The 52,736-nt window shown below is 56.9% G+C and carries 60 protein-coding genes (1 of these 60 only partly in view); 38 read left to right on the top strand and 22 right to left on the bottom strand.

Going from position 1 to position 52,736, the window contains the following annotated elements; all coding sequences use genetic code 11:
- Positions 1-47: 47 nt before the first annotated feature.
- From N6P30_RS16265 to N6P30_RS16245, 5 genes are all read left to right on the top strand, one after another.
- Positions 48-803, top strand: a complete 756-nt coding sequence (locus N6P30_RS16265; RefSeq protein ID WP_023292539.1) for a DUF4225 domain-containing protein — start codon at positions 48-50, stop codon at positions 801-803.
- A 2-nt stretch (positions 804-805) separates the two neighbouring features.
- On the top strand, positions 806-1,129 hold the full coding sequence (locus N6P30_RS16260; protein ID WP_008502390.1) for a hypothetical protein: 324 nt from the start codon (positions 806-808) through the stop codon (positions 1,127-1,129).
- 214 nt (positions 1,130-1,343) lie between these two features.
- On the top strand, positions 1,344-3,977 hold the full coding sequence (locus N6P30_RS16255) for a YdbH family protein (RefSeq protein WP_023292538.1): 2,634 nt from the start codon (positions 1,344-1,346) through the stop codon (positions 3,975-3,977).
- Between the two features lie 2 nt (positions 3,978-3,979).
- Positions 3,980-4,171 (top strand): YnbE family lipoprotein, encoded by a 192-nt coding sequence (locus N6P30_RS16250; RefSeq protein ID WP_008502388.1) that lies wholly within the window; start codon positions 3,980-3,982, stop codon positions 4,169-4,171.
- Between the two features lie 7 nt (positions 4,172-4,178).
- On the top strand, positions 4,179-4,496 hold the full coding sequence (locus N6P30_RS16245; protein ID WP_008502387.1) for a YdbL family protein: 318 nt from the start codon (positions 4,179-4,181) through the stop codon (positions 4,494-4,496).
- Here N6P30_RS16245 and feaR read toward each other — a convergent pair whose 3' ends face one another.
- Positions 4,497-5,405 (bottom strand): transcriptional regulator FeaR, encoded by a 909-nt coding sequence (gene feaR, locus N6P30_RS16240; protein WP_021241324.1) that lies wholly within the window; start codon positions 5,403-5,405, stop codon positions 4,497-4,499. It lies immediately after the preceding gene.
- 241 nt (positions 5,406-5,646) lie between these two features.
- Between feaR and N6P30_RS16235 the strand changes: the two genes are divergently transcribed.
- Positions 5,647-7,146, top strand: a complete 1,500-nt coding sequence (locus N6P30_RS16235; protein WP_023292537.1) for an aldehyde dehydrogenase family protein — start codon at positions 5,647-5,649, stop codon at positions 7,144-7,146.
- Between the two features lie 88 nt (positions 7,147-7,234).
- Here the strand turns inward: N6P30_RS16235 and N6P30_RS16230 are convergent, their stop codons facing one another.
- The 3 genes from N6P30_RS16230 to paaZ form a co-directional block, all read right to left on the bottom strand.
- Positions 7,235-8,341 (bottom strand): GGDEF domain-containing protein, encoded by a 1,107-nt coding sequence (locus tag N6P30_RS16230; protein ID WP_023344047.1) that lies wholly within the window; start codon positions 8,339-8,341, stop codon positions 7,235-7,237.
- A 118-nt stretch (positions 8,342-8,459) separates the two neighbouring features.
- The gene (tynA, locus tag N6P30_RS16225) at positions 8,460-10,733 is read right to left on the bottom strand and encodes a primary-amine oxidase (RefSeq protein WP_023327364.1); all 2,274 of its coding nucleotides are present in this window, start codon (positions 10,731-10,733) and stop codon (positions 8,460-8,462) included.
- Positions 10,734-10,938: 205 nt separating this feature from the next.
- Positions 10,939-12,978: a phenylacetic acid degradation bifunctional protein PaaZ gene (paaZ, locus tag N6P30_RS16220; protein WP_023292533.1), complete on the bottom strand. Its 2,040-nt coding sequence runs from the start codon at positions 12,976-12,978 to the stop codon at positions 10,939-10,941.
- Between the two features lie 101 nt (positions 12,979-13,079).
- On the opposite strand from paaZ, the gene N6P30_RS16215 reads away from it, so the two are divergent.
- From N6P30_RS16215 to paaY, 14 genes are all read left to right on the top strand, one after another.
- Positions 13,080-13,253, top strand: a complete 174-nt coding sequence (locus N6P30_RS16215) for a hypothetical protein (RefSeq protein WP_164085557.1) — start codon at positions 13,080-13,082, stop codon at positions 13,251-13,253.
- A 10-nt stretch (positions 13,254-13,263) separates the two neighbouring features.
- The gene (gene paaA / locus N6P30_RS16210) at positions 13,264-14,193 is read left to right on the top strand and encodes a 1,2-phenylacetyl-CoA epoxidase subunit PaaA (RefSeq protein ID WP_008502381.1); all 930 of its coding nucleotides are present in this window, start codon (positions 13,264-13,266) and stop codon (positions 14,191-14,193) included.
- A gap of 12 nt (positions 14,194-14,205) precedes the next feature.
- Positions 14,206-14,493, top strand: a complete 288-nt coding sequence (paaB, locus tag N6P30_RS16205; protein ID WP_008502380.1) for a 1,2-phenylacetyl-CoA epoxidase subunit PaaB — start codon at positions 14,206-14,208, stop codon at positions 14,491-14,493.
- An 8-nt stretch (positions 14,494-14,501) separates the two neighbouring features.
- Complete coding sequence (paaC, locus tag N6P30_RS16200) at positions 14,502-15,248, top strand: 1,2-phenylacetyl-CoA epoxidase subunit PaaC (RefSeq protein ID WP_023292532.1); 747 nt, start codon at positions 14,502-14,504, stop codon at positions 15,246-15,248.
- A gap of 11 nt (positions 15,249-15,259) precedes the next feature.
- Positions 15,260-15,757 (top strand): 1,2-phenylacetyl-CoA epoxidase subunit PaaD, encoded by a 498-nt coding sequence (gene paaD, locus N6P30_RS16195; protein ID WP_023292531.1) that lies wholly within the window; start codon positions 15,260-15,262, stop codon positions 15,755-15,757.
- 7 nt (positions 15,758-15,764) lie between these two features.
- Positions 15,765-16,835, top strand: coding sequence for a 1,2-phenylacetyl-CoA epoxidase subunit PaaE (gene paaE, locus N6P30_RS16190; protein ID WP_023292530.1), 1,071 nt, complete (start codon positions 15,765-15,767; stop codon positions 16,833-16,835).
- Complete coding sequence (paaF, locus tag N6P30_RS16185) at positions 16,832-17,599, top strand: 2,3-dehydroadipyl-CoA hydratase PaaF (protein WP_023292529.1); 768 nt, start codon at positions 16,832-16,834, stop codon at positions 17,597-17,599. The genes paaE and paaF overlap by 4 nt, the downstream gene beginning before the upstream one ends.
- A complete protein-coding gene (gene paaG / locus N6P30_RS16180; RefSeq protein WP_102000705.1) occupies positions 17,599-18,387 on the top strand; it encodes a 2-(1,2-epoxy-1,2-dihydrophenyl)acetyl-CoA isomerase PaaG in 789 nt (262 codons plus the stop codon). Before paaF ends, paaG begins: the two co-directional genes overlap by 1 nt.
- A gap of 1 nt (position 18,388) precedes the next feature.
- Positions 18,389-19,813, top strand: coding sequence for a 3-hydroxyacyl-CoA dehydrogenase PaaH (paaH, locus tag N6P30_RS16175; protein WP_023292527.1), 1,425 nt, complete (start codon positions 18,389-18,391; stop codon positions 19,811-19,813).
- Positions 19,803-20,225, top strand: a complete 423-nt coding sequence (paaI, locus tag N6P30_RS16170; protein WP_008502373.1) for a hydroxyphenylacetyl-CoA thioesterase PaaI — start codon at positions 19,803-19,805, stop codon at positions 20,223-20,225. The genes paaH and paaI overlap by 11 nt, the downstream gene beginning before the upstream one ends.
- Complete coding sequence (pcaF, locus tag N6P30_RS16165; RefSeq protein WP_023292526.1) at positions 20,225-21,430, top strand: 3-oxoadipyl-CoA thiolase; 1,206 nt, start codon at positions 20,225-20,227, stop codon at positions 21,428-21,430. The genes paaI and pcaF overlap by 1 nt, the downstream gene beginning before the upstream one ends.
- A gap of 27 nt (positions 21,431-21,457) precedes the next feature.
- Positions 21,458-22,774: a phenylacetate--CoA ligase PaaK gene (gene paaK, locus N6P30_RS16160; protein ID WP_023292525.1), complete on the top strand. Its 1,317-nt coding sequence runs from the start codon at positions 21,458-21,460 to the stop codon at positions 22,772-22,774.
- A 102-nt stretch (positions 22,775-22,876) separates the two neighbouring features.
- Complete coding sequence (paaX, locus tag N6P30_RS16155) at positions 22,877-23,812, top strand: phenylacetic acid degradation operon negative regulatory protein PaaX (RefSeq protein ID WP_021241337.1); 936 nt, start codon at positions 22,877-22,879, stop codon at positions 23,810-23,812.
- A 9-nt stretch (positions 23,813-23,821) separates the two neighbouring features.
- A complete protein-coding gene (paaY, locus tag N6P30_RS16150) occupies positions 23,822-24,424 on the top strand; it encodes a phenylacetic acid degradation protein PaaY (protein WP_021241338.1) in 603 nt (200 codons plus the stop codon).
- Here paaY and N6P30_RS16145 read toward each other — a convergent pair.
- A complete protein-coding gene (locus N6P30_RS16145; protein ID WP_023292524.1) occupies positions 24,327-25,598 on the bottom strand; it encodes a serine hydrolase domain-containing protein in 1,272 nt (423 codons plus the stop codon). The two genes, paaY and N6P30_RS16145, sit on opposite strands and share 98 nt — an antisense overlap.
- A gap of 171 nt (positions 25,599-25,769) precedes the next feature.
- Here N6P30_RS16145 and N6P30_RS16140 point away from each other — a divergent pair, with 171 nt between their 5' ends.
- On the top strand, positions 25,770-26,258 hold the full coding sequence (locus N6P30_RS16140) for a DinB family protein (protein WP_023292523.1): 489 nt from the start codon (positions 25,770-25,772) through the stop codon (positions 26,256-26,258).
- Position 26,259: 1 nt separating this feature from the next.
- A complete protein-coding gene (locus tag N6P30_RS16135; RefSeq protein ID WP_023292522.1) occupies positions 26,260-26,742 on the top strand; it encodes a glutathione peroxidase in 483 nt (160 codons plus the stop codon).
- Positions 26,743-26,831: 89 nt separating this feature from the next.
- On the opposite strand, the gene N6P30_RS16130 is transcribed toward N6P30_RS16135, so the two are convergent.
- Positions 26,832-27,731 (bottom strand): LysR family transcriptional regulator, encoded by a 900-nt coding sequence (locus tag N6P30_RS16130; RefSeq protein WP_023292521.1) that lies wholly within the window; start codon positions 27,729-27,731, stop codon positions 26,832-26,834.
- Positions 27,732-27,859: 128 nt separating this feature from the next.
- Here N6P30_RS16130 and N6P30_RS16125 point away from each other — a divergent pair, with 128 nt between their 5' ends.
- Positions 27,860-28,432, top strand: coding sequence for a flavin reductase family protein (locus N6P30_RS16125; protein WP_023292520.1), 573 nt, complete (start codon positions 27,860-27,862; stop codon positions 28,430-28,432).
- Between the two features lie 240 nt (positions 28,433-28,672).
- On the opposite strand, the gene N6P30_RS16120 is transcribed toward N6P30_RS16125, so the two are convergent.
- Together N6P30_RS16120 and N6P30_RS16115 are read right to left on the bottom strand one after the other, a co-directional pair.
- On the bottom strand, positions 28,673-29,134 hold the full coding sequence (locus N6P30_RS16120) for a GNAT family N-acetyltransferase (RefSeq protein ID WP_008502363.1): 462 nt from the start codon (positions 29,132-29,134) through the stop codon (positions 28,673-28,675).
- Positions 29,135-29,197: 63 nt separating this feature from the next.
- Entirely contained in the window at positions 29,198-29,800 is a 603-nt protein-coding gene (locus N6P30_RS16115) for a helix-turn-helix domain-containing protein (RefSeq protein WP_023292519.1), read from the bottom strand.
- A 43-nt stretch (positions 29,801-29,843) separates the two neighbouring features.
- Here N6P30_RS16115 and N6P30_RS16110 point away from each other — a divergent pair, with 43 nt between their 5' ends.
- Positions 29,844-30,539: a B3/4 domain-containing protein gene (locus N6P30_RS16110; protein ID WP_023292518.1), complete on the top strand. Its 696-nt coding sequence runs from the start codon at positions 29,844-29,846 to the stop codon at positions 30,537-30,539.
- Positions 30,540-30,560: 21 nt separating this feature from the next.
- Positions 30,561-31,454 (top strand): dihydrodipicolinate synthase family protein, encoded by an 894-nt coding sequence (locus N6P30_RS16105; RefSeq protein ID WP_023292517.1) that lies wholly within the window; start codon positions 30,561-30,563, stop codon positions 31,452-31,454.
- A gap of 45 nt (positions 31,455-31,499) precedes the next feature.
- Here N6P30_RS16105 and N6P30_RS16100 read toward each other — a convergent pair whose 3' ends face one another.
- The 3 genes from N6P30_RS16100 to N6P30_RS16090 form a co-directional block, all read right to left on the bottom strand.
- Positions 31,500-31,937 carry a VOC family protein gene (locus N6P30_RS16100; RefSeq protein WP_023292516.1) on the bottom strand — a complete coding sequence of 146 codons (438 nt, stop codon included), beginning with the start codon at positions 31,935-31,937 and terminating at the stop codon, positions 31,500-31,502.
- A 13-nt stretch (positions 31,938-31,950) separates the two neighbouring features.
- The gene (locus N6P30_RS16095) at positions 31,951-32,388 is read right to left on the bottom strand and encodes a VOC family protein (RefSeq protein WP_023292515.1); all 438 of its coding nucleotides are present in this window, start codon (positions 32,386-32,388) and stop codon (positions 31,951-31,953) included.
- A gap of 79 nt (positions 32,389-32,467) precedes the next feature.
- Positions 32,468-33,628, bottom strand: coding sequence for an MFS transporter (locus tag N6P30_RS16090; protein WP_023292514.1), 1,161 nt, complete (start codon positions 33,626-33,628; stop codon positions 32,468-32,470).
- 130 nt (positions 33,629-33,758) lie between these two features.
- Between N6P30_RS16090 and N6P30_RS16085 the strand changes: the two genes are divergently transcribed.
- Together N6P30_RS16085 and N6P30_RS16080 are read left to right on the top strand one after the other, a co-directional pair.
- Positions 33,759-34,295, top strand: coding sequence for a MarR family winged helix-turn-helix transcriptional regulator (locus N6P30_RS16085; RefSeq protein WP_025911320.1), 537 nt, complete (start codon positions 33,759-33,761; stop codon positions 34,293-34,295).
- A gap of 24 nt (positions 34,296-34,319) precedes the next feature.
- Complete coding sequence (locus N6P30_RS16080; RefSeq protein WP_008502355.1) at positions 34,320-35,243, top strand: LysR substrate-binding domain-containing protein; 924 nt, start codon at positions 34,320-34,322, stop codon at positions 35,241-35,243.
- A gap of 47 nt (positions 35,244-35,290) precedes the next feature.
- Here the strand turns inward: N6P30_RS16080 and N6P30_RS16075 are convergent, their stop codons facing one another.
- On the bottom strand, positions 35,291-35,761 hold the full coding sequence (locus N6P30_RS16075; protein ID WP_023292512.1) for a hypothetical protein: 471 nt from the start codon (positions 35,759-35,761) through the stop codon (positions 35,291-35,293).
- Positions 35,762-36,011: 250 nt separating this feature from the next.
- Here N6P30_RS16075 and N6P30_RS16070 point away from each other — a divergent pair, with 250 nt between their 5' ends.
- Entirely contained in the window at positions 36,012-36,689 is a 678-nt protein-coding gene (locus N6P30_RS16070) for a DUF1963 domain-containing protein (protein WP_023292511.1), read from the top strand.
- A 140-nt stretch (positions 36,690-36,829) separates the two neighbouring features.
- Entirely contained in the window at positions 36,830-37,306 is a 477-nt protein-coding gene (locus N6P30_RS16065) for a WbuC family cupin fold metalloprotein (protein WP_008502351.1), read from the top strand.
- 65 nt (positions 37,307-37,371) lie between these two features.
- Here the strand turns inward: N6P30_RS16065 and N6P30_RS16060 are convergent, their stop codons facing one another.
- Complete coding sequence (locus N6P30_RS16060) at positions 37,372-37,914, bottom strand: cysteine hydrolase family protein (protein WP_023292510.1); 543 nt, start codon at positions 37,912-37,914, stop codon at positions 37,372-37,374.
- 402 nt (positions 37,915-38,316) lie between these two features.
- Between N6P30_RS16060 and N6P30_RS16055 the strand changes: the two genes are divergently transcribed.
- The gene (locus N6P30_RS16055) at positions 38,317-38,619 is read left to right on the top strand and encodes a hypothetical protein (RefSeq protein ID WP_023292509.1); all 303 of its coding nucleotides are present in this window, start codon (positions 38,317-38,319) and stop codon (positions 38,617-38,619) included.
- 114 nt (positions 38,620-38,733) lie between these two features.
- Here the strand turns inward: N6P30_RS16055 and N6P30_RS16050 are convergent, their stop codons facing one another.
- From N6P30_RS16050 to N6P30_RS16025, 6 genes are all read right to left on the bottom strand, one after another.
- Complete coding sequence (locus N6P30_RS16050; RefSeq protein ID WP_023292508.1) at positions 38,734-39,333, bottom strand: NAD(P)H-dependent oxidoreductase; 600 nt, start codon at positions 39,331-39,333, stop codon at positions 38,734-38,736.
- Between the two features lie 74 nt (positions 39,334-39,407).
- Positions 39,408-40,001: a TetR/AcrR family transcriptional regulator gene (locus N6P30_RS16045; protein ID WP_023292507.1), complete on the bottom strand. Its 594-nt coding sequence runs from the start codon at positions 39,999-40,001 to the stop codon at positions 39,408-39,410.
- 34 nt (positions 40,002-40,035) lie between these two features.
- A complete protein-coding gene (locus N6P30_RS16040) occupies positions 40,036-43,125 on the bottom strand; it encodes an efflux RND transporter permease subunit (protein ID WP_023292506.1) in 3,090 nt (1,029 codons plus the stop codon).
- On the bottom strand, positions 43,122-44,231 hold the full coding sequence (locus tag N6P30_RS16035; RefSeq protein WP_023292505.1) for an efflux RND transporter periplasmic adaptor subunit: 1,110 nt from the start codon (positions 44,229-44,231) through the stop codon (positions 43,122-43,124). Before N6P30_RS16035 ends, N6P30_RS16040 begins: the two co-directional genes overlap by 4 nt.
- Positions 44,232-44,305: 74 nt before the next feature.
- Positions 44,306-44,920 (bottom strand): TetR/AcrR family transcriptional regulator, encoded by a 615-nt coding sequence (locus N6P30_RS16030; protein ID WP_032622997.1) that lies wholly within the window; start codon positions 44,918-44,920, stop codon positions 44,306-44,308.
- A gap of 133 nt (positions 44,921-45,053) precedes the next feature.
- Complete coding sequence (locus N6P30_RS16025; RefSeq protein WP_023292503.1) at positions 45,054-45,965, bottom strand: LysR family transcriptional regulator; 912 nt, start codon at positions 45,963-45,965, stop codon at positions 45,054-45,056.
- 99 nt (positions 45,966-46,064) lie between these two features.
- Between N6P30_RS16025 and N6P30_RS16020 the strand changes: the two genes are divergently transcribed.
- The 3 genes from N6P30_RS16020 (at position 46,065) to N6P30_RS16010 (ending at position 48,501) form a co-directional block, all read left to right on the top strand.
- A complete protein-coding gene (locus N6P30_RS16020; protein ID WP_023292502.1) occupies positions 46,065-47,180 on the top strand; it encodes an alkene reductase in 1,116 nt (371 codons plus the stop codon).
- Positions 47,177-47,896: an SDR family oxidoreductase gene (locus N6P30_RS16015; protein WP_023292501.1), complete on the top strand. Its 720-nt coding sequence runs from the start codon at positions 47,177-47,179 to the stop codon at positions 47,894-47,896. The genes N6P30_RS16020 and N6P30_RS16015 overlap by 4 nt, the downstream gene beginning before the upstream one ends.
- 65 nt (positions 47,897-47,961) lie before the next feature.
- Positions 47,962-48,501 (top strand): ester cyclase, encoded by a 540-nt coding sequence (locus tag N6P30_RS16010; RefSeq protein ID WP_023292500.1) that lies wholly within the window; start codon positions 47,962-47,964, stop codon positions 48,499-48,501.
- 39 nt (positions 48,502-48,540) lie between these two features.
- Here the strand turns inward: N6P30_RS16010 and N6P30_RS16005 are convergent, their stop codons facing one another.
- Entirely contained in the window at positions 48,541-49,008 is a 468-nt protein-coding gene (locus tag N6P30_RS16005; RefSeq protein ID WP_021241363.1) for a DUF1348 family protein, read from the bottom strand.
- Between the two features lie 104 nt (positions 49,009-49,112).
- Here N6P30_RS16005 and N6P30_RS16000 point away from each other — a divergent pair, with 104 nt between their 5' ends.
- A complete protein-coding gene (locus N6P30_RS16000) occupies positions 49,113-49,691 on the top strand; it encodes a TetR/AcrR family transcriptional regulator (RefSeq protein ID WP_023292499.1) in 579 nt (192 codons plus the stop codon).
- 113 nt (positions 49,692-49,804) lie between these two features.
- Here N6P30_RS16000 and N6P30_RS15995 read toward each other — a convergent pair whose 3' ends face one another.
- Positions 49,805-50,362, bottom strand: a complete 558-nt coding sequence (locus N6P30_RS15995; RefSeq protein WP_021241365.1) for a histidine phosphatase family protein — start codon at positions 50,360-50,362, stop codon at positions 49,805-49,807.
- A 172-nt stretch (positions 50,363-50,534) separates the two neighbouring features.
- On the opposite strand from N6P30_RS15995, the gene N6P30_RS15990 reads away from it, so the two are divergent.
- From N6P30_RS15990 to N6P30_RS15975, 4 genes are read left to right on the top strand one after another with little or no spacing between them, the layout of a single operon-like run.
- Positions 50,535-50,930, top strand: coding sequence for a DoxX family protein (locus N6P30_RS15990; RefSeq protein ID WP_023292497.1), 396 nt, complete (start codon positions 50,535-50,537; stop codon positions 50,928-50,930).
- Positions 50,927-51,559, top strand: coding sequence for a TetR/AcrR family transcriptional regulator (locus N6P30_RS15985; RefSeq protein ID WP_021241367.1), 633 nt, complete (start codon positions 50,927-50,929; stop codon positions 51,557-51,559). Before N6P30_RS15990 ends, N6P30_RS15985 begins: the two co-directional genes overlap by 4 nt.
- 30 nt (positions 51,560-51,589) lie before the next feature.
- Positions 51,590-51,994 (top strand): VOC family protein, encoded by a 405-nt coding sequence (locus N6P30_RS15980; protein ID WP_008502334.1) that lies wholly within the window; start codon positions 51,590-51,592, stop codon positions 51,992-51,994.
- 18 nt (positions 51,995-52,012) lie between these two features.
- Positions 52,013-52,525 (top strand): GNAT family N-acetyltransferase, encoded by a 513-nt coding sequence (locus N6P30_RS15975; protein WP_023292496.1) that lies wholly within the window; start codon positions 52,013-52,015, stop codon positions 52,523-52,525.
- Here N6P30_RS15975 and N6P30_RS15970 read toward each other — a convergent pair.
- A protein-coding gene (locus tag N6P30_RS15970; RefSeq protein WP_008502332.1) for a hypothetical protein crosses the window boundary here: on the bottom strand, positions 52,506-52,736 show its end. The gene runs 558 nt beyond the window's last position; only the last 231 of its 789 coding nucleotides appear in the window; its start codon lies off the right edge, out of view; its stop codon occupies positions 52,506-52,508. The two genes, N6P30_RS15975 and N6P30_RS15970, sit on opposite strands and share 20 nt — an antisense overlap.

The following is a 52,736-nucleotide window of genomic DNA, read 5'->3' as shown; positions in this document are numbered from 1 at the left end:
TCGAAGGTAGTATTATTACTATCATTTTAAAATGACAGGGAGACCGAATGTACAACCATAATCGGGATAAAAGTCATTTCGAAGAGAAAGTCTTAGAGATTGAAAATCTTGCGCAGCGAATTGCCACAAAGCATTTGCTTTATGATACCGCTGGTATGTTTTTTGAAACTCAACAACTTGTTGCTCACCTGAGAAGGGAGATCGAGTCGCATTGCTTGACCTGGTCAGGCGGGATTCAATTACTTGATGAACAGATACATCATCTTAAGGAACAGGATGATTTACTCACCTTCAATAAAGCTAAGTTATTTATTGTTGTTGAAAAAAACCGAACAACAACGACGACTTTAGCGCTTAAACAGATCGGTTTCGTTGCCGGTGGGGCGCAAGTGTATGGGGGCGCTAGTTTATGCGTCGGTTCGCTGGGTCTGGCCTGTGCTGCGTATGGTGCACCTATGATTACTCATGGGCTAAACAACATGTATGAAAATGGATACTATCTTCTTTATCGTGAAGATCGGTCTGGCACGCTAAGAGATGCTTATCGTTACGTAGCAGCGAAACTCGGCTATGGGAATAATGAAGCTGATATTGTCTATGGAGTAGTTGATATCTCTTTATCAGCCTATGGCGCGGGCAGGAGAGTACTGGCTCCCCGAGAAAAATCCTGGAGTCTGTTTCGCAACATTGAATCTGATTATATCAGAGGATGGCAAGAGGCTTCTAAAACAGCGATGGCTCTGGATTTAACCAGTGGAAGCGTCACAGGTTGGCAGATGTACCAGATAGCTAAAGAGAATTAATTATGTCGGAACAATTCGAGTTGTCATTAACCCCACCGATTCTACCTGCCGTATGCTATTTTATTGTATCTATTGTCGTTTTTTTCTTGTTGTACCTCGGGAAACTCAAGGTCAACAGGCTTCATAAATATCCTCTGTTCATTGCCTATACGCTATTTGTGATAGCCATCGCAGCCATTCAAATTAACGTTTTTGCCAACGGCTATGAGTTTGTTAGCGGTTTTTTACATATTGATTTTGATCCCTGGCGGTACGACTCGGTGTATTGGGGGTCATTGATATTCGCCATGCTTTACCTGCTGGCAATGCCACGGAATAGGTATTAATGTCGCAAATCTGCTCTGCGATTATTCTTGAACTTATGCGTAACCAATTGAACCGAAACTATATTCTTTAGGTTACGCATAGCAAAAAAATTACCGCTTACTATTACAGCATCTATTCTTAACTTGGCGTCAACTTCAACTCAACCGCTAAACATGCGACAATGATCGGCACTGCCGGCTTAATTCTTTCGCTAAATCAGGATATTAACTGCCCATGAAGGGTAAATACAAAGCCGCTCTTGCGCTTTTACTGCTGTTCATATTGTTGCCGCTGACGCTGCTGATGACGCTCGCTCAGTGGGTACCGACGCTCGCCGGGATCTGGCTTCCCGTCGGGACGCGCATCGCGTTCGAAGAGAGTCCGAAACTGACTCGCCGCGCGCTGGTGATCCCCGATCTTCGCTATCTGGTGGAAGACTGCGAAATTGCCCGCATCGATAACGTGACGCTGTCACACCCCAGCCGCTGGAAGCTGGATATCGGCGCGCTGGATCTTAACACCGTCTGCCTGAGCAAAATTCCCCAGTCGGCGCCCTCAACGGTCGCCCCGAAAACGCTGGCACAATGGCAGGCTGTGTTACCCAATACCTGGCTCACGATTCACCGCCTGACGCTGTCGCCCTGGCAGCAGTGGCAGGGCGAGCTGCAGGCGTCGCTAACCCCCTCCAGCCAGGAGATTGCCTATAAAGGCGAGCAGGTCAGCATTAAAGGCACGCTTCGCGGTCAGACGCTCTCGGTCAGCCAGTTCGATGTTCAGCTCCCGGATCAGCCGCAGCCGATTAAGCTGGTGGGCGAGTTTACCCTGCCGCTGGTGCCGGACGGCGTGCCGGTGAAAGGCCACGCGGTGGCGACCTTTAACGTGCCACAGTTAACGTCTCTGGTCGATGCCGATCTCGACTGGGAAGACAATCAGGGACAGCTGGTGGTGATGGCGAGAGACAACCCCGATCCGCTTCTCGACCTGCCGTGGCAGATCACGGCGCAACAGCTCAACATCAGCGACGGGCGCTGGAACTGGGATCTCTCGGGTATGCCACTGAGCGGGCGGGTGTCCCTTCGCGCCGACAACTGGCAGCAGGGGCTGGAGAAAGCCACCCTGACCGGACGACTGAACGTCTTGACGCAAGGCGATGCGGGTAAAGGCAACGCGGTACTGAATATTGGGCCCGGCAGGCTCAGCATGGAAAACAGCGACATGCCCCTGCACCTGAGCGGCGAGGCGAAGCAAAACGATCTCATTCTTTACGCCAAGTTACCGGCAAAACTGACCGGCAGCCTGTATGAACCGCAGCTCGCCTTTGAGCCGGGCGCGCTGCTTCGCTCGCGCGGGCGCATCATTGACTCGCTCGATATCGATGAAATCCGCTGGCCGCTGGCGGGCGTGAAGCTCACCCGGAAGGGGGTGGACGGTCGTTTACAGGCGATTCTGCGCGCCCATGAAAACGAGATGGGCGATTTTGAACTCCACCTGGACGGTCAGGCCAACGACTTTTTACCCGATAACGGCCTGTGGCAGTGGCGCTACTGGGGCAAAGGCGGCTTTACGCCGATGCATGCCCGCTGGGATGTCGCCGGGAAAGGCGAGTGGCGCGACAACCTTATTGAGCTGACGGCACTCTCCACCGGCTTTGACAAGCTTCAGTATGGCACGATGGAGGTCAGCACGCCGCGTCTGGTGCTGGATCGGCCTGTACGCTGGCTGCGCGATGCCGAAAAACCAACCTTCAGTGGGGCGTTGTCGCTCAACGCAGGGCAAACCCGTTTCTCCGGCGGCAGCGTGTTGCCGCCCTCGGTCCTGACCTTCAGCGTCGACGGCACCGACCCGACGATTTTTCAGTTTAAGGGTGACCTCCATGCGGACAACATCGGCCCGGTACAGGTTAACGGACGCTGGGATGGCGTGCGCCTTCGCGGGCAGGCCTGGTGGCCGAAACAGTCCCTCGCCGTATTCCAGCCGCTGATCCCGCCGGACTGGAAAATGACGCTGCGCGACGGGGCGCTTTATGCGCAGGTCGCCTTCTCGGCGGCGGCCGATCAGGGCTTTGAAGCGGGCGGGCACGGAGTGCTGAAATCCGGCAGCGCCTGGATGCCCGATAACCAGATTAACGGCGTCGATTTTGTGCTGCCGTTCCGCTTCAGCGAGGGCACCTGGTCTCTGGGCACGCGCGGTCCGGTCACGTTGCGCATCGGTGAAGTGGTAAACCTGGTGACCGCGCGCAACATTACCGCGGATTTACAGGGCGATTATCCCTGGACGGAGGACAATCCGCTGCTGCTCACCAACGTGAAGGTGGAAACCCTCGGCGGGAAGATCACCATGCAGCAGCTGCGAATGCCGCAGCACGATCCGGCTCTGCTGCGGGTGGACAATATCTCCTCGAGCGAGCTGATTAGCGCCGTCAATCCGAAACAGTTCGCCATGTCGGGGCCGGTCAGCGGGGCGCTGCCGTTCTGGCTGGACAACGAAAAATGGATCATTAAGGATGGCTGGCTGACCAACCCGGGGCCAATGACGCTTCGCATCGACAAAGATACGGCCGACGCCATCGTGAAAGACAATATGGTCGCGGGCGCCGCGATTAACTGGCTCCGCTATATGGAAATTTCGCGTTCGTGGACGAGAATCAATTTAGATAACCTGGGTGAATTAACCATGCAGGCGACCATCAAGGGGACCAGCAGGGTCGATGGCAAAAGCAGCTCCGTCAACCTGAACTATACCCATGACGAGAATGTCTTTACCCTCTGGCGCAGCCTGCGTTTTGGAGACAACCTGCAAACCTGGTTTGAGCAACACGCGGCGATACCCGGTCTCCGCAGTTCGACTGGCAAGGAAAGTGAGGAATAACAATGAAAAAGATGGCTGGTGCGCTCACCGTTGCCGTTGCCGCGCTACTGTCCGGCTGTACGCCGCGCATTGAAGTCGCTGCGCCAAAGGAGCCGATTACCATCAACATGAATGTCAAAATCGAACATGAGATCCACATTAAGGTCGATAAAGACGTTGAAACCCTGCTGAAATCGCGCAGCGATCTGTTCTGAGGATGCCATGAAACGAGTAGCTCTGATTTTGCTGGCGCTGGGGATGAACGTACAGGCGGCTACGCTCACCCTCAACGATGCCCGGGCCCAGGGGCGCGTGGGGGAAACCCTCAGCGGTTATCTGGCCCCGATTCAACAGGATGCCGAAACGCTGGCGCTGGTCAATCGCATCAACGCGGCGCGCACGGAAAGCTACCAGAAGCTGGCTGACAGCAATAATTTGCCGGTCGATGAAGTGGCCAAAATGGCAGGGCAAAAACTGGTTGCTCGCGCCCAGCCGGGCGAGTATGTGAAGGGCATTAACGGAAAATGGCTGAAAAAATAGCTAGCGGTAGCGCTTGCGATATTCACCCGGCGAAACGCCAAAGCGCTGCTTAAACGCCGTTGAAAAATGGCTATGGTCGGTGAACCCCCAGCTGTAGCCAATGCCCGCCAGCTTTTCGTCATCACCGGCTGCGCGCAGCACCTCCGCGCAGCGATCCAGGCGGCGGTTTTTAATGTACTGCGCAACCACAAGCCCCTTCTCGGCAAACATGCGATAGAGGCTGCGCACGGACATTCCGCTCTCGGCGGCAATCCACTCCGGACGCAGCGATTCAGACTGAATATGGTCGTCAATCAGCGCCACCACATGCTGGAACTGGCGCTCCTTACGCGGCTGAATGATTTCGCGCTGCTGGAAAGCGGGGCGCAGCAGGCAAATCATCGCTTCGAGCGCCGCTTCGCTCTCCCGGTCACTCAGGCTGGCATTGCTCATGCTCTCCATCAACAGGCGATGGCTCAGCTGCACCGTGGGCAGCGTGCGGGAAAGGGCGGTGGCGCAGCTTATCTCCTGAAAACGGCACTGCTGCTCAATAATCTGACGGGGAACCAGGAGCGAAATCTGGCGGGATTTTTCCTGCCAGTTGATCGAGCAGGGGCGTGAGGCGTCAATCAGCGTGATATCCCCGGTTCTGAGTACCGCGCGACGGTCATCCTGCTCAATCTCCGCGCTGCCTTCGAGCTGAAACACGGTATAGAACCAGGCATCGTTACTCTGTTTGATCTCCTCACGGGAGCGGAACAGGTTGACACCACCGGCGGTGACGGTGCTGAGCTTCAGGCTGCGCGCATAGCTGGTCTCCAGCTCGCCGTAGAATCTGCCCCCGGTGGGCTGCGCGTTAAAACGCCCGCAAACCTGGTTAATTTGCGCCAGCCACTGCTGATACTGTTCCTGCTCGCTTGCACACGCCATCGTTTCTCTCACTGCACCGTCAACGTTTTCGCATTGTTGCATTTGTGTTGCATTTTGTCAGAGCTATGAGGCTGACTATAGGAAAGAACACTCACCGGTAACAGCGATATAAGCGGCAATTATCGCGATTTGCGGCGCCTGTCACAGGTGGCAAAGCGAATGTCACAGAGACAAAAGCGAGAATGCAAAACCCCTCTTAGACTGGATGAACACCCTGCGAAGAATAACGAAGGAGTATCCTATGTCTGAATCACTGGTGGCTATTCAGCCTGCCGTGCAACAATTTTTAGACCGACAGCATGGCCTGTGGATTGAAGGGCGTCAGGCCGCGTCGGACAGTGAAAAGCGGCTTAATGTCTACAACCCGGCCACGGGCGAGGTGATTGCCTCAACTGCCGACGCCAGCGTCGACGACGTTGATCGTGCCGTCATGTCCGGCTGGCGCGCCTATGTGGCCCGTACCTGGGCCGGAAAACTCCCGGCGGAGCGCGAGCGGATCCTGCTCCATTTCGCCGATCTCGTTGAAAAGCACGGCGAGGAGCTGGCTCAGCTTGAAACGCTGGAGCAGGGCAAGTCCATCAACATCTCCCGTGCCTTTGAAGTCGGCTGCACCCTGAACTGGATGCGCTATACCGCCGGGCTGACCACCAAAATTGCGGGCAAAACCCTCGATCTCTCCATCCCGCTACCGCAGGGGGCACGCTATCAGGCGTGGACGCGGAAAGAGCCGGTTGGCGTGGTGGCCGGGATCGTGCCCTGGAACTTCCCGCTGATGATCGGCATGTGGAAAGTGATGCCAGCGCTGGCCGCGGGCTGCTCTATCGTCATTAAGCCGTCGGAAACCACGCCGCTGACCCTGCTGCGCGTGGCGGAACTCGCCAGTGAAGCGGGCATCCCGGACGGGGTGTTCAACGTGGTGACCGGCAGCGGCGCGGTGTGTGGCGCAGCGCTGACCTCGCACCCGCATATCGCGAAGGTGAGCTTTACCGGCTCAACGGCGACGGGTAAGCAAATTGCCCGCGCGGCGGCGGATACGCTCACCGGCGTGACCCTCGAGCTCGGCGGGAAAAACCCGGCAATTGTGCTCAAGGATGCGGACCCGGCGTGGGTGATCGAAGGCCTGATGACCGGCAGCTTCCTGAACCAGGGGCAGGTGTGCGCGGCCAGCTCGCGTATCTACATAGAGGCGCCGCTGTTTGACACGCTGGTCGGCGGGTTCGAACAGGCGGTGAAATCCCTGAGCGTCGGGCCGGGCATGTCGCCGGAGGCGCTTATCAACCCACTGGTGTCACGTGCGCACTGCGACAAGGTGCAGTCTTTCCTTGATGAGGCGACGTCGCGCAACGCGGAGCTGATCGTCGGTAACCGTGGTCCGGAGGGCAAAGGCTATTACGTGTCGCCGACGCTGGTGGTGAACCCGGATGCCTCGCTGCGGCTCACCCGCGAAGAAGTATTCGGTCCGGTGGTCAACCTGGTACGCGTCGCCGACGGGGAAGAGGCGCTCCAGCTGGCAAACGACACCGAATATGGCCTGACGGCCAGCGTCTGGACGCAGAATATCAGCAAGGCGCTGGAGTACACCGACAGGCTGCAGGCGGGCACCGTGTGGGTGAACAGCCATACGCTGATCGACGCCAACCTGCCGTTCGGCGGGATGAAGCAGTCCGGGACAGGGCGTGACTTCGGTCCGGACTGGCTGGACGGCTGGTGTGAAACCAAGTCGGTGTGCGTGCGGTATTAAAAAGCAAGCCGGGTGGCGGCTACGCCTTACCCGGCCTACAACGACTCGAACCGTAGGCTGGGTAAGCGCAGCGCCACCCGGCTTTTATCTACAGCGACCACCGATCCCGCCCGGCCTCTTTCGCCCGATACAGCGCCGCATCGGCGCGGGCGATAATCTCGGTGCCCGCGAGTCCCCCCGCCATCCCCGCAATCCCCATGCTCACGGTGACATGGTCGCTGACCGTCGAGGCGCCGTGCGGTATGGCCTCTGCGCGAAGGCCGTCCTGGATACGCAGGGCGACCTTTTCAGCGATGTTCTCCGGGCAATTAAACAGAATCACCAGAAACTCTTCGCCGCCGTAGCGTGACACCACATCCTCAGGTGTGCGCACCGACTGCTTAAGCACGCGCGCCACGCGCGTCAGACAGTCGTCACCCGCCTGGTGCCCGTAGGTGTCGTTGTAGCGCTTGAAGTAGTCGATATCCAGCATAATCAGCGAGAAGGGCTTCTTCTGCTCAACCGCGTTCTCCAGCACCACCTCCATTTTCCGTCGATTGGCGGTTTTGGTTAACGGGTCCTGATGCGCCAGCGCATCCAGCCGCGAAATCAGCAGCTGATTCTGCTGGTTACGTCGCCAGGCTTCGTCAAACCAGCTCAGCAGAATAAAACGCCCGCAGATCAGGATCAGCGTAAAGACGCTCCAGATGACAACGAAGTGAAGGTTGAGACCATCGTTTCGTATCCAGCTTGCTATCGGCAGGGTGATCCAGAGCGGGAGCACAAAGGCGAGCAGCCCTTCAGGGTAGAAATAGAGCGCCGTCAAACCGGCGAGTAACAGAATAACGCACAGCGGCCAGACGTGCGGCAGCAGCAGTTGGGTGATAAACCAGAAGCAGGAGACCGACCAGATGGCGCTGCAGATAAACAACACCACGCTGATGCCGGCGATGCGCCGCCAGGCCATAAGGATCAGCGCAGCCGAGAGGATGATAATACCGAGCATGGAGGCATCGACGATTCTCGTCAGCTGCGGCGAGTGGGGATAAAGGGGATCGCTGGCCTTAAGCAGAACGTGTCGCAGCAGAATCATCACCGCGAAGCTGATATTGACGAAGGCCAGCCACGGCAGGTTCATCGCCAGTCCATGCATGACCATGGCCTGGCGCGTTGGCCAGGTTGCCCGTTCCAGCGTCGGTTTTTTTCTTTTTTCCATAAAGCCCTTTCCCGTCCGGGGGATAAATCATGCAGGTGAGATATCAGTAACTATAAGCAAGCCAGGACGATCCTCAAACGCCAGGGCAAAAAAAACCGGGCAATTGCCCGGCGGATGGTTATTTTTCGTCTTTTTTCTTCCCGAGCGTTGGCGTCTCGTCGAAGAAATTCCACGGTTTAAGCAGGGTATGCACCCATTCCGTCGGCATGATCGGCCACTCCTCCGCGCGCGCCACGTGGGTGGTGCCGGTGGTCATCCAGACCACGTCATCCTGATCGTTCAGCGACTCGTTATCCTTGCTGTACTGCCCAAGGCCCGTGTCGTGGATGGAGCGGTTCGGGAATTTCCCTTCCGGGTAGAGCTCATCCGGATGATAACGGGTCACCCACAGCTGTTTGTCCATAAAGCTCAGGCGATGGTAGATCCACTCGTCCGGGGCAAATTTCGCGCCGGTCGCCACCGGGTGCGTGCCCCCCGCGTAAGGGATAATCTGGTATGAGACCGGGTTGCCCATGCGGTTCTCTTTACTTGTGTTGCTCAGCAGTCGAATGGTGCCCGGGTCGAACTTCTGTGCCGCCTGCTGCTCGGTATCAATATCGTACTGATTAATCTGCATTGTGCTGGTGCGCGGGCCCCCGGCGGTATTCGGCTTCACTTCCGGATCCATGGCCACCAGCTTGTTGTTGATGCCGTCCACGTCCATATCAAGACGGAAGTTGTAGATGTGCTGGTGCGTGGTGCCCACGATGTTGTGGTCGATCAGCGTACCGTATTTAGTGTCATCTTTAGCGGTGGCGTCGTGCATGGTTTTCGCCTGCACGCCTTTCACCGCCTCGATACCCGTCGCCCCGGCGTCAATGCCGATGGTGCCATTTTCATGGAACACCCAGTCGAAGATGTAATCGTAGTTGCCCACGGTACTCACCCAGCGCACCACCAGTTCGCGGCGCTCGGTGCTGACGTTAGGCTGGCCCATCTCCTGATGCTTATATTCCGGCCCCGCGTAGCGTTCGAAAATCGCTATCGCGCGCGGGATCTCCATCGGCGCGCCGGTGTAATCCGGGATAGTTTCGTTGAGCATCACCGCGTTGGACGGCACGTCTTTCCCGCGCACCAGCGGCGAGGTCAGGGTGCCCATGCCGTAGTCGCCGGAATCAAGATAGGCCTTGAAGTACCAGCCCACGTCCGGATCGCCGTAAGGGACGATCATGCCGCCGAGCGACCCCTGATACATAATCTGGCGTTTTTTGCCGTTGTCGTTATACGTGACGGTTGAAATCATCGGGCCGACGCGGGAGTCCAGGCTCAGGTGGAAATCCCAGTTCTGCCAGTGCACCATATCGCCGGTAATAGTGTAGTTCTTGCCTTCCGGCTCAATGATGTCGAGCGGTTTTTTCGGCGTCTCTATACGGTCGCGGCCATCGTAGGGGCGCGGCGTCATCGGGACCGGAACAACGGCGCCTTCTTCAATCTTCTGGATTTTTTTCTGCTCAAGATCGACCACGGCCACCAGGTTCTCAATCGGGTGCGCCCAGTAGTTGCCGTCGCCGACGTCGAGATAGCTCACCACCTTCAGCAGGCGATCTTCCTGCTTCAGGCCGTCTTTACCGTCGAAATAGCCGACGGTCAGCGGCGTGGTAATCACTTTTTTCGGGTCGGTGATGCCGTGTTTTTTAAGCACCTCGGCAAACTCCGTGCTCTCGTTAACGATCTGCTGCACCGCAGTGAAATCATCCAGCAGCACCATGCCGTGCGCGTCTTTCACCGGCTCCCAGCGCAGGATTTTTTTATCCTTCAGATCCACCACGCTTTCGATAACGTGCTTGCCATCGAGCATCACAATCTTTGCCTGACGCGGGGCATCCACAGCCGTACCGTTAAGCACAAAGTCCCACACTTTGGCTTTCTCTGGCTCAGCAAGGGCAATCTGGGTAAAGCGGGTATTCGGTTTAAAATCCGCCGAGGCTTTGACAATCTCAACGGCTTGCTTAATTTCGTCCGCCGTCAGCGCGTTCAGCGGGTGAGGGCGTTTTTCAACCTGGAAAGTCTGGTCAAGACCGGACTGGAAAACATCATTGATGAAGCTGTCAGAGATAAAGGCTTTCTTGCCTTTCATCACCACCGGCACCTCGAGCTTGAGGGTTTTCCCGTTGACGATAGCGGTTTTAGCGCCCGGTTTGACCTTCACAAAGGCGCCGTCTTTCGCAATGGTAAACATCTGTGCGTAATCATCCCACTGAACGTCGGCGCCAAAGTCCTGCAGCGTTTTGTCCATCGGGACCATATGCGCCTCGCTGCCGTGGGCGAAAACAGGGGATTGCCAGGCGCAACACAGCGCAACGGCCATAGCCAGCGCTGTTCTACGGGCAGAAAAAGAAGAATTGCTTCCCATCGTAGACCTCATCTTGTTGTGTTTATAGTGTTGTGACAGCCCTATCCTGACAGGCGCCTGAGAAAAGCGTTTGCCTGCATCTGCCAGATTATTTGCCAGTCTTGCCAGGTTAAAAAAAGAGCGGGGCGATGTCACACCCCGGCTGGTCGTCGTAGGCCGGGTAAGCATCGCGCCACCCGGCAGGTAAGGCGGTGAAGGGAAGGTGTCAGAAATCCCCCTGCTGGCGCGCCACCAGCGTCAGGATGGAGTAGAGCGCCACGGCCTGCTGGTGCTGGTTGAAGATCTCAACCGCCCATTCCACCACGCCGGTTGGTTTTTCCTCGGCACTGCGTTGTTTCTTCAGCGTTTTACGCTTGCAGGTCAGACGCACCTGAATGGTATCGCCCGGTTTAACCGGCTCGATAAAGCGCAGGTTTTCCATGCCGTAGTTGGCAATGACAGGCCCAACGCCCGCATCAACGAACAGCCCTGCCGCGGCGGAAATCAGGAAGTAGCCGTGCACCACGCGCTCGCCAAAGATCGACTCTGCCGCGCCGATCTTGTCCATATGGGCGTAAAAGTGGTCGCCGCTCAGGCAGGCAAAATTCACGATGTCCGCTTCCGTCAGGGTGCGGCGCGGCGTCAGCAGGCTGTCGCCCGGCTGCAGCTCCTCAAAGTATTTGCGGAACGGATGCACGCGATCTTCCTGCACCGCTGCGCCACGCACCCACTGCTTGCCGATGGCGGCCAGCATGGTCGGACTGCCCTGAATGGCGGTGCGCTGCATATAGTGTTTGACCGCGCGCAGGCCACCCAGCTCCTCGCCGCCACCCGCACGTCCGGGACCGCCGTGCACTAGCTGTGGCAGCGGGGAACCGTGGCCGGTGGATTCTTTCGAGGCTTCCTCGTTGAGGATCTGAATACGCCCGTGGGCGCGCGCCGCGCCGAGAATAAACTGGCGGGCAATGTCCAGGTCTGCGGTGACCAGCGTGCCCGCCAGGCTGCCGCCGCCCGCGCGGGCAAGCTGCATTGCGTGCTGTGCGTTGCGATACGGCATCAGGGTCGCGACCGGCCCGAAAGCCTCCGTTGCGTGGACGGCAGGGGTTTCATCCGGCTGCGGGCAGAACAGCAGGGTCGGCGGGAAGAACGCGCCCGCGGCCTGCAAATCCGCTTTGCCTCCCAGGCGGACCTGGCAGCCTGCGGCGATCAGGTGATCCACTTTCTCCTGCACGTCCGCGCGCTGTTCGGCGTTGACCAGCGCGCCCATCTTTACCCCTTCCTGCGCCGGGTCGCCCACCGCCACCTTTTCCAGGCGGGCAACCAGCGCCTGGCTCACGGCGTCAATCTGGCTCTGCGGGACGATAATGCGGCGGATGGCCGTACATTTCTGCCCGGCTTTGGCGGTCATCTCGCGGACCACTTCCCGAATGAACAGGGCGAACTCCGGCTGCTCCGGCGTGACGTCTTCCCCCAGCACGCAGCAGTTCAGGGAGTCGGCTTCCATCGTGAACGGAATGGCATTCGCCACAATATTCGGGTGCACGCGCAGGCTTTGCCCGGTGCTGGCGGAGCCCGTAAAGGTGACCACGTCCTGGCTGTCGAGCTGGTCGAGCAGATCCCCCGCACCGCCGCAGATCAGGCTGATAGCGCCGTCCGGCACCAGCCCGCTGTCGACGATGGATTTCACCATCGCCTGCGTCACCTGCGCGGTAGCGGTGGCAGGTTTGATGATGGCGGGCATGCCCGCAAGCCAGGTCGGGGCCAGTTTTTCCAGCATTCCCCAGCTGGGGAAGTTAAAGGCGTTGATGTGCACCGCCACGCCGGACTTCGAGGTCAGGACGTGACGCGCGGCAAAGCCGCCTTCTTTTGACAGCGGGATCGGCTCGTCTTCCGGCCACACGGTGTCATCCGGCAGCTCGCGGCTGCCCAGGCTGGCGTAAGTGAAGAGGGTGCCGATCCCGCCTTCGATATCGACCCAGCTGTCTGCTTTCGTCGCCCCGGTCTGGGCGGACAGAGCATAAAACGTCTCTTTCTCGTTAAGCAGATGCTTTGCCACCGCCTTCAGCATGGCCGCGCGTTCGATAAAGGTCATCGCGTGAAGCGCTTCGCCGCCGCGCTCAATCGCATAGCGACGGGCGGCCGCCATGTCCAGCCCTTCGCTGGTCACGCTCCACAGCGCTTCGCCACTGATGGCGTGATGAATAGTGCGTTCGCGGCCCCGGCCAGACTGCCAGGTGCCGGACAAGAAGCTGGCTAACTGCTGCATCGCTTATCTCCAAATGTTACGTTGTTTACCCATTAATAGTTTGATCGTGAATCATAAAAATCAAGTTGAGTTTTTAATGAATTGTTAACGATGTGATCTTGATGGATGAATCACAGAATACCAAGGCCCGCTTATCAAGGCTTTCAGCAAAAGCCTTGCGAGCAGCATCACAAAACAAGGAAACAATTCTTGGGGTTATATTTAACCTTTGTGTAACTTTTAAAAAACAAAGTGATTCAACATTACGCTTTAGTTTGCAAACTAACGAATCATAAAGGTGATGACGTGACGCAAGAACAACGGTTTGAGCAGCGCATAGCGCAGGAGACGGCGATTGAGCCTCAGGACTGGATGCCTGACGCCTACCGTAAGACGTTGATCCGCCAGATTGGCCAGCATGCGCACTCCGAAATTGTCGGCATGCTGCCGGAAGGGAACTGGATCGCCCGGGCCCCGACGCTGCGCCGCAAGGCGATCCTGCTGGCGAAGGTGCAGGACGAAGCCGGACACGGGCTTTACCTCTACAGCGCGGCGGAAACGCTGGGCTGCGCGCGGGAAGACATCTACCAGAAGATGCTCGACGGCAAGATGAAATACTCCTCCATCTTCAACTATCCGACCCTGAGCTGGGCCGATATCGGCGTGATCGGCTGGCTGGTGGACGGCGCCGCCATCGTCAACCAGGTGGCGCTGTGCCGCACCTCTTACGGTCCGTATGCCCGCGCGATGGTGAAAATCTGTAAAGAAGAGAGCTTCCACCAGCGCCAGGGCTTTGAAGCCTGCATGGCGCTGGCGCAGGGCAGCGAGGCTCAGCGCCAGATGCTGCAGGACGCCATCAACCGCTTCTGGTGGCCCGCGCTGATGATGTTCGGGCCGAACGACGACAATTCGCCGAACAGCGCCCGCAGCCTGGCCTGGAAAATCAAACGCTTTGGCAACGACGAGCTGCGCCAGCGCTTTGTCGACAACACGGTGCCGCAGGTGGAGATGCTGGGCATGACGGTGCCCGATCCCGACCTGCATTTTGATGAAGAGCGCGGTCATTATCGCTTCGGCGAGATCGACTGGCAGGAGTTTGACGAGGTCATTAACGGGCGCGGCATCTGCAACCACGAACGCCTGGCCGCGAAACGTAAAGCCTGGGAAGAGGGCGCGTGGGTGCGTGAAGCCGCGCTGGCGCACGCCGAAAAACAGCGCGCCCGTCAGGCCGCTTAAGAGGAAATAACCATGAGCAATGTCTACTGGCCGCTGTACGAAGTGTTCGTACGCAGCAAACAGGGGTTGTCCCACCGTCACGTGGGCAGTCTGCATGCCGCCGACGATCGCATGGCGCTGGAAAATGCGCGTGATGCCTATACCCGCCGCAGCGAAGGCTGCTCTATCTGGGTGGTGAAGGCGAGCGAGATTGTCGCCTCCCAGCCGGAAGAGCGCGGCGAGTTCTTCGACCCGGCGGAAAGCAAGGTTTACCGCCACCCGACGTTCTACACCATCCCTGACGGCATCGAGCATATGTGAGGCAAAGAATGAACTCAGTGACTGCCTATGCCCTGCGTCTGGGCGACAACGGTCTGGTGCTCTCCCAGCGTCTCGGTGCCTGGTGCGGCCACGCGCCGGAGCTGGAAATCGACCTCGCGCTCGCCAATATCGGCCTCGACCTGCTGGGCCAGGCGCGCAATTTCCTGACCTATGCCGCGGAGCGGGAAGGCCAGGGCGATGAAGACACGCTGGCGTTTGGCCGCGACGAGCGCCAGTTCCGCAATGTGCTGCTGGTGGAGCAGCCGAACGGCAGCTTCGCCGACACCCTTGCCCGCCAGTACCTGATGGATGCCTGGAACGTGGCGCTGTATGAACGCCTGACCCAAAGCCGCGACGGCCAGCTTGCCGCCATTGCCGCCAAGGCGATTAAAGAGGCGCGCTACCACCTGCGCTTCAGCCGCGGCTGGCTGGTGCGTCTGGGCGACGGGACAGAAACGTCTGCGCAAAAAATGCAGCAGGCCATCGACAGCCTGTGGCGTTTTACGGCGGAGCTGTTTGACGCCGATGAGGTCGAGCTTGAGCTGATTGAGTCCGGCGTGGCGGTTGACCCGCGCCTCCTGCGTCAGCCGTGGGAAAGCGAAGTGTATGCCGGTCTGAATGAAGCCTGCCTGCAGGTGCCCGCCGAGGTGGCGTACCGCACCGGGGGCAAGCAGGGGCTGCATACCGAACATCTGGGCCCGATGCTGGCGGAAATGCAGTATCTCCAGCGCGCGTATCCCGGTCAGCAGTGGTAAAGGAGAACGCTATGCAACGCCTCGTCGACATCTCGCCTGCGCAAATCCCGCAGATCTGGGCGCTGTTAAGCCAGATCCCCGATCCGGAAGTGCCGGTGTTAACCATCACCGATTTAGGCATGGTGCGCAGCGTGAAGGCGCAGGGTGAAGGCTGGGTTATCGGCTTCACGCCGACCTACTCGGGCTGCCCGGCGACGGAACACCTGCTGGGGGCGATCCGCGAGGCGATGACCGCGCACGGCTTTACCCCGGTGCACATTGTGCTCCAGCTTGAACCCGCATGGACCACCGACTGGATGACCCCCGACGCGCGCGAGCGCCTGCGGGCGTACGGCATCAGTCCGCCCGTGGGGCATAGCTGTCACGCGCACGCGCCGGTGGAGGTGAGCTGTCCGCGCTGCGCCAGCACCGACACCGCGCTTATCAGTGAATTTGGCTCGACGGCCTGCAAAGCGCTCTACCGCTGCAATTCCTGCCGTGAGCCCTTCGACTATTTCAAATGTATTTGAGGCTGCCATGACAACGTTTCATTCATTAACAGTGGCAAAAGTGGAACCCGAAACCCGCGACGCGGTGACCATCACCTTTGCGGTGCCGAAGGCCCTGCAGGAGGCCTACCGCTTCCGTCCCGGTCAGCACCTGACGTTAAAAACGACGCTTGGCGGGGACGAGCTGCGCCGCTGCTACTCCATCTGCCGGAGTACCGCCCCGGGCGAAATCAGCGTGGCGGTCAAAGCGATTGAGGGCGGGCGCTTCTCCCGCTATGCCCGGGATGAGATCAAAGCGGGCATGGCGCTGGAGGTGATGGTTCCTCAGGGTCAGTTTGGCTACCAGCCCCGGGCCGAACACGAAGGCCACTACCTGGCGATTGCGGCAGGCTCCGGGATCACCCCGATGCTGGCGATTATCTCCGCGACGCTTGCGACCGAACCGAACAGCCATTTCACCCTGATCTACGGCAACCGCAGCAGCCAGAGCATGATGTTCCGCCAGGCGCTGGCGGACCTGAAGGACAAATACCCGCAGCGGCTGCAGCTGCTCTCTATCTTCAGCCAGGAGCGGCTGGACAGCGACCTGCTCTATGGCCGCATCGACGGGGAAAAGCTGCAGGCGCTGGCGAAAATCCTGATCAACTTCCGCCAGTATGACGAGGCGTTTATCTGCGGCCCGTCTGCCATGATGGACGACGCGGAAGCCACGCTGAAGGCGCTGGGGATGCCGGACAAATTCATTCACCTTGAGCGCTTTAACACCTCCGGAATCACCGTTAAGCGCGCGGCGCACGTGCAGGCAGAAGGACAGAAAGTGACCGTTCGCCAGGACGGGCGCGACCGTGAAATCACCCTGGCGGCGGACGACGAAAGCATTCTGGATGCCGCCCTGCGTCAGGGGGCGGATCTGCCGTATGCCTGCAAGGGCGGCGTGTGCGCCACCTGTAAATGCAAAGTGCTGCGCGGGAAGGTGGACATGGCGACCAACTACAGCCTGGAGCCGGACGAGCTGGCCGCCGGGTATGTGCTGAGCTGCCAGTCGCTGCCGTTAACCGCCGACGTGATCGTCGACTTTGACGCGAAGGGGATGGCATGAGCGAACTGATTATTACCCGTCATGGCCGCGTGCTGCAGCTGACGCTGAACCGTCCGGCGGCGCGCAACGCCCTCAACAACGCGCTGTTGACCCAGCTTACGGAACAGCTTGAGGCCGCCGCTGTGGATGCCGACATCGCCGTCTGCGTGATTTACGGCAGCGAGCGCTGCTTTGCCGCCGGGGCCGATCTCAACGAAATGGCGGAGAAAGACCTGCCTGCCACTCTGAACGATATTCGCCCGCAGCTGTGGGCGCGGATCAACGCGTTTCCTAAACCGCTGATCGCCGCCGTAAATGGCTTCGCGCTGGGGGCGGGCTGCGAGCTGGCGCTGCTGTGCGACGTGGTGATTGCCGGTGACAACGCCCGTTTCGGCCTGCCGGAAATCACGCTCGGCATCATGCCCGGCGCGGGCGGCACTCAGCGTCTTATCCGCAGCGTCGGTAAATCCCTGGCCAGCAAAATGGTGCTGACCGGCGAGAGCATTACCGCAGAGCAGGCGCTGAACGCCGGGCTGGTGAGTGACGTTTTCCCGGCGGCGCTGACGCTGGAGTATGCCCTGAAGCAGGCGGCACGAATGGCGCGCCACTCGCCGCTGGCGCTGCAGGCGGCGAAGCAGGCGCTGCGCCAGTCCCAGGAGGTGCCGCTCCAGGCCGGTCTGGCCCAGGAGCGCCAGCTGTTTACGCTGCTTTCTGCCACCGAAGACCGCCGGGAAGGCATCGACGCCTTCTTACAAAAACGCACCCCCGACTTTAAAGGACGCTAATTGTGGAATTTATTCTCAGTCATGTAGAACAGGGCGTGATGACCATTACGCTGAACCGTCCGGAGCGTCTGAACAGCTTTAACGACGTCATGCACCGGCAGCTGGCCGAGTGCCTGAAACAGGCCGAGCGCGATGACACTATCCGCTGCCTGCTGATCACCGGGGCAGGACGCGGCTTTTGCGCCGGTCAGGACCTCAACGACCGCAACGTCGACCCTAACGGCCCGGCGCCGGATCTGGGCATGTCCGTTGAAACCTTCTACAACCCGCTCGTGCGCCGCCTGGCAAAGCTGCCGAAGCCGGTCATCTGTGCCGTTAACGGCGTGGCGGCGGGCGCTGGCGCCACGCTGGCGCTCGGGTGCGACATGGTGATTGCGGCGCGCTCCGCCAGCTTCGTGATGGCCTTCAGCAAGCTCGGCCTGGTGCCGGACTGCGGCGGCACCTGGCTGCTGCCGCGCGTGGCCGGACGCGCCCGCGCCATGGGGCTGGCGCTGCTCGGCGACAAGCTCAGCGCCGAACAGGCGCAAGCGTGGGGCATGATCTGGCAGGTGGTCGATGACGAAGAGCTCTCCACTACGGCGCAGCAGATGGCCCTGCATTTTGCGTCGCAGCCGACCTTCGGCCTGGGGCTGATCAAGCAGGCGATCAATGCTGCGGAAACCAATACCCTGGACGCCCAGCTCGATCTGGAGCGTGACTATCAGCGCCTGGCCGGGCGCAGCGACGACTACCGCGAGGGCGTCAGCGCCTTCCTGGCAAAGCGCGCGCCGAACTTTACGGGGAAATAAGATGCTGAACATACGGACTGTCGCCGTGATCGGCAGCGGCACGATGGGCGCCGGCATTGCCGAAGTGGCGGCCAGCCACGGTCATCCGGTGCTGATCTACGACATCTCCAGCGATGCGATATCGCGCGCCATCGACGGGATCCGCCAGCGTCTGGCCTCCCGGGTAACGCGGGGAAAACTCTCTGCCGATGCCGGGAGCCAGATCCTTGCCCGGCTGCTTCCCGTCACGGATATCACCGCGCTCTCCACAGCCGAACTGGTGATTGAAGCGGCATCCGAGCGGCTGGAGGTGAAAAAGGCGCTGTTTGCGCAGCTGGCTGAGATCTGCCCGCCGCAGACGGTGCTGACCAGCAATACCTCGTCCATCTCCGTCACGGCGATTGCGGCGGACGTCCACCACCCGGAGCGGGTCGCAGGGCTGCACTTCTTTAACCCGGCGCCGGTGATGAAGCTGGTGGAGGTGGTCAGCGGGCTGGCGACCTCCCCGGAAGTGGCCGACGCGCTGTGCGAGCTGGCGCTGAACTGGGGCAAACAGCCCGTTCGCTGCCAGTCCACGCCGGGGTTCATCGTCAACCGCGTTGCGCGTCCGTTCTATTCCGAGGCCTGGCGCGCGCTGGAAGAACAGGTTGCCCCGCCGGAGGTGATTGACGCCGCCCTGCGCGAAGGCGGCGGCTTCCCGATGGGGCCGCTGGAGCTGACCGACATGATTGGTCAGGACGTGAACTTTGCGGTGACCTGCTCGGTCTTTAACGCCTTCTGGCAGGAGCGTCGTTTTCTGCCTTCGCTGGTTCAGCAGGAGCTGGTGCTGGCAGGCAGGCTGGGCAAAAAGAGCGGGAAGGGCGTTTACGACTGGCAGGGTGCCAAACCCGACGTGCAGTGGGTCAAGGCGGTGATCGACAGCTATAGCCCGATGCGCGTGGAAAAAATACGTGACAGTGTCACAGAAATTGATGATGTGTACCTGATTGAAACGCAGGGGGAGACCGCGCAGGCGCTGGCGCTGCGGCTCAACGGCCCGGTGGTGGTGGTCGACCGCATTGAGCGCGACGTGGCGGTCATTGCCGCCGCGGCCAGCAACCCGCATACCGCGACGCAAAAAGCCATTCACTACCTGCAGCAGCAGGGGCTCCGGGTGGTGCAAATCGCCGATTATCCCGGCCTGCTGATCTGGCGAACGCTGGCGATGATTGCCAACGAGGCGCTGGATGCCCTGCAAAAAGGGGTCGCCAGCGAGAAGGACATTGATACCGCCATGCGCCTGGGCGTGAACTACCCGAGCGGGCCGATCGCCTGGGGCGAGCGCCTGGGCTGGCAGCGCCTGCTGACGCTGCTGGAGAACCTGCAGCGTCATTACGGCGAAGAGCGCTATCGCCCCTGTTCACTGCTGCGCCAGCGCGCGCTTCTGGAGAGTAGCTATGAGTCATAACGCCTGGCATAACGCCCGCACCATGTACGAACGGGACGCCTGCGCGCAGGCGATGGGGATGGACATTGTCGAGATGGACGAGGGCTACGCGGTGGTAACCATGACCATCACCCCGCAGATGCTGAATGGCCATAAAACCTGCCACGGCGGACAGCTGTTTTCGCTGGCAGACACCGCTTTTGCCTACGCCTGCAACAGCCAGGGGCTGGCGGCGGTAGCCTCCGGCTGCTCGATTGACTTTCTGCGTCCGGGCTTCGCAGGGGACACGCTCACCGCCACCGCGCGGGTGAAGCATCAGGGCAAACTGACCGGCGTGTATGACATTGAAATTCAGAACCAACAACAGAAAACCGTCGCCCTTTTTCGCGGAAAATCTCACCGCATCGGCGGCAGCGTGACAGGAGAGGCCTGATGCGTGACGCATTTATTTGTGATGGCGTTCGAACCCCGGTGGGCCGCTACGGTGGCGCGCTTTCCGCCGTTCGAACTGACGATCTCGGCGCCGTGCCGCTGCGCGCGCTGCTGGCCCGCTACCCGCAGCTCGATCCGGAGCGGATTGACGACGTGATATTCGGCTGCGCCAACCAGGCGGGGGAAGATAACCGCAACGTGGCGCGCATGTCGTCGCTGCTGGCCGGTCTGCCGCAGACGGTCTCCGGCACGACGATCAACCGCCTGTGCGGGTCCGGGCTGGACGCGATTGGTTTTGCCGCGCGCGCCATTAAGGCGGGCGACGGCGACCTGCTGATTGCGGGCGGCGTGGAGTCGATGTCCCGCGCGCCGTTTGTGATGGGCAAAGCCACCGCGGCGTTTCAGCGACAGGCGGAGATCTTCGATACCACCATCGGCTGGCGATTTGTGAATCCGCTCATGCATCAGCAATTCGGAACTGACAGTATGCCGGAAACGGCAGAGAATGTAGCTGAATTGTTAAATATCAGCCGTGCCGATCAGGACGCGTTTGCCCTGCGCAGCCAGCAGCGTACCGCGCAGGCGCAGCAGAACGGCATTCTGGCGCAGGAGATTGTCCCGGTGCCGGTGCCGGGCAAAAAAGGGACGGTCAACGAGTTCAGCGTGGATGAACATCCGCGCGCCGACACCACGCTCGAACAGCTTGCCGGTCTGAAAACGCCGTTCCGTAAGAACGGGGTGGTCACGGCGGGCAATGCCTCCGGCGTCAACGACGGCGCGGCGGCGCTTATCGTCGCCAGCGAGAAGATGGCGCTGGCGCAGGGGGTAGTCCCGCGCACGCGGATCGTGGCGATGGCGACGGCAGGCGTGGAGCCCCGTCTGATGGGGCTCGGCCCGGTACCCGCTACCCGTAAGGTGCTGGAGCGCGCCGGACTCAGTATTCACGATATGGACGTCATCGAGCTTAACGAAGCTTTTGCCGCGCAGGCGCTGGGCGTGCTGCGTCAGCTGGGCCTGCCGGATGATGCCGCGCACGTCAACCCGAACGGTGGCGCGATTGCGCTGGGCCACCCGCTGGGCATGAGCGGCGCCAGGCTGGCGCTGGCCGCGAGTAACGAACTGCACCGACGCGGCGGGCGCTACGCGCTGTGTACGATGTGCATCGGTGTGGGTCAGGGCATTGCCATGATCCTTGAGCGTGTTTGAGCATAAAAACAATGTGAGTACCCTGCGATGATAAATACAACAAAGCTTGACCCGATCGAAACCGCGTCCCTTGACGAATTACAGGCGCTGCAGACCGCGCGTCTGAAATGGACGCTGCATCACGCCTATAACAACGTGCCGATGTACAAACGCAAGTTTGATGCCGCGGGCGTTCACCCTGACGATTTCAACGAGCTGGCGGATATCCGTAAGTTCCCGTGCACCACCAAGCAGGACCTGCGGGATAACTACCCGTTCGATACCTTCGCCGTGCCGATGGAGCAGGTGGTGCGCATTCACGCGTCATCCGGCACCACCGGCAAGCCGACCGTTGTCGGCTACACGCAAGGCGACATTGACAACTGGGCCAATCTGGTGGCGCGCTCCCTGCGCGCCGCGGGCGGCAGCGCGAAGGACAAAATTCACGTGGCCTATGGCTACGGCCTGTTTACCGGCGGGCTGGGGGCGCACTACGGGGCCGAGCGTTTAGGCGCGACGGTGATCCCGATGTCCGGCGGCCAGACGGAGAAACAGGCGCAGCTGATCCGCGATTTCCAGCCGGACATGATCATGGTGACGCCATCCTACTGCCTCAACCTGATTGAAGAGCTTGAGCGCCAGATGGGCGGCGATGCCAGCGGCTGTTCCCTGCGCGTGGGCGTCTTCGGCGCCGAGCCGTGGACGCAGGCCATGCGCCGTGAAATTGAAAAACGCTTAGGCATTACGGCGCTGGACATCTATGGCCTCTCCGAAGTGATGGGGCCGGGCGTGGCGATGGAGTGTATCGAAACCGTCGACGGCCCGACCATCTGGGAAGATCATTTCTACCCGGAGATCGTTAACCCGAACGACGGCACGCCGCTGGATGACGGCCAGCAGGGTGAACTGCTGTTCACCACGCTGACCAAAGAGGCGCTGCCGGTGATCCGCTACCGCACCCGCGACCTGACGCGCCTGCTCCCGGCCACCTCGCGCAGCATGCGCCGTATGGACCGCATCAGCGGCCGCAGCGACGATATGCTGATTATTCGTGGCGTCAACGTCTTCCCGTCGCAGCTGGAAGAGGAGATTGTGAAGTTCGAGCACCTTTCTCCGCACTACCAGCTGGAGGTGAACCGTCGCGGGCATCTTGATTCACTTTCCGTGAAGGTGGAGCTGAAAGAGAGCAGCCTGACGCTGACGCACGAGCAGCGTTGCCAGGTGTGCCACCAGCTGCGCCACCGCATTAAATCGATGGTGGGGATTTCCACCGACGTGACGATCGTGAACTGCGGCAGCATCCCGCGCTCGGAGGGCAAAGCCTGCCGGGTGTTTGACCTGCGTAAAGTTGCGGCCAACGGCTAAGTTTCCTCTCACCCCGGCCCTCTTCCAAAGGGAGAGGGTTAGGGTGAGGGGCTATCCCAGAATCCTATGCTATGATTCATCCAGGACAAAAATAACAACAGAATGAATCACATGAATAAACTCGACGCCTTTATCCAGCACGCGGTCAGCTCCGTTCCCGTCAGCGGGACCTCGCTTATCTCCTCGCTATACGGTGACGCGCTTTCCCATCGCGGCGGTGAGATTTGGCTCGGCAGCCTGGCTGCCTTACTGGAAGGCATGGGGTTTGGCGAACGGTTCGTGCGTACCGCGCTGTTTCGCCTCAACAAAGAGGGCTGGCTGGACGTCTCGCGCATCGGGCGACGCAGCTTTTACCGCCTGAGCGATAAGGGGCTGCGCCTGACGCGTCGCGCGGAGAATAAGATTTATCGCGCAGAGCTGCCCGCCTGGGACGGCAAATGGTTATTGCTGCTCTCCGAGGGGCTGGATAAAACCACCCTGGCCGACGTCAAAAAGCAGCTGATCTGGCAGGGGTTTGGCACGCTGGCGCCGAGCCTGATGGCCTCGCCGTCGCAGCATCTGGCGGACGTGCAGTCCCTGCTTCACGATGCCGGCGTGGCGGAAAACGTGATTTTCTTTGAAGCCCACTCGCCGCTGGCGCTCTCACGCGCCGCGCTGCGTTCACGCGTAGAAGAGTGCTGGCAGTTAACCGAGCAAAACGCGATGTATGAGTCGTTTATCAACTCGTTCCGGCCGCTGCTGCCGCTGCTGAAAGAGGCCGCGCCGGAGGAGCTGACGCCGGAACGCTGCTTCCAGATCCAGCTGCTGCTGATTCACTTCTATCGTCGCGTGGTGCTGAAGGACCCGCTGCTGCCGGAAGAGTTACTGCCTGCGCACTGGGCGGGGCAAAGCGCCCGACAGCTCTGCATAAATATCTATCAGCGTGTCGCGCCGGGAGCGCTGGCGTTTGTCAGCGAGAAGGGCGAAACCTCCGTCGGTGAACTGCCCGTGCCCGGCACGCTCTACTATCAACGCTTTGGTGGTCTTACAAGCGCATAAGGAGGGAAGATGCCTGTTTATCAAATTGACGGCCTGACGCCGGTCGTGCCTGACGAGAGCTACGTTCACCCAACGGCGGTGCTCATTGGCGACGTGATTCTGGGCAAAGGCGTGTATGTCGGTCCCAATGCCAGCCTGCGCGGTGATTTTGGCCGTATCGTGGTGAAAGACGGGGCGAACATTCAGGATAACTGCGTGATGCACGGCTTCCCGGAGCAGGACACCGTGGTGGAAGAGGACGGGCACATCGGCCACAGCGCCATTCTTCACGGCTGCGTGATCCGCCGCAATGCGCTGGTGGGCATGAACGCGGTGGTGATGGACGGGGCGGTCATTGGTGAAAACAGCATCGTCGGCGCGGCGGCGTTCGTGAAGGCCAAAGCGGAGATGCCTGCCAACCATTTGATCATCGGCAGCCCGGCCAGGGCGATCCGTGAGCTGAGCGAGCAGGAGCTGGCATGGAAGCAGCAGGGCACGCGGGAGTATCAGGTGCTGGTGGAGCGCTGCAAGCTGACTATGCACCAGGTCGAGCCGCTGCGTGAGGTTGAGCCTGAACGGAAACGGCTGACGTTTGACGAGAATTTGAGGCCGAAGTCGGCGAACCAGGGGTAAGGCCGTCTTTTTTCGCCATATCCATCAATAGCGCAATGCCGATGTAATTACTCCAGTTAAAGGTATTTTGCAGCACTACCACCGCATTGCCTCTTTCTTTGTCATAACCGATAAAGCTGGAGTAGCCGCCGATATAGCCGACCTGATAGGTGATTTTCTCCAGACCGATAAAGTCGGTGGTCCAGGCAATACCCTGTACCCCGTCGGGACGTTGAATATCGGTATTTCTCACTTCGGCAAAGACGCTGTCCAGCAGGGGATTGTGGGTCGTTGAGACGTGATAGCGGGCGTAGGTCGCCAGATCTTCGGCGTTACTGTATAGGCTCGCTGCCGCCACCATATTGTTGGAAAAATGCCAGTCCGGGGTGATTTGCCCGCGCGGGATAAATTTCGGCTGATCGCCCGCGTGGCCAAGCGCACGCTGGGGGTACCCTTTTAGCTGCCGGGGCGTAAAGCTGCTGTTAGCCATTTGCAGCGGATGGAAAATATAGCGCGAGGCTAAACTCTGGATATCTTCGCCGGTTTTGTGCTTCAGGATATAGCCGATCAGGGCGTAGCCGGTATTGGAGTATTGCGGCACTTTATTCTTTGGCGCTCGCCAGTCGGCGAGGTAGAGCAGCACGTTATCGCTATCCAGCTCACCGTAGAAATTATCGCCGGTGCTTAAGTAGCTGATGAATTTTCCAAGCATCGGAACATCCATATTCTGACGCGGCAGGCCGGAGGTGTGGGTTACCAGTTCAAGCAGGGTGATTTTTTGTGCATCCGCGCTAAGCGGCGTACCCGGCGGTAGCAATGTCGCCAGGCTATCGCTCCAGTTCAGTTGCCCTTCATTCACCAGACAAGCCACTACTTCTGCCGTGATCCCTTTGCTGATCGAGCCGAGCGCAAACAGGGTGTCGGGCCTGACCGGATAGCGATTGACCGCATCGGTTACGCCCCAGGTGTAAAACTGCGGTGAGCCGTGATTATGGATCACCGCGACCGTCATCCCGGGAACGGATTTTTGCGCCATGTAGTGACGCACCACGCTGTCAACGTCGCCATCCAGCGAATCATGAGTGAGAAGTTCCTGAGTACCTTCCGGGGAGGACATTTGCGAGAGCGTGCCACAACCGCTGAGGAGTGGCAGAGTAAGCAGAAGCCAGTGAATTTTTTTTGTTATGTTCTGCATACCTGATAGCGAGTGTGGTGGTCATTAACGCGCCAGGAATGTATCACAAATAGCCTGCCGTGAGGGAATTTTTCGGGTAGCAGAATCACCTCTGTGTGTTGCCGGAAGTGGAAGTGATACCGGCCAGACAAAGTTGTTGATACGATAATTTTTTGTTAATCCGGAGGGGCGATGGACACAGGCACGATTGTCACATTATTCAAATTCAAACGCTGGGCAGATACGGAAACCTTACAAGCAATACAGAGGGTCGATACTTCCGCAAATGCTGAAAAGCACCATCTGATGCTCAGACTTATGAACCATGTTTATGTCGTGGATATGATTTTCAGGGCAAATATTACTGGTCAAACGCATCAATACACCGCGTTGAATACGCCGGAAACGCCGTCTGCAGACGAGCTTCTGAAAAAGATGACTGAATGCACTGACTGGTATATTACGCACGCAGGCTCAATGGACGTGCCCGGACTTTCTGAAATCATCAAATTCCGTTTTGTCGATGGCGGATATGGCGAAATGAAAGCGGCGGATATGCTCAACCATGTACTGTTTCACGGTACCTATCATCGCGGCGCTGTGGGATGGATGCTTTCAGAAACGGGTGTAACCCCTCCAAAGGATGTGCTAACCGTTTTTCTAAGAGATCATAATCACTAATATGACCCATTTTCATGAACTTAGCGCCACCCGTCTGGATGGGCAGCTTATCTCTATGGCCGACTATGCGGGTAAGGTGATTCTGGTTGTTAATACGGCCAGCCGGTGCGGCTTTACGCCCCAGTATGCGGGTCTTGAAGCACTGTACAAAAAATACGCCGATCAAGGGCTGGTGGTGCTTGGCTTCCCCTGCAACCAGTTCGGTAAGCAGGAACCCGGCGGTGCCGACGACATCTCAAAGACCTGTTACATTAACTACGGCGTCAGCTTTCCCATGTTCGCGAAAGTCGAGGTCAACGGTGCCGCAGCACATGCGATTTTTCGTTATCTGAAAGACGAATTGCCCGGCGTGCTGGGTGGGCGGATCAAGTGGAACTTTACCAAGTTCCTTGTCGGGCGTGACGGTAAACCCCTCAAGCGCTTTGCACCGATGACTACGCCCGAGAAAATGGAGGGGACAATTGTTGCGGCACTGGGAAGGTGAGTGTTTTTGTCGCCAGAGCCATCCGTTTGTCGGGAATAGCCGATATTCTGATGTCCGCTCTGTGCCAGATGCGGACGTCGAGGAGAATGTTATTTTGATGCGAAATATTTGCGTAATATTTTTTCTAATAGCGAGAAAACGACCGTCACCCTTTTGGGAGTAATCAGCTGGTAAGGCCGATATAAATAAAATTGCCATTTCTCCTGTCGCAGTTCTGGCAATGGGGGAACAAGTTGGCCGCTTGCTAAGTACTCCCTACAGATAAAGTCGCTGGACTGTACAACCGTTCTCCCGGCCAATGCAGCCTGAATTTCGGCATATGGATCTGTAGTATAAAACTCAATATGACGAGGGACAAAAGTATTTACTGCGTCACTCATAAACTCAAATGATTTTCCCGTCTCAGGATTAATTAAACCACTAAATGGATAACGCTGTCGAAGATCTTCTAAATCAGTAGGTGCTCCCAGTCGCTCAATAAGTTCAGGGGATGCAACCAAAATATGTTCAACTTGTGCGATATTTTTAATGATAAAGTTTGGATTAGGTTCTCGTCCTACGCGTATACCTATATCAATACGATGCTCAATAGTATCAAGTTTCATCATATCTAAACGCCAGTCGATAAATAACTCAGGATAGGGACGTAGTGCAGTCAATAGTTCATACAAGATTTGTTCATGATTTGGAAATCGAAGTAATGTGATACGAACAATACCCTTCATTTCATTATCATCTTTCCCTGTCTGAAAAAGTTTTTCAGAATCTTCAAGCAGTCGCTTCGCTTGGGGTAAAAATAGTTCGCCGAAACTGGTGAGAAAGATCGAACGCGTATTGCGTTTGAATAAAGGTTCACCAAGTTGTTTCTCCAGCTCAGCGACTGTTCGGGTTACTACTGATGGTGAAACCGACAGCTTGATGGCTGCTTCGCGGAAGTTCAAGGTCTCAGAGGCGATGATAAAAAATTTTAGAGCGTCAAGTTTGTCCATGATTATTGTGAAATCTGCAATAATGTATTTTGATAATAGCAATTAATTTGCAACTATTCCAGCCATATAATCGAACAATCAAATAAGTAACCTGCCTTACTTTTTATCAGAACCCAAAAGAGTAAATTATGTCAATTCAACCAGTAGAGTTAAACAAAGCCTATCGTTTATTACAGGTCGGGCCAACGACGATGATATCGGCTAAAAATGATGGCATTGAAAATGTCATGGCAGCGGCCTGGGTTGGATTAGTAGGCAATAACAAAGTGATGGCTTTTATAGGTCCACAGGCATTTACTCGCGGGCTTGTAGAAAAAAGCGGATATTACGTTGTACAGATCCCAGTAGTGAATCAGATGGAAATGGTTTTATATGCTGGAGGTCACAGTTATTCCGACACACCCGATAAAAATAGTAAAATCCCACTATTTTATCAGAAAGAGTTTGATCTGCCTTTAGTGGAAGGTTGCGCTGGCTGGTTAGTATGTAAGGTCATACCCAATGAAGAAAATGAAAAGCAGCACAACTTGTTCATGGGGGAAATTGTCGGAGCATGGAGTGATGACCGCGTTTTCAGAAATGGGCACTGGATTTTTGATGATGCACCAGATGAATTACGTACTGTCCATTACGTTGCTGGCGGACAGTTTTACGCCATTGGCAAAGGGACAAAATTTAATTATGGTCCGGGAAAAGACTAATCCTAACTTCTGTATAAATGTAGCCATATAACATGGCTACATAGAGGTAGTAGCATAAAAGAACAACCTACTTAAGATGTTTGCTTCTCACTCACAGCGGACCTTTAGCTCAGTTAGCATATCCGCTCAGTGCCAGAAGCGGATGTCGTAAGGTTCGTTCGGCTAAAATGGCAAATTCTTCTGTATCAGAGTGACTGGCCTTGCGGATTCACATTTATCATTACTCTCTGCAAAGTACTTTTATTTTTGCCCGGGGTTACGATAAATATCGGGTCGATTGATTTGCCAGACAAAATCTGGTCGGTTCAATGGGTTATACCCCAGCTTCTGGTATAACCATGGCGCGCTGTCGGTTACCAGCATTATCCGTCGCAGACGTGACAACAATGGATGGGCATGACAGCATTCAATCAGCCAACGGCCAAGACCACTTTTCTGATAATCGTTCAGCACGTAGACGTCGCACAAATAACCAAAAGTGGCATAGTCTGTGACCAGACGGGCGAAGCCGATTTGTCTTGTTCCATCCAGGAGCGCGAAACAAAGGCTGTTCTGGATTGATATCCTGACCGTTTCAGCATCAATACCAGGAGCCCAGGACGATTGCGAGAGGTAATCGTGAATGGCTTCCAGCTGAAAAAAGCTGGGATCGGTTGTGACAATAAATTTGTCTTTGGTAAAACGCAGATGCTGATTATTCACCGAACTCCTCCTTTTGGGCTACTTGTGATGAGGCACAGGGCTGTCCTCTATGCCGGGGAATGCTCAGGATGCTTTTTCATGTACTGTCATGATAAATACCAGCGGGTTCTCCCCCTGGTTTTCATAGAAATGAGGAACGTCCGTTCTGGCGGTTGCCGAACAGCCAGTATTTACCCGATACACGTGTTCCTGTACGCCGAGTGTGAGCGTGCCCGACTGCACATAAAACAGTTCAAGCGTACCTTCCGTGTGGCCGGGGGAGGCAAACTTTTCCCCCGGCTGCATTTCCCACATCCAGAGCTCGGTCATATCAGGGCCACCTGACCCTGCGAGCAATCTTGCTCTCCCGCCTTTTTCACCTTCCCACAATTCTGGGATCTCATCTTCAGCAATGAGATGCACGGTCGGTTTTGAACTGACATCCACAAAATCAGCCACCGAAACCCCCATTGCGGCAGCCAGGCGGCATAACAGGGCAATGCTGGGATTCGCCCGGCATCCCTCTATCTCAACCAGCGCTCCCTTGCTGACGCCTGCCCGACGGGAGAGTTCATCAAGGGATATCTTCTTATGCTTACGATAGAGTTTAATTCGCTGAGATACGGCTTCATTCACAGTATTGACGATAGCGTTCGCATCGGTCATTAAATTGACTTTTTTGGTCATTGGTCATTATCATGGAATAAATTGGTCATTACAGGATTATCACGTGCTAACAGTATCTCCGTCAATTACCCCTGAAATTTATCGTATTGCTCCCGGTTTTCGTGCACTGAGCATTTGCGTAAAAGCTGCGCCAGTGCTTAATCCCGACGCTGGAGAAACGGCGCTGCGTGAAGCCTGTGAAGCCGTTCTGGCCGGTGAACCAGATTGGGCGGACTCTCATCTGGCGGCATGGGCCGACGTTTTTCAAAAGTTTGGTGCTAAACCTAAACGCACCCCTTGCTCAGCAGATGCGTTACGCAAGCGCGTGTTACGTGACGGAACGATGCCAGCGCTCGATCCTATCGTTGATCTTTATAATGCCGTTAGTCTCCGCTATGCCGTTCCGGTTGGTGGAGAGAATCTCTCTGCCTATCAGGGGGCGCCGCGTCTGACTGTGGCAAAAGGAACAGAGCCTTTTGATACCGTCAAAGAGGGAGAGGCCACCGTTGAGTCTCCTTCACAAGGCGAGGTTATTTGGTGTGATGATATCGGCGTGACCTGCCGTCGCTGGAACTGGCGACAGGGGATCAGAACCCGCTTAGGCGTGGAGGCTCAGCAAATGTGGTTCATTCTGGAGAGTCTCCCGCAGATGCCGCTGGATAGACTTCACGAAGCCGGGAAGATGCTGACCGACGGCCTGGAAAAAATGATGCCCGGTCTGTGGTTTGAAGTTGCTCTCATCGAAGAACAACAGCAGTAATACCTTTCAGGAGAAAGAGTTATGTTTACCGGTTTGTCGGCGTTTCCATTAACCCCAGTCACTGCCCGCGGCGTGGATGAAAAGGGTTTTAGCCATATTCTTTCCCGTCTTACAGACGCTCGGGTTGATTCTATGGGCATCCTGGGGTCAACCGGAAGCTACGCCTATCTGACCCGGGAGCAGCGCAAGCGCGTAGCAACGCTGGCTAAACAGCATGCAGGGAACATCCCCGTTATGGTGTGTGTGGGAGCGGTCAGTACCGATGCCATTCTGCATTTGGCAGAGGATGCACAGGCAGCTGGTGCGAATGCGCTGTTACTCCCGGCGGTCAGCTACCAGCCACTCCGTGACGAAGAAGTCTTTTCACTCTTTGAGACCGTTACCCGGCACGCGTCTGTACCGGTGTGTATCTATGATAATCCGGGCACTACGCATTTTACCTTTACGGATGAACTTCACGGTCGTCTATCCTCACTTGAGGGGGTTCGCTCGGTCAAGATCCCTGGCGTCCCGGATAGCCCCGCTGCAGCGATTGAACGGGTGAATGCGTTACGTCAACTTTTGCGCCCTGGCGTAACAATCGGTATTAGTGGCGACGCTTATGCGGGGCTGGGATTAAACGCCGGTTGTGAAGTCTGGTATTCCGTGTGTGGCGGTCTGTTCCCTGAGATGGCGAAACAAATCACCGAAGCTGCGGCGGCAAACGATTATCAACGCGTTACAGCCCTGACAACCCGCCTTGAGCCGTTGTGGTCGCTCTTCCGGAAACATGGCGGAAGTATTCGCGTTATTGCCGCTGCGGCTGGCGTGCTTGGGCTTACCGACATGGATTGCCTGCCTCGCCCTCTGCAACCGTTGTCAGCTGGCGACATCGCGGATATTGCCCATGTAATAAGCACGCTGGAGCTGAAGTGATCTCCGCAGGACTGGGTGTCTACCGGTCCTTACCGCAAAATTTTATTAGTGAAGTGACTCTTCCTCTCCTGAGAGCGTATCTGCATCAGGAGAATAATGCTGGTAAACGCACGCCAGTTTATGCCCGTCAGCATCGCGCAGATAGGCAACATAAAAATCGGGGCCGTAGGCGGTTCGTGTACCGGGCACGCCTTCATCCTTTCCTCCCGCACGGAGGCCCGCTGCATGGAAGCGTCTGACAATTTCCGCGCTATCGGCTCTGAATGCGAACATTGTCCCGTTTCCCGCCGTCGCGGGTTGCTGGTCAAAAGGAGGACAAATGCAGAAGCTAAATTCGTCATCCGGATGATTTTCATTTCCCCACATTGCCCAGCTATCAGTCCAGGCGGGCAGACGTGAATAGCCCAGCACGTTAAAAATAGCGTCATAAAAGTTCACGGCGCGCTGAAAGTCATTTGTCCCTATCGTGATATAAGCCAGCACCTTATAACATCCTCTATCCACGCAGCCACGGCGTAATCGTTAGTCCGGTCAGCAAACCTTCCGGGCTGAGCAGGCGAGTAACGGTTTGTCCCCACGGTTCCGTGCGGTTGGCGACCAACAACCGATAGCCTTTTTCACTCAGAACACGGGTAGCGGAATCGAGATCCTGCACCTCGTATTCAATCCATCCCTGCGGTATCGGATGCTCCACGGGCCACTCCGATTCACCAAAACAGGACGTTGCCGCCTGTGACAGCGGCCAGACGGCAAAATGCTTCACGCCCGGTAAGCGTCCCTCTTCAGTGAGCAGATACTCGGCATTGCCCTCCATCGGCTTCAGCGGCAGACCGAGTGTCTGGATATAAAACGCGGTGCTGGATGCTGTATCCTGTGAAATGGGCCCGAACCCGGCGACGAACATGACATCAATTCTCGGTAACGTCTGCGACATATCCACTCCTTAATAGCCTGAAATGATGGAATTTAGCGTAGAGCCGTCTTAAATACGACTCTCATTTTTGGTACCGCATTCACCGCGCCTGCACGTTCGCGGTGGGTTTGAAAGTGAACGCGATAGCGATCAACAGCACGACTCCCGCACTCATCACCAGCCATGCGCTGGTCAGCGAGACCGAACTGTCGCGAACGATCCCGGCAACTAGCGGCATGAGCGCGGCGATCATATATCCTCCTCCCTGAACTTTTGACAGTAACTTCCCGGCCTGCGCGGGCGTTCGCGCATGATCGAACGTGACGATAAGCGACAGCGGGAAGAGGGCGCCGATACCGATGCCAAGCAGCAAGGTTGATAAGACTGGCGTGGTACCTGGAGAGAAGACCAGACACAGTAATCCCGCCAGCAGCAGTAACAGTACAGTTATCAGCGGAACACGGCGGTCGGGGAATTTACCGATCAGCGCGGAGACGGCAAACCCGGCGGCCACCTCGGTTAAGGTCAGCCAGGCCAGCATATAGCCGCTGCTGCGTGCGGACCATCCTGCCTGAATATAGAGCGGGGGCAGCCAGGCTAAGACCAGCGTGTAGGCGCCCGTCCCCACGCCGAAAAAGAGCAGAAGGAGTCCAGTTCGGGAGGAAGAGAGCGTAACGGATTCATGTGCTGTTTGTTCACCTTGAGGCTGCTTAACCAGGGGTAACCACAGCATCAGCGCCAGCAGCGCAAGCACGCCTGCCATAGCCAGCGCGGGCTTCAGCGTGAGCCATGAAAATAGCGGCTCGGCGCTGGCGGCGGCGACTGCCGCACCGGCCATAATGCCCGTGCTGAATAGCGACATGATCGTGCTGGCCGTTTGCGTATACGCCTTTTTTATCAGGGCGGGCATTAACGCCTGGATAGTGCCGATGCTGGCCCCGCCCAGTAACGCGGTGCCCATCAAACCCGTCAGCGAGGTGCTAAAACCGCGTAATGAACAGGCTACCAGCAGGATGAACAGCCCGAGCATAATTCCCCTGACGGCACCGACCCTGGCTAAAAGCCAGGGGCCACACAGGGCAGCCAGTCCCATCATCGCCACCGGCAGGGTGGTCAGCAGGCTGAATTGCGTCGCGGTCAGCCCCGCTTCGCGCTGCAGCACGGAGAACAGGGGGCCAACCGAGGCCAGAATTGGGCGCAGGTTCAGCCCGACGATAAAAGCGATAACGGCGAAGAGTAACGGTGACGTGCGTTTCAACATGGCATCCTTTTCGGGTGTGAATGGCCCGGGCAAATTGCCGCGAGCATTTATCTTAACGTTAAGATAAAATCTGTTTTAGTGTAAGATGTACCGCACAACTCGATAAATTCCCACGCCATACGGGGTGAAGATGAAAGATCATGTAGACTTCGTTGTCGGCCAGTGGAGCCGCGCCATGCCCGAGCTGGACGCCTCGTCGATGAAAATTTTTGGCCGAATGCTCAGGCTGATGAAGCACCTGGGAAAAGAACGCGCGCTGGCCATGGCGCCGTTTGGCTTTCGCGAGGGCGAGTTTGACGTCCTCGCCACGCTGCGCCGCGCCGGGGAGCCGTACTGCCTTTCGCCCACGCAGCTGTATACATCCCTGTTGATCACCTCAGGGGCGATGACGAACCGGCTCAACCATCTCGAACAGCAAGGCCTTATCAGGCGGATTGCCGATCCCGACGACAAGCGCAGCTCGCTCGTCAGCCTGACGCCGCACGGGCAGGAGCGTATCGAACAGGCGCTGCTCGTGCACACGGAAACGCAAAATGCGCTGCTGAGAAACCTCTCTGAGGCGCAACGCGCGCAGCTTGAGTCCCTGCTCAGGGTGCTGCTGCTGACGTTTCCGGCTGAGGAATGGGATGAAACGTCATCGAGTGCCGATAATACAAAACCTGCATGATTACACCTGACAAAAAGGGAACATATGTCTTTACCGCCACTGTATGCGCTGCGCGCGTTCGAAGTTGCCGCACGGCTGAACTCCTTTAGCAAAGCGGCTGAAGTCCTGAATATCACGCCGGGGGCGGTCAGCAGGCATGTCCGGACGCTTGAAATGTGGTTTGACTGCGAGCTGTTTAAGCGGCAGGGTCCGAGAGTGGAGGTCAGCGATGCCGGGCGCATTCTGGCCGGGCAGCTTAGCGAAAGTTTCTCGAATATTGAGTGGGCCTGTCGCGCATTCAAAAGTGAAAACCACCTTCTGCGCCTCAAAGCCCCCAGCACCCTGACGATGCGATGGCTCCTCAATGTGCTTAAATCCTTTCGCGAGAACCACGCGAAGCCGAAAATCGAAATCGCCAGCGTCTGGATGGACTTCGACACCGTTGACTTCAGCCGCGAGCCCTACGATTGTGCGATCCTCCTCGGGAACGGCTATTTTGGCGAGTCAACGGAGAGCCGGCTGCTGTTCAGCGAATGGCTTATTCCGGTTTGTACGCCGTCTTTGCTGGAGCCTGCCCGGCATCAGCTTCCAGAATGCGATCTTATTCATCCGTCACCGGACAGACGGGACTGGAAGCGCTGGCTGAAAAGGACGGGCTTATTCCCCGGCCTCGACATGGGCGGCGGGATCGTGTTCGACACCCTGGAGCAGGGAAGCCTTGCGGCCATGCACGGACACGGCGTAGCGATGGCGGATCTCCGGCTCACGCTCGACGCGCTGAAAAGCGGCCTTCTCGCGCTGCCCTTCAGGGAGGCGATAGCAACAGGGGACGGTTACTACCTTGTCTGGCCCAAAAATTCGCTCAGAGGACAGAGTATTGAACGGTTGCTGGCCTGGCTTAACCTTAATGCGCCAGTGGTGCCCTCTTTGGATATTGTCTGTCTTGATTTCAATGAAAAGCGGATTTAATAAATAGCGGAATATTAACAGGGAGATATTCCGCACAGTGAACGTATTTATGCGTAGGGAATATTTGCCATCTTTTTATATCTTTCCGGCAGGGCACTGTTCAGGTTGAGTAATTTATCCAGTATATAAAACGCTGGCGTTCCCTTTGCGCGTTCAGCTTCGATCAGCGCAGAACGTAACAGGTTGGTAGCCGATGTCATTTCACGGAAGTACTCCTCAGATTCAGGCGTCTGAACTTCGCCTGAAGCGGCGTAACGCACCCGGGGCCAGTCCGCGAAGTCCAGAACCGGAAGGATCCCGTCGTCTTTGGGTAAATGCGCAGAGAGCAACTCTTCGGCGTTACCCGGATTGCTTTGGGCGAAAGACAGAAGATGCAGTCGATGAATAAAGGGCGAAAGCACCTCACCGCTATCGTTTTCTGACGAAAGTAACGTTATTAACGCATGTATATTTTCACCCGCGATGTTTTTTTCAGGTGAGATCATTTTCATTAGATGAAATAAAACATCGAGTGTCATACGTACTCCATATGCATGCAGGTGTATTTATTATTTGAGTTTCGCTCTCTGTTCCAGGTCAGGAAGAGACCGGGAATGAAGGGATGGTATTTCAATGAGATTACGTTTGAAAAACGAGAAATAGTGGGAATCAATGTGAGTTTTACTCAACATAGGTTTTATTATTCAATGAGATTCTCCAGATGTGATGATTAACTTACAATGAACTGCAGAATATCTGTCCGACAAGCGTCTACAGAGGCGAGCAAACATGAGATTAGAGAGTGCGTCAGTTTTAGAAGAACTCCGGACCAGGCTAAGACCCGCATCGGTCGCGCAGGTCGGTGGGTTCCGGCCGCCTGAAGATCCCATTACGTCATGGTTTCTGAAGGGCGTTTCTCGCGCAGATGAAGGATTACCCACCTGGAAGGGCAAACCCATGTTTCCACTTCTTCAGATCAGGGTCGACGAGCTTCCTGTTATTACTGACCAGTTGAAGGGCATAGCCCTTCTGGTGTTGTTTCACAATGTGGAACAACATCCCTTTGACAAACTGCACGGTGAAGGATGGTTAATTCGCGAGTATGCCAGCCTTGATGGGCTTCAGCCATTGCCTGAATTGGACACGCCGTATCGGCCGTTTCCAGTTCAATGGCTGAGTGTCATTGACGATGCACCTGGATGGGAAGATGCCTGGGATATTATTGATCTCTCATGCGTAAATGATGATGAGCAGGCCAGTGAGAGTTTTTTTGAAGATTTCAATCGCTACAGGGGAACCAAGGTAGGGGGATTTCCGACTGAGATACAACACGGTGTGGGAATCGAAGAGTTTGTTTTTCAGGTTGGGTCAGAAGAAAAAGTAAACTGGATGTGGGCGGATAACGGTATCGGTTACTTTCACCGGTCATCAGAAGGGGAATGGCGGTTTTCATGTCAGTTCTACTGATGAGCTTCCTGTCGGGGGATTGACCACTCGCCCGGCAGTGATTTGTTTCACAAATCCCATCGCGCCTCGACCGTTCAGGATGGTATAACGTCCTGCGGCATCCGGGTTGCCGCAGACAGCCCACATACCTAAAGGTGTATATGAAACAGATTACTTTCAGTGACCTGCAGCAGCAAAGCGAGCAGGCCGCACATTCTCCTCGCTTACGCGCTCATCGTAATTTACACCCTGACCTGAGCGACCCGGTGCAGCGTCTGGCCATTGCAATGGAACCCGGTACCTATGTCCGCCCCCACCGCCATCCGCACACGTTTGAACTGCTGACGGCGCTGAGCGGCCGCTTTCTGGTGCTGAATTTTGACGACAGCGGCAACGTGACCCGGCGCGTGGTGTTAGGCGAAGAGTGTAAAGTCCTGGAGATGGATGCCGGAACCTGGCATGCCGTGCTGTCGCTGGATAAAGGCGGCGTCATTTTTGAGGTTAAACATGGGGGGTATCAGCCCGTGCCCGAGCATGATACCGCCCCATGGTCACCGGCAGAAAACGAGCCCGGCACCGAGAAGCTGATGCAATGGTATGCTCAGGCACAGGTGGGTGACGGTGGTTTTACCCTGTAATTATTCTCTTATGTGCCCGGCGCGCGAAAAGGCGAGCCGGGTAAAGAGATAAGCGCTCACCTGAGTCAACTCACCGTACTAAAAAGCCAGTCACGAGCAGTCGACAGCGTCACAAACGGGCCTGCCAGCGTGCTGTTGTGATGGGCAATAATGTCGCTGGCGGATAAACAGTCATTATCCATTGTGGTATGCGCATCTGAAATTAATACCGTCCTGAAACCCAGCTCCGGTGCGGCCCGGCAGGTCGTATCGACGCAAAACTCTGTTTTCATCCCGGCAATGACCAGCTGTTTGATGCCTCTCTGATTAAGTTCACGCAGCAATACCGTATCCCGAAAACAGCTGGGATAGCGCTTGGTGAAAACAACGTCCTGCTCCTTCACGTCCAGTTCAGGTATCAGCTGTGTTAACGGCCCCTTTTCTGAGAAGGGGGAGTCGTCCGGCCCAATATGGCGGGCAAAAAAGACGGGTACCTGCGCGTCTCGGGCGTTGGCGATTAACAAGCGGATATTGGCCAGAACGGCATCGGCGGAGCGGGGGGAAACCGGGCCCCGAAAGAGGCCCTGCTGCATGTCGATAATCAAGAGAGCATTGTCAGATGAAACCATTTCCTTTCTCCATTCAGAAGGTGGTGAACGGAGAAACATTTCCCCGTCCATGCCGGCGGGGGATTGAGGTTCTGTTTGTCAGTCGTTCACTACAGACACGCTCGCACCGCCGAAGGTTCCGGTGGTGGTGAGGGGGGCTGTTGGCTGAACTGACGTAAACATGTTATGACCTTCGCTGATATATCTTTTAAACCATATCCGGACGAGCCGTTAAACTTTAAAAATTTGCTGCCGATAGTTCTTTTCAATACCATCAATATGCATGTAAAGATGAACAAAATCATATCAGCATATTTGGTAGTTGCGTATTTGTCGGCTCGACTTATTGCACAATCCAACTGTGCGAGAGACTGGATAAAAACCGTTGTGTTTCGATAAAAAAATCACAAAAAGGATGTGCGTATGTTGAAAAGATTAGTCGCGGGACAGATGAGCTTACCGATGACTTTCTGGGGATGGGGAATTTGCGGTAATTTTCTACTGGGTCTCATTGGGCTTGCTGGAGTGCAGACCGGTCACCCGGCCATGGTGCCGCTTTCCTATATACTCAAAGCCATTCTGTTCAGTGCTGTACTTTCCGGCATAACTTTCATTCTGCGTCGAAAAATCACGGTATTGGGTGGGATCGCTTTTTTTATTATCTTGATTCAGGTGGTTATGAGTGTAGTGATGACGATTGGCCTTTCCTCGTTATTTTTTGAATAATCACAAGAAAGAGCGTTCCGGTTTGCCAGCAGGATCCCTGACGGTTAGTAACATCGAGAACTCGTGCCTCCTTATGGCGAAGGAGGCACGCCGTTGCTGGCTGGATAGCCGATATTATTTTAGGTTGCCGATCTCGCTCAGGAATTCGTCAACCTGCTCGGGCGTCGCCGTGTCTGCCTGGTAAAGGATATCGAGCTTAACGTTCTTCAACCCGCAGAAGCCAAATACCCCTTCGATTATCTGTGTCTGAATCGCCGTCGAGTAGCCGTGTTTATCAAATCCGGTGAGATCGCTCCCGCCAGTGGCAATCAGGCGGACGGGAACATCCCGTAAGTTGCCCACAATCCGGCCGTCGTCGGCCACCTTATACGCCCAGTTCAGGGTTAACACGCGATCGAACCAGCCTTTCAACAGCGCGGGAACCGACCACCAGTACACCGGGAAGACGAATACCAGCATATCCGCGCGCTCGACGCGCTGCTGCTCGCGCAGAATATCGTCGGGGAGGGCGCTCGGATCGCCGTGATACAAATCGAGATCGGCGCGGGTCATCGACGGATTAAACCCTTCAGCATGCAGATCGGCGATCTCAACCTGCGTACCTTCCTCGCGTAATTTCCCGGCAATACGAGCTGCCAGCGTATGGGATAACGAATTGTCGATCGGGTGTGCCGTCACGATCAGCGCGTTTTTAATGGCATGTGTTGCAGACATAGCGACCTCCAGATGGGGGAGAAGTGATGCCTATATTACTATTGGTAACTTAGGTGTCAATCCGCCCCCGGCGATCATTTTGTGCTATTCGCGTAGGTATCCAGCACTCCGGTCATGGCGCCGCAGAGCATATCTTCTGCCACATTCCGGGCGAGCACGCCGTTGCCCGCCGCGGTGCTGAGCGCCTCCGCCGCGCCAATGATGGCCGTCAGTACCGCTTCTCCCTGAACGCCTTTTAAGACGATAAAAGGAGAAAGCGCGGTGCGCAGGCAGTCGGCACATTCGGCCACGCACGCTTCCCGAAACGTCTGCAGCGCGCGAGAACCGGACAGCGCCGCGGCGATTGGCCCGGTTTCAGGTCCGGCGGCAATCGCACAGTCGATATAGGCCGCGCTGAAAAAGCGGATCGTCTTCTCCAGCGTTTTGCTGTCCACCGCCAGCGTCTCGCGGAATTTTGCCAGCTGCCGATCGCTATAATCCTGGTACAGCGCCATCAATAGCCCTTCACGATCGCCAAAGTGGTCGTAGGGGATGGGCTTGGTCACGTTAGCCCGTTCTGCCAGATAGCCAAGGGTCAACGCCTCCGTGCCTTGCTGACGTACGATCCCTCGCGCAACCTCCAGCAGCTGCACGCGGCGGTCCTCTTTTCTTAAGCGCTTAACAACCATGCTTGCCTCAGGTCAGTTATCTACTGATGGTAGTTTACACGTTTTCCGTGGCATGCTGCACGCGTTGTTCAACCGGGCGGATCCGGAACCAGATCGCATACATCGCGGGCAGGAAGACGAGCGTAATGATCGTCCCGCCCAGCGTTCCGCCGATCAGCGTCCAGGCCAGCGTGCCCCAGAACACCGAATGCGTCAGGGGAATGAACGCCAGCACGGCCGCCATGGCGGTCAGTAAGACCGGGCGTGCGCGCTGGACCGTCGCCTCGACCACCGCCTGGAACGGATCGAGGCCGTCCTTCTGGTTATGATCGATTTGGCCGATCAGGATCAGCGTATTGCGCATCAGAATGCCGGAGAGGGCGATCAGGCCGACCAGCGCGTTGATGCCAAACGGCTGATTAAATATCAGCAGGGTCGGCACGACGCCAATCAGCCCCAGCGGCGCGGTTAAGAACACCATGACCATCGCGGAGAGTGAGCGCACCTGCAAAATGATGATCAGCAGCGTCAGGGCAATCATGATCGGGAACAGCGGTAACATGGCCTGCGTGGCTTTACCCGACTCCTCAATCGACCCCGCCATGTCAATGCGGTAGCCAGCCGGCAGCGAATCAACGATCGGCTGGAGCTCTTTCATGATGGCGACCGACACGTCCGGCGGCTGAAGATTGTCGGCGATATCGCCCCGTACGGTAATCGTGGGGGTGCGATCGCGGCGGCGCAGGATCGGGTCTTCCATGCCGACCTCTATCTTGCCAATTTGAGACAGCGGCACGCGCTGTCCCGCATTGCCGACCAGGGTAAAGCCTTCGATTTTTGCCGGGTCAAGGCGGATATCACCCGCCGCGCGGGCAACGACGTCTACCGATCGAATATCTTCCCGCACGGAGGTGACAGGCACGCCGGAGAGCAGGAACTGAAGCTGCCCGGCAACGGCGCTGGAGGTCAAGCCGGTTGCCTGCAGGCGGTTCTGATCGAGAGTGAAATGGAGCACCGGAACGCGCGAGCCCCAGTCGGTGTTAACGGTTCGCATCATCGGGCTTGCCTGAAGCACGGCTTTCACCCGTTCGGCGATGTCCTGCACCTGTTTGACGTTCGGCCCCGACACGCGCCAGGCAACCGGGAAAGGCGAGTAGGGGCCAAACACCAGCTGCGACACCCGCACGCGGGCTTCGGGCGCAAGGCCGCTGGCGACGGCCTCCCTGAGCCTGAACTTGAGCGCCTCGCGTGACGTCTCGCTGTCCGTCAGGATCACGATTTTCGCAAAAGAGGGATCGGGCAGCTCGGGGGCCATTGCCAGATAGAAACGGGGCGAGCCCTGACCAATATAGGCCGTGACGATTTTGGCTTCCGGCTGCTTGCCCAGCCACGCTTCTATTTTTGCGGTAGCGGCGCTGGTTTGCGCAACCGAGGTGCCATAGGGCATCTGCACTTCAACCAGCACTTCCGGGCGATCGGAGGTCGGGAAGAACTGTTTTTTTACCAGCCCCATGCCGAGCACGGCCAGAATGAAAATGGCGACCACGGACCCGGCCACGCGCCACTTTCTGGCGATAACGCGGCCAAGCAGCTGGCGAAAGCGGTTATAGCGAGGCGTGTTATAGATGGCGGCATGGCCCCCTTCCACTTTGGGGATCGCCGGCAGGATCTTCACCCCCAGATACGGCGTGAACACCACCGCCACAAACCATGAGGCAATCAGGGCGAGGCCGACAATCCAGAACATATTGCTGGTGTATTCCCCGGCGGTCGACTGGGCAAACCCATTCGGCATAAAGCCAATCGCCGTCACCAGGGTACCGGCCAGCATCGGCGCGGCGGTGTGGCTCCAGGCGTAGGCCGAGGCTTTGATTCTGTCGTAACCTTCCTCCATCTTCACCACCATCATTTCGATGGCGATAATCGCATCGTCAACCAGCAGGCCGAGGGCGAGGATCAGGGAGCCCAGCGTGACGCGGTCAAAGTTTATTCCCGCGGCCTCCATCACCACGAAAACGACCGCCAGCGTCAGCGGCACCGCCGCCGCAACCACCCCCCCCACGCGCCAGCCCATGCTGACAAAACAGACCACCATGACCACAAGCAGGGCGACGAAGAATTTGATCATAAACTCATCGACCGAGGAGCGGATATTCACGGACTGGTCGGTGACTTTGGTCAGGGTCATGCCAAGCGGCAGGCTATCGTTGATTTTCGCCGTCTCCGCATCCAGCGCTTTACCCAGCGCCAGGCCGTTCCAGCCCTCACGCATGACAACGCCCAGCAGCAGGGCGGGTTCATGCTGATTGCGTATCAGCATCGTCGGGGGATCTTCATAGCCTCGTTCAACCGTTGCCACGTCCGACAGCGTGAGCGTTTTGCCCTGAGCGACTAAAGGCGTATCGCGGATTTTCTGCAGTTCATCGAACGCGCCGTCCAGGCGGATAAAAATCTGCGCGCCCCGGGTCTCAATGGCACCCGCCGCGGCCAGGGCATTCTGGCCGTTGAGAGCATTGAAAATATCCTGCGGTGAGAGGCCCATCGTCGCCAGACGGTCATGGGAGAAGGCGATATAAATCCGCTCGGCCTGTTCACCGATGATGTTCACTTTTTTGACCCCTGGAACGTGCAGAAGCTGCTGGCGCAGGCCTTCGGCATCGCGTACCAGCTGCCGCTGCGGTTCGCCTTTTGCTTTCAGAGCAAAGAGGGCAAAGGTGACATCCGAGAATTCGTCATTGATCATCGGGCCGATGACGCCCGCCGGGAGACGCTGGGATTCATCTCCAAGCTTTTTACGCGCCTGATAGAACTCCTCCTGCACTTCGGCTGGCGGGGTCTTGTCCTGCAACGACAGGGTGATATACGCCATGCCGGGACGGGTATAGGTTTCGGTACGGTCATACCATTTGAGTTCCTGCAGGCGCTTTTCCAGCGGCTCCGCGACCTGATCCTGGATCTCCTGCGCGGTCGCACCCGGCCAGACGGCAATCGCCGTCATCTGCTTCACGGTGAAGGGCGGATCTTCCGCGCGTCCCAGTCCAAAAAAGGCGTAAATACCGGCAATCGTCACCAGAACGATCAGAAACAGCGTGACGGAACGCTCGCGGACGGCCAGCGCTGACAGGTTGAAGCGGCTTTGGCTCATGGCGCGTTCTCCGCCGGAGCGGCATGGCGCTGTTCTGCCAGCCTGACAACTTCACCTTCGTGCAGAAGATGGGCGCCTAACGCAACGATCTTCTCCCCGGGCTTCACGCCGCCCGTGACCTGGACCGCATCTTCGCCCACGCTCAGCACCGTAACCGGCGTCCATGTGACCTTTGCCGGCTGGGCGGAAATGCGCCAGACGCCGGGCCCTTTACCCGCATCGTAGAGTGAGGCCAGCGGGACCTGCATGGCCTGACCTTCCGCTTTCGGGTCTTCAAGGCTGAGCGTGACGGTCGCCCCCAGCGGCGCGTTCGCCAGCTGGCCTGCCAGCACGTAGCGTGCTTCATACGTCCGGGTTGTGGCATCCGCGGAGTCAGACAGCAGGCGCAACGTGGCGGTGACCGGGTGTTGTTCACGGCCATAAAGCGTGGCCCGTGCTTCGCTGCCGACGGCAGGGCGCAGCGTCTCCGGAAGCTGCACGAGCGCTTCGCGCTGCCCCGCTCTGGCAAGGCGGATCGCCACCTGTCCGGCGCTGACCACCTGACCGGGTTCGGCAAGCGTCTCCATCACCACGCCGTCTGAATCCGCCAGCAGGACGGCATAGCCCGTGGCGTTTTGCGCCACGTTGGCCTGCGCCCGGGCGGCGCTGAGATCCGCCCTGGCCGTATCGGCCGCCGCTTTAATCTGATCGTACTCCGCGGCGGACACCGCGCCGGACGCCACCAGACCGCGATAACGCGCCTCATCGCTGGTGGCTTTTCTCGCCCGCGCCTGGGCAGCATCCACCGCGCGCTGCTGCGCCTGAGCCTGTAATTTCAGGTCAACCGGATCCAGACGCAGCAAGGGCTGGCCCTGTTTGACGGTCTGCCCGGTATCCACCAGGCGTTCGAGGATTTTACCCTGAACCCTGAAGCCCAGGTCGCTTTGCGTTCTTGCCACCACCACGCCCGTAAAGGTGCGAGCGGCTGGATTCGCCCTCTCGACGGAGGCGGATCTGACAAGCGGAGGCCTGGTGCGCGGATCGTCACTCGCGGAAATATCGCCGCATGCCGCGAGGGCAAACGGCAGAAGACATATGGCAAGGCGGGCAGAAGTGAGCCTGAGCATGGGAAACCCTTTTGAAGTAACAGGACAGTTTCCGCATTCTGTGATTAGTGACCAATAAAGTCAATGGTCACTAATCAGGGGGCCAGGCTTCTTAAAATCAGTGAGGAGAGAAGTACCGCCGCCGTTGGGGCAGTTTCAAGGTTGTACTGCAGCTGAACGGGGTTAATGTAAGGGCACATCACCATGTAAACGGCACAGGTGACCTCGTCCAGCGGCGTCTTCCTTTCGAACTCTCCAGCCTGTCTGCCTTCGATAATGATGGTCTCAATCAGCTTCAGGAGGCTTTCGGTATACCTTTCCGTCGAAGGCCACTTCTCCCGTGACGCGACGGCGGCGATGTCGTAGAGCTTGCGATCGTGGAAAAATAGCTCGCTGCCGGCCTCGGTGAGCGACTTAAAAAGACGGCGGAGTTTTTCGCTGGCTGACGGCGCATCCTCAATGGCGGAAAGCACGGCCGCCATGATCAGCTCCAGGCGGTTAGCGCAGATCACTTCGCCGATAGCCTGCTTGGAATCGAAGAACTTATAAATGTAGGATTTTGAAAAACCGATAGATTTCGCCAGCTCGGCGACGGTGGTTTTTTCATAGCCGTAATGGCCGAAGTGCTCAAAGGCCGCTTCGACGATTTGCTCTCTGACAGAATGGTCAAGTGGACCACGTATTGATGGGGCGTTCATAGTTTTAGTCATTATGTAAGCTTAGCGTGACGAGCCAGGGTTGGCAACGAGTGACCATTTTGTACTTTGGTTACTGTTGTGCTGTTTTACGTCGTGAAGACGGGACAATCGGCCAGGTGGAGTAAGTGTATCACTGTTTTTTACGTTAATGTTTTTTAAGCCAGTCGAGAAAAAACTGGCTGAACGCCGTAACCTGAAGCGGCTGCAGCTTGCGCTGCGGGTAAACAAGCTGCAGCCCGACATCTTTGCGATCGTAGCGGCTAAAGCCGGTGAAGCTGTCGGCAAACAGCACCGTGAGTCTTCCGGCGTCAACGTCGTCTTTGACGTCCCACCACGATTTCCCGGCGATGCCCGCTCCGCCCAGGGCCCACTGACGAAGCAATGCCCCGTCGTCGCACACCATGGCGGGCTCGACGCGAACAACGCTTTCCTCTCCCTCATGTTCAAAGCGCCATTCGTTCATCACCACGCCCTGAGACTCCAGCGCCAGGCACCGGTGCCGGGCTAGATCGGCAAACGTGGCGGGGATACCGTGGTCGTTAAGATACGCCCCGGAGGCAACCAGCACCCGACGGTTCGGGCGGATGTTTCTGACGACAAGGCTGCTGTCCGGCAAATTGCCGAAGCGCACGCTCATATCCAGCCGGTTAGCGACCAGATCCTCAACGTGTTCTTTTAGCGAGATGTAAAATTTGACGGCAGGATGGTGACGCGAAAATTCAATGACGGCGGGGCTGAGATACTGTCTGCCAAAGTCCGAGGGCGCGGAAAGGCGAATATTGCCGCTGAGCACGCCCTCTTTTTGCGTCAGCAGCGACTCGGCGTGGTGCACCTCTTCCAGCACGCGCAGCGCGGCGTGATAAAACTCTTCGCCTGCGCGGGTCAGGGTGAGGGATCGCGTTGAGCGATGAAACAGGCGCGTCTGGTAACGCTCCTCAATTGCCTTCAGCCTGGCGGTCATCGTGGCAGGAGAAAGCGACAGGCGACGTCCGGCGGCGGAAAGACTCCCGGCCTCGGCAACTGCCACCAGTAAGGCCATGTCTTCGAGTTTACCCATTATTCATCTTTTCCGAAAAGTGCATCTATTTTTAGCGTAATTATCAAAATCAGATGCCGACTGTAAAGTGATTTCATCCAAACCATAAGGGATGAAAACATGAAACCTGCTTCACTCTTTGAACGCTACAGGCTGGGGTCGCTGGACCTGAAAAATCGTATCGTCATGGCGCCGATGACCCGCGCGCGCTCCCTTCAGCCGGGCAACATTCCCTCCGCGCTGATGGCGGAGTATTACCGGCAGCGGGCCAGCGCGGGGTTAATCATCACCGAAGCCACGCAGATCTCGCCTCAGGGTCAGGGATACTCCTGGACGCCCGGCATCCATTCGCCGGAGCAGGTTTCAGGATGGCAGCTCACCACAGGCGCCGTGCATCAGGCGGGCGGCGTCATTTTTTCTCAGCTCTGGCACGTTGGGCGAATGTCGCACGCCAGTTTTCACCAGGATGGTCAGCCCGTCGCCCCGTCAGCGCTGGCTCCGGACGCGCAGGTGTGGGTGGTGAATGAGCGTGGGGAAGGCCAGATGGTTGACTGCCCGCAGCCGAGAACGCTCTCACGCAAGGACATTCAGAACATCGTCGCGGACTATCGCCAGGCCGCTTTGAATGCCGTTCAGGCCGGGTTTGATGGCGTGGAGGTCCACGGCGGAAACGGCTATCTGATCGACCAGTTCCTGCGCCAAACCTCCAACAAACGCACGGACGAGTACGGCGGTACGGTGGCTAACCGGATCCGCTTCGCCCAGGACGTGTTAAGCGCGATTGCCGAAGCCATTGGTCACGAACGTACGGGCATCCGTCTTTCGCCGTTTATTACCCAGCGCGGGATGAACGACCCGCAGGTCTCTGAAGCCATACTCGCGCTTGCGGCCTGGTGCGAACAAAAAGGGATTGCGTTCATCCACCTGGCGGAAGCCGACTGGGACGACGCGCCGCAGATACCCGAGCGTTTCCGTCAATCCCTTCGCGAGACCTTCAGCGGAACGCTGATCGTCGCGGGCAACTATGACCTTGCCAAAGCCGAAGAAATTCTGGCGGCGGGCTATGCCGATTTGATTGCCTTCGGACGACCGTTTATTGCCAACCCGGATTTACCTCACCGGCTGGCCCACCGCTTGCCGCTGGCCCAGGTGTGCGACCCCGCCACGCTGTTTGGCGGGACCGCGACGGGATATACCGATTACCCAACGTACACCCTGGAGGAGGAAACGTTATGACCCGTAAAACCTTAATTATCGGCGGCGCTTCCGGCATCGGTTTCGCCGTGGGCACCCTGCTTGCCGGGCGCGGCGAGGAGATTATGCTTGCTGGGCGCGACAGCGCGAAACTGGACGCTGCACGTCAACGACTGAGCGCTCATGCCGCGTCTGTTAGCACTCTCGTGCTCGATATCAGCCGTGAGGCAGAGCTTGTTGCGCTCAGTGAAACGCTGGGCGAGGTCAATAATATTGTCGTCACTGCGGGCTCACAGGCGCCGGGTGGGCTGCTTTCCGGACTGGATCTCCGTGCGGCAAGACATGCCTTTGATACAAAATTCTGGGGAAGCCTCAATGTCGCCCGCTATCTCAGCGGGAACATCGCCCCCCGCGGTACGCTGACCTTCACCAGCGGGTTTGTGGCGCGCCGCACCGTGGCGGGCGCCATCGTAAAAACAACGATGAATGCCGCCATTGAGGCCGCGACAAAGGTACTGGCGAAAGAGCTTTCCCCGCTGCGCGTCAACGTCGTGAGTCCGGGGCTGACCGACACGGAAGCGTATGCGGGGATGGACGCCGCCGCGCGGGAAAAAATGCTCGCAGGCGCGGCGGAAACCCTGCCAGCCAAAGCCTGGGGAAGGGCGCAGGACATCGCACAAGGGTATCTTTTCGCCATGGACAACCCCTTTGTCACCGGGTCGGTCATTGATATTGCGGGCGGGGCGTTAATTAACTGACCCCTCATTAATGTGATCCGCAGGGTATCGTCTGCGGGTAACGTAACATTCTGTAGAGAGACATCATGAAATATACGACGTGCTTTCGTCCCGCTATCGCGGCGCTTATTTTTGCTGGTCTGTCGGGCAATGCTATTTCCGCGCAGGGGGAAAGGGTACAGCCGAAACAGCTGATTGTGGACAAGAGCCTGCCCCTGGTGCAATTAAAGACGAATGAAGCCGTTGCCAGAGAATATGCCACGTTCTGGAACACCGGTAATGAAACTCTGGCGCGTGATGCCCTGGCGGCAAACTTTGTTGATAAAACACCGCCGGAAGGCCGTAAGCAGGGGCCGGAAGGCGCTATTTTAGCCTCGCGGGCGTTTCGCACGGCCGTGCCCGATTTGCGCTGCGACGTTGAGCAGATGATTATTTCAGGCGACCGCGTAGTCTCACATTTACATTTTTACGGCACATTCACCGGGACATTTGGCAGGCTGAAAGGAAAGGGGCAGAAAATAGATTTTATCGCCACGGATATCTATGAAATCCGTGACGGTAAAATTGCAGCGAACTGGCATATTGAGGACAACATGACGCTGATGAAACAGCTGGGCGCACTCTAAACGCATCACTCCGGGGCGCCCCGGAGTGATGTAGAAATCTTATAAGCCCAGATCGCTCAGCGACGGGTGATCGTCCGGGCGTCTGCCCAGCGGCCAGTGGAACAGTCGCTCGGATTCTTTTATCGGCATATCATTTACGCAGGCAAAACGACGCTTCATCAAGCCGTCTGGGTCGAATTCCCAGTTCTCGTTGCCGTACGAACGGAACCAGTTGCCTGAATCATCATGCCATTCATAGGCATAGCGGACCGCGATGCGGTTATCCGTAAAGGCCCACAGCTCTTTAATCAGACGATAATCCAGCTCTTTTTTCCATTTCCTTTCGAGAAACGCCCGGGCCTCTTCACGGTTGGTGGCGAACTCTGCACGGTTGCGCCATTGGGTATCCAGCGTATAGGCCAGCGCGACTTTCGCCGGGTCGCGACTGTTCCAGCCATCTTCTGCCAGCCTGACTTTTTCGATGGCGCTTTCACGGGTGAAGGGCGGTAAAGGAGGACGTGTGTTCATGGCGGTTACCTCAGTGTGATTTTGTGTAGACAGGTCTGTCTACTTGGGGTAATCTATGCCTGAAAAATAACGCTGTCAACACCCTTTTTGAGGCTGTCGAAAAAATGAAAACCGAACACGCAGGCAACGAAACAAAAATTAGCGTCCGGGATAAAATATTACTCACGGCGCACGATCTGTTTTATTCCACGGGCTTCAGGGCGACGGGGGTGGATACGCTGATTAAAGAGGCGAAAGTGACGAAGGTGACGTTTTATCGCCATTTTCCGAGTAAGAGCTTGCTTATTCTCGCCTATTTACACTATCGACATGAAATATGGATTAACTGGTTTGAGGCCACGCTTCGTCGACATCTCGTTGAAGGCCAGACGCCTGCGGACGCTCTATCGGCTACCCTTTATGAATGGTTTATTTCGCCTGATTTCCACGGCTGTGCGTTTATTAATGCCAGCGCCGAAGCCAAATCCGAAGATATTGAAAGCGAAATAAAAGCGATATGCCGCGATCATAAAATCGAAACAAAGAATATTATTGCGTCTCTGACGACCATCGCGGATGAGCGCGTCGTCAATGAAATCATGCTGCTCATTGACGGCGCCATTATTCATGCGCAGATGGGCATGGAGACGGATGAGGTCATCGCGTCGTTGAAGAGGGCGCTGGCAGACTTAATCGGGGGCTAGCGAGGATCCCCTTAGTCCTCCAGACGAAGGCTGACAGGTGCATTCAGCATTTGCGAATAACAGTCGGCTGGCGTGCGCCGAGGATGAACAATCCTCGGCCTCAGCATGTGCCGCTATACCATGCTGTAAACCCCCGCTCCCCAGTACCCCTTACCCGGACGAGTCTGTTCTTTCCAGCCTGATGCGATCAGTTCTTTTGCAATGAACCGGTTGATGACCCCGTGCCCCATTAGCAAGACGGGGCCGTCAGAGTCCTTCGCTACATTCACCAGGATTTCTGCCGCCTTAACTGCACGTTCTTTTGCGGCGCTTACGCGCTCTGACTCGCCAGACAGGCCGCAGAGCCAAAGAACGCGAAACAGCGCTGCCCAGTAAAAAGGCGATAGCCGGAACCCCGGAATACGGAACACCGGCAGCTCTGCTTCCCGAAAAACCTCATCAATTAAGCCCGGTTCACACCCCAGCGTTTTCAACGATGAAAGGGCTCGCGGGAGAGGGCTGCTGAGAAACGTCAGTGCGCGGTACGCGAGGATTTGAGCCATCTCCGAAGGTCTGTCGCGGCCCGTTGAAGAGCGGTTATAGCTGTCGATCCATCCCACCATTTCCCTGTACGACACCTTTCCGGCGCCCCTGTATTCGGGTTCGCCGTGGCGCATCAAAATAATTTCCATATGTCTTCATCGCTCACCATCCATTCACCAGAGGCAGACTAGCGCGTTCTCACACTGATGTTCACCCACCCGTTTTGGAGTGTCAGGGCGGTGATCGCACTTATCAGACTTGTCGGTCTGTTAATTAATAAGTAGACTAGCCAGTCTTTTAAATGATCAAAGAGATAATTCAGTGTCAAAAATCACGTCATCTATCACAACACTCTGTCTTTCAAGAATTTTATTGACCTTTTTCTTCTGGATGGCAGGCTTTTATGGGTTGTTCAACTTTGGAGAGATTGTGCTGGAAATGGTGGATGTGGGTCTCCCCTGGCCCGTCTTATTCGCGACAGGCACCATTCTCTGTCAGCTTGTAGGCTCTGCTCTGGTGATTTCGAATTTTGCCGGCTACGGATGGATTGGATCGGCAATGCTGATTGTGTTTACATTACTCACCATTCCGGTGGGGCATCCATTCTGGAAATTTAGCGAGCCCCAGCGCACCCAGGAGTTTCATATCGCGCTTGAACACATAACCGTTATCGGGGGGCTCATGATGAGCATGCTTTTGTCAGGTCGTAAACGATGAGAGAAAAGGTTCGGCAGAAAGGCCGCCCAAAAGATCCGTCAAAGGAGCAGGCGATACTGCAGGCCGCAAGAAGCCTGTTTCTCGAGAAAGGCCTCGATGTCACGACGGAAGAAATTGCCCGCGTTGCCGGGGTGGCAAAAGCCACGCTTTATGCCAATTTCGCGGATAAAGACCTGCTTGTTGAGGCCGTACTCCGTAAGGAATCGGATCTGACCATCAGTGACAGTGATTTTTCCGAGCGGCATCATCTGTCGTTGACCGAGGTCTTAACCGCGTTTGGCAACCGTTTTGTCCGCTTCATCAACCAGCGCGAGCTGACGGGCTGGGACCGCTTAATTGCCTCCGCCGCTATTCGTCATCCGGAGTTACCCGCGCGTTTTTATGCGGCAGGTCCCGGCAGGGCGCAGCAGATGCTGGAGACAATTATCGGTGAAGCCGTTGAAAAGGGCTTACTGATCGCGTGCTCCCCGCGCGAAGCGGCTGACGACCTGGCCGGGTTGTGGCTCGGGATGACAAGCCTTGAGATAAAGCTTGGCGCCAGAAAAAGCTTATCTGATGAAGAAATTGCTCGTCGGGTTACGCATGCGATCGCTGTTTTTATGTGCGCGTATTCAGTGGAAAAGCGCTGAGCATAACCATTTAGAGTAAAGGTAACGGAAATGAGAACACAGAAACGATGCCTCGGCTGCGTGGCTATTGTGGTTGATGACTACGATCGCGCCATTGAGTACTACACAGACAAGCTGGGGTTTACCCTCGTAGAGGATACGCCGCAACCGGGTAAACGCTGGGTGGTCGTCTCGCCCAATCCGGAAAGCGACTGCAACATTTTGCTGGCTCGTGCGTCTAATGAGAGGCAGGAAGGTTTTATCGGTAATCAATGCGGCGGCAGAGTTTTCCTGTTCCTTCAGACGGATGATTTTTGGCGCGATTACCATGCCATGAAGGCAAAAGGCGTTCATTTCTGCGAAGAACCGCGTGAGGAAGAGTACGGTACGGTGGTGGTGTTTGAAGATATGTACGGCAACCGCTGGGATCTCTATCAACATGCTCAACGCGGGTGATTACGCGGGATACCTTCCATGACGCTTCGAATTCGACAGGCCACCGGGGCCGATTCAACGCTATTAAGCGAGTTGGGATATCGTATCTATCCCGCGCATTTTCAGCATCTCTGGGTATCAGATGCGGAGATGAAGGCTTTTCTGGACGCCGAGTATGCCCCTTCCGTCATTGAGCAGAGCCTGACCGAGAGCCATGTTTCCTGGTTTGTGGCAGAAACCGATCGGCCTGTGGGATTTATGAAAGTGACCTGGGACGCCATGCTTCCTGAAACGGACAAGAGGGGCGTTCTCCTCAACAAGCTCTACCTCGATCCTGCCGAGACCGGCAAGCACTATGGTCAGGACATGTTCAATAAAATTATCGACATGGCCCGAAGCAGGGGAAAGGACTCTCTCTGGCTGGAAGTGCTTGAGCAGAACGCAGGAGCGTACCGGTTCTACCAGAAGCAGGGCATGCTCTGCATTAAGAACGTCCTTTTTGAAACAGCCTCACAGCAGAGCATACTCAGAATTATGGGGATGTCTCTTTAGGGCCAGGGCTCTCGTCCCGCTGTGCCAGCGACAGCGCGCTGGCGCTGGCGGGATCGAACAGCGAGATGCTCTCAATCTGATTGAGTAAAATCACCTTGCGGAATGACATGGCGCTGCGGGGTTCCGAGTCGAGCGTAATGTCATGCTCCGCATACCACCGGCTGTAATTATTCTCGATGCGCAGGTTCATCGTCTTCGCATCCCGGTACCC

Origin of the sequence: Enterobacter sp. PL1 (genome assembly GCF_945957325.1) — a bacterium.
Taxonomy (GTDB): Bacteria; Pseudomonadota; Gammaproteobacteria; order Enterobacterales; family Enterobacteriaceae; genus Enterobacter; species Enterobacter roggenkampii.
This window is presented reverse-complemented; position numbering and strand designations above follow the sequence as displayed.

Coding starts and splice junctions, on each gene's coding strand:
- N6P30_RS16045 (WP_023292507.1), bottom strand. CDS start 40,001: ATGGTTGTTAAGCGCTTAAGAAAAGAGGACCGCCGCGTGCAGCTGCTG.
- N6P30_RS16230 (WP_023344047.1), bottom strand. CDS start 8,341: ATGGAAAAAAGAAAAAAACCGACGCTGGAACGGGCAACCTGGCCAACG.
- N6P30_RS16260 (WP_008502390.1), top strand. CDS start 806: ATGTCGGAACAATTCGAGTTGTCATTAACCCCACCGATTCTACCTGCC.
- N6P30_RS15995 (WP_021241365.1), bottom strand. CDS start 50,362: ATGGAAATTATTTTGATGCGCCACGGCGAACCCGAATACAGGGGCGCC.
- N6P30_RS16140 (WP_023292523.1), top strand. CDS start 25,770: ATGGACACAGGCACGATTGTCACATTATTCAAATTCAAACGCTGGGCA.
- N6P30_RS16070 (WP_023292511.1), top strand. CDS start 36,012: ATGAGATTAGAGAGTGCGTCAGTTTTAGAAGAACTCCGGACCAGGCTA.
- N6P30_RS16125 (WP_023292520.1), top strand. CDS start 27,860: ATGTCAATTCAACCAGTAGAGTTAAACAAAGCCTATCGTTTATTACAG.
- N6P30_RS16005 (WP_021241363.1), bottom strand. CDS start 49,008: ATGAACACACGTCCTCCTTTACCGCCCTTCACCCGTGAAAGCGCCATC.
- feaR (WP_021241324.1), bottom strand. CDS start 5,405: ATGGCGTGTGCAAGCGAGCAGGAACAGTATCAGCAGTGGCTGGCGCAA.
- N6P30_RS16065 (WP_008502351.1), top strand. CDS start 36,830: ATGAAACAGATTACTTTCAGTGACCTGCAGCAGCAAAGCGAGCAGGCC.
- N6P30_RS16130 (WP_023292521.1), bottom strand. CDS start 27,731: ATGGACAAACTTGACGCTCTAAAATTTTTTATCATCGCCTCTGAGACC.
- N6P30_RS16115 (WP_023292519.1), bottom strand. CDS start 29,800: ATGACCAAAAAAGTCAATTTAATGACCGATGCGAACGCTATCGTCAAT.
- N6P30_RS16010 (WP_023292500.1), top strand. CDS start 47,962: ATGAAATATACGACGTGCTTTCGTCCCGCTATCGCGGCGCTTATTTTT.
- paaF (WP_023292529.1), top strand. CDS start 16,832: ATGAGCGAACTGATTATTACCCGTCATGGCCGCGTGCTGCAGCTGACG.
- N6P30_RS16265 (WP_023292539.1), top strand. CDS start 48: ATGTACAACCATAATCGGGATAAAAGTCATTTCGAAGAGAAAGTCTTA.
- N6P30_RS16015 (WP_023292501.1), top strand. CDS start 47,177: ATGACCCGTAAAACCTTAATTATCGGCGGCGCTTCCGGCATCGGTTTC.
- N6P30_RS15985 (WP_021241367.1), top strand. CDS start 50,927: ATGAGAGAAAAGGTTCGGCAGAAAGGCCGCCCAAAAGATCCGTCAAAG.
- N6P30_RS16000 (WP_023292499.1), top strand. CDS start 49,113: ATGAAAACCGAACACGCAGGCAACGAAACAAAAATTAGCGTCCGGGAT.
- N6P30_RS16040 (WP_023292506.1), bottom strand. CDS start 43,125: ATGAGCCAAAGCCGCTTCAACCTGTCAGCGCTGGCCGTCCGCGAGCGT.
- N6P30_RS16135 (WP_023292522.1), top strand. CDS start 26,260: ATGACCCATTTTCATGAACTTAGCGCCACCCGTCTGGATGGGCAGCTT.
- paaZ (WP_023292533.1), bottom strand. CDS start 12,978: ATGCAGCAGTTAGCCAGCTTCTTGTCCGGCACCTGGCAGTCTGGCCGG.
- paaC (WP_023292532.1), top strand. CDS start 14,502: ATGAACTCAGTGACTGCCTATGCCCTGCGTCTGGGCGACAACGGTCTG.
- N6P30_RS15975 (WP_023292496.1), top strand. CDS start 52,013: ATGACGCTTCGAATTCGACAGGCCACCGGGGCCGATTCAACGCTATTA.
- paaY (WP_021241338.1), top strand. CDS start 23,822: ATGCCTGTTTATCAAATTGACGGCCTGACGCCGGTCGTGCCTGACGAG.
- N6P30_RS16060 (WP_023292510.1), bottom strand. CDS start 37,914: ATGGTTTCATCTGACAATGCTCTCTTGATTATCGACATGCAGCAGGGC.
- N6P30_RS15980 (WP_008502334.1), top strand. CDS start 51,590: ATGAGAACACAGAAACGATGCCTCGGCTGCGTGGCTATTGTGGTTGAT.
- paaK (WP_023292525.1), top strand. CDS start 21,458: ATGATAAATACAACAAAGCTTGACCCGATCGAAACCGCGTCCCTTGAC.
- N6P30_RS16145 (WP_023292524.1), bottom strand. CDS start 25,598: ATGCAGAACATAACAAAAAAAATTCACTGGCTTCTGCTTACTCTGCCA.
- tynA (WP_023327364.1), bottom strand. CDS start 10,733: ATGGGAAGCAATTCTTCTTTTTCTGCCCGTAGAACAGCGCTGGCTATG.
- N6P30_RS16030 (WP_032622997.1), bottom strand. CDS start 44,920: ATGACTAAAACTATGAACGCCCCATCAATACGTGGTCCACTTGACCAT.
- N6P30_RS16075 (WP_023292512.1), bottom strand. CDS start 35,761: ATGACACTCGATGTTTTATTTCATCTAATGAAAATGATCTCACCTGAA.
- N6P30_RS16105 (WP_023292517.1), top strand. CDS start 30,561: ATGTTTACCGGTTTGTCGGCGTTTCCATTAACCCCAGTCACTGCCCGC.
- N6P30_RS16095 (WP_023292515.1), bottom strand. CDS start 32,388: ATGTCGCAGACGTTACCGAGAATTGATGTCATGTTCGTCGCCGGGTTC.
- N6P30_RS16055 (WP_023292509.1), top strand. CDS start 38,317: ATGTTGAAAAGATTAGTCGCGGGACAGATGAGCTTACCGATGACTTTC.
- N6P30_RS16050 (WP_023292508.1), bottom strand. CDS start 39,333: ATGTCTGCAACACATGCCATTAAAAACGCGCTGATCGTGACGGCACAC.
- pcaF (WP_023292526.1), top strand. CDS start 20,225: ATGCGTGACGCATTTATTTGTGATGGCGTTCGAACCCCGGTGGGCCGC.
- N6P30_RS16035 (WP_023292505.1), bottom strand. CDS start 44,231: ATGCTCAGGCTCACTTCTGCCCGCCTTGCCATATGTCTTCTGCCGTTT.
- N6P30_RS16080 (WP_008502355.1), top strand. CDS start 34,320: ATGTCTTTACCGCCACTGTATGCGCTGCGCGCGTTCGAAGTTGCCGCA.
- N6P30_RS16085 (WP_025911320.1), top strand. CDS start 33,759: ATGAAAGATCATGTAGACTTCGTTGTCGGCCAGTGGAGCCGCGCCATG.
- paaX (WP_021241337.1), top strand. CDS start 22,877: ATGAATCACATGAATAAACTCGACGCCTTTATCCAGCACGCGGTCAGC.
- N6P30_RS16245 (WP_008502387.1), top strand. CDS start 4,179: ATGAAACGAGTAGCTCTGATTTTGCTGGCGCTGGGGATGAACGTACAG.
- N6P30_RS16215 (WP_164085557.1), top strand. CDS start 13,080: ATGGATGAATCACAGAATACCAAGGCCCGCTTATCAAGGCTTTCAGCA.
- paaD (WP_023292531.1), top strand. CDS start 15,260: ATGCAACGCCTCGTCGACATCTCGCCTGCGCAAATCCCGCAGATCTGG.
- paaE (WP_023292530.1), top strand. CDS start 15,765: ATGACAACGTTTCATTCATTAACAGTGGCAAAAGTGGAACCCGAAACC.
- paaI (WP_008502373.1), top strand. CDS start 19,803: ATGAGTCATAACGCCTGGCATAACGCCCGCACCATGTACGAACGGGAC.
- N6P30_RS16020 (WP_023292502.1), top strand. CDS start 46,065: ATGAAACCTGCTTCACTCTTTGAACGCTACAGGCTGGGGTCGCTGGAC.
- N6P30_RS16255 (WP_023292538.1), top strand. CDS start 1,344: ATGAAGGGTAAATACAAAGCCGCTCTTGCGCTTTTACTGCTGTTCATA.
- paaB (WP_008502380.1), top strand. CDS start 14,206: ATGAGCAATGTCTACTGGCCGCTGTACGAAGTGTTCGTACGCAGCAAA.
- paaH (WP_023292527.1), top strand. CDS start 18,389: ATGCTGAACATACGGACTGTCGCCGTGATCGGCAGCGGCACGATGGGC.
- N6P30_RS16250 (WP_008502388.1), top strand. CDS start 3,980: ATGAAAAAGATGGCTGGTGCGCTCACCGTTGCCGTTGCCGCGCTACTG.
- N6P30_RS16025 (WP_023292503.1), bottom strand. CDS start 45,965: ATGGGTAAACTCGAAGACATGGCCTTACTGGTGGCAGTTGCCGAGGCC.
- N6P30_RS16090 (WP_023292514.1), bottom strand. CDS start 33,628: ATGTTGAAACGCACGTCACCGTTACTCTTCGCCGTTATCGCTTTTATC.
- N6P30_RS16235 (WP_023292537.1), top strand. CDS start 5,647: ATGTCTGAATCACTGGTGGCTATTCAGCCTGCCGTGCAACAATTTTTA.